The organism is Rhizobium sp. 11_C7_N12_5 (genome assembly GCF_051811145.1).
In the GTDB taxonomy this organism is placed as follows: Bacteria; Pseudomonadota; Alphaproteobacteria; order Rhizobiales; family Rhizobiaceae; genus Rhizobium; species Rhizobium lusitanum.
Genome location: NZ_JBPWPY010000001.1, coordinates 1,688,026 through 1,743,037 on the forward strand (window position 1 = coordinate 1,688,026; position 55,012 = coordinate 1,743,037).

At 60.5% G+C, this 55,012-nt stretch carries 58 protein-coding genes (2 of these 58 running past the window's edge); 28 read left to right on the top strand and 30 right to left on the bottom strand.

Annotated features, from left to right (window positions below; translation table 11 throughout):
* A protein-coding gene (locus AB8B29_RS08390; protein WP_047556531.1) for an OmpA family protein crosses the window boundary here: on the bottom strand, nt 1-2,053 show its 5' portion. It extends 377 nt beyond the left edge of the window; 2,053 of the gene's 2,430 nt are visible here — the first part of the coding sequence; it begins with the start codon at nt 2,051-2,053; its stop codon lies beyond the left edge, outside the window.
* Between the two features lie 370 nt (nt 2,054-2,423).
* Between AB8B29_RS08390 and AB8B29_RS08395 the strand changes: the two genes are divergently transcribed.
* The 4 genes from AB8B29_RS08395 to AB8B29_RS08410 all read left to right on the top strand — a co-directional run bounded on the left by AB8B29_RS08395 (nt 2,424) and on the right by AB8B29_RS08410 (nt 5,414).
* The gene (locus tag AB8B29_RS08395) at nt 2,424-3,206 is read left to right on the top strand and encodes an ABC transporter substrate-binding protein (protein ID WP_037202481.1); all 783 of its coding nucleotides are present in this window, start codon (nt 2,424-2,426) and stop codon (nt 3,204-3,206) included.
* Nucleotides 3,207-3,324: 118 nt separating this feature from the next.
* Nucleotides 3,325-4,128, top strand: a complete 804-nt coding sequence (locus tag AB8B29_RS08400; protein ID WP_037202482.1) for an ABC transporter permease — start codon at nt 3,325-3,327, stop codon at nt 4,126-4,128.
* On the top strand, nt 4,125-4,955 hold the full coding sequence (locus tag AB8B29_RS08405; protein ID WP_037202483.1) for an ABC transporter permease: 831 nt from the start codon (nt 4,125-4,127) through the stop codon (nt 4,953-4,955). The genes AB8B29_RS08400 and AB8B29_RS08405 overlap by 4 nt, the downstream gene beginning before the upstream one ends.
* Nucleotides 4,956-5,147: 192 nt before the next feature.
* Nucleotides 5,148-5,414, top strand: a complete 267-nt coding sequence (locus tag AB8B29_RS08410) for an usg protein (protein ID WP_034504707.1) — start codon at nt 5,148-5,150, stop codon at nt 5,412-5,414.
* Nucleotides 5,415-5,432: 18 nt separating this feature from the next.
* Here AB8B29_RS08410 and AB8B29_RS08415 read toward each other — a convergent pair whose 3' ends face one another.
* Nucleotides 5,433-6,158 (bottom strand): DUF2270 domain-containing protein, encoded by a 726-nt coding sequence (locus tag AB8B29_RS08415; protein WP_037202484.1) that lies wholly within the window; start codon nt 6,156-6,158, stop codon nt 5,433-5,435.
* Nucleotides 6,159-6,303: 145 nt separating this feature from the next.
* Here AB8B29_RS08415 and AB8B29_RS08420 point away from each other — a divergent pair, with 145 nt between their 5' ends.
* From AB8B29_RS08420 to AB8B29_RS08435, 4 genes are all read left to right on the top strand, one after another.
* Nucleotides 6,304-7,128, top strand: coding sequence for a class I SAM-dependent DNA methyltransferase (locus AB8B29_RS08420; protein WP_037202485.1), 825 nt, complete (start codon nt 6,304-6,306; stop codon nt 7,126-7,128).
* Nucleotides 7,129-7,258: 130 nt separating this feature from the next.
* The gene (locus tag AB8B29_RS08425; RefSeq protein WP_037202486.1) at nt 7,259-7,951 is read left to right on the top strand and encodes a glutathione S-transferase family protein; all 693 of its coding nucleotides are present in this window, start codon (nt 7,259-7,261) and stop codon (nt 7,949-7,951) included.
* Nucleotides 7,944-8,288, top strand: coding sequence for an ArsR/SmtB family transcription factor (locus AB8B29_RS08430; protein ID WP_037202487.1), 345 nt, complete (start codon nt 7,944-7,946; stop codon nt 8,286-8,288). Before AB8B29_RS08425 ends, AB8B29_RS08430 begins: the two co-directional genes overlap by 8 nt.
* Nucleotides 8,285-8,761, top strand: coding sequence for an SRPBCC family protein (locus AB8B29_RS08435; protein ID WP_047556529.1), 477 nt, complete (start codon nt 8,285-8,287; stop codon nt 8,759-8,761). Before AB8B29_RS08430 ends, AB8B29_RS08435 begins: the two co-directional genes overlap by 4 nt.
* A gap of 91 nt (nt 8,762-8,852) precedes the next feature.
* Here the strand turns inward: AB8B29_RS08435 and AB8B29_RS08440 are convergent, their stop codons facing one another.
* From AB8B29_RS08440 to AB8B29_RS08455, 4 genes are all read right to left on the bottom strand, one after another.
* Nucleotides 8,853-9,656: an ABC transporter ATP-binding protein gene (locus AB8B29_RS08440; protein WP_037202489.1), complete on the bottom strand. Its 804-nt coding sequence runs from the start codon at nt 9,654-9,656 to the stop codon at nt 8,853-8,855.
* A 10-nt stretch (nt 9,657-9,666) separates the two neighbouring features.
* On the bottom strand, nt 9,667-10,503 hold the full coding sequence (ssuC, locus tag AB8B29_RS08445; RefSeq protein WP_037202490.1) for an aliphatic sulfonate ABC transporter permease SsuC: 837 nt from the start codon (nt 10,501-10,503) through the stop codon (nt 9,667-9,669).
* A 23-nt stretch (nt 10,504-10,526) separates the two neighbouring features.
* Nucleotides 10,527-11,702 carry an FMNH2-dependent alkanesulfonate monooxygenase gene (ssuD, locus tag AB8B29_RS08450; RefSeq protein ID WP_037202492.1) on the bottom strand — a complete coding sequence of 392 codons (1,176 nt, stop codon included), beginning with the start codon at nt 11,700-11,702 and terminating at the stop codon, nt 10,527-10,529.
* A gap of 203 nt (nt 11,703-11,905) precedes the next feature.
* Complete coding sequence (locus AB8B29_RS08455) at nt 11,906-12,874, bottom strand: aliphatic sulfonate ABC transporter substrate-binding protein (RefSeq protein WP_439006390.1); 969 nt, start codon at nt 12,872-12,874, stop codon at nt 11,906-11,908.
* A 269-nt stretch (nt 12,875-13,143) separates the two neighbouring features.
* Here AB8B29_RS08455 and AB8B29_RS08460 point away from each other — a divergent pair, with 269 nt between their 5' ends.
* Nucleotides 13,144-14,016, top strand: a complete 873-nt coding sequence (locus AB8B29_RS08460) for an NAD(P)-dependent oxidoreductase (RefSeq protein WP_113118666.1) — start codon at nt 13,144-13,146, stop codon at nt 14,014-14,016.
* 33 nt (nt 14,017-14,049) lie between these two features.
* On the opposite strand, the gene AB8B29_RS08465 is transcribed toward AB8B29_RS08460, so the two are convergent.
* The 3 genes from AB8B29_RS08465 to AB8B29_RS08475 all read right to left on the bottom strand — a co-directional run bounded on the left by AB8B29_RS08465 (nt 14,050) and on the right by AB8B29_RS08475 (nt 15,807).
* The gene (locus tag AB8B29_RS08465) at nt 14,050-14,538 is read right to left on the bottom strand and encodes an Lrp/AsnC family transcriptional regulator (RefSeq protein ID WP_037202496.1); all 489 of its coding nucleotides are present in this window, start codon (nt 14,536-14,538) and stop codon (nt 14,050-14,052) included.
* A gap of 64 nt (nt 14,539-14,602) precedes the next feature.
* On the bottom strand, nt 14,603-15,235 hold the full coding sequence (locus AB8B29_RS08470; RefSeq protein ID WP_439006392.1) for a uracil-DNA glycosylase family protein: 633 nt from the start codon (nt 15,233-15,235) through the stop codon (nt 14,603-14,605).
* Nucleotides 15,232-15,807: a thermonuclease family protein gene (locus AB8B29_RS08475; protein ID WP_113118668.1), complete on the bottom strand. Its 576-nt coding sequence runs from the start codon at nt 15,805-15,807 to the stop codon at nt 15,232-15,234. The genes AB8B29_RS08470 and AB8B29_RS08475 overlap by 4 nt, the downstream gene beginning before the upstream one ends.
* Before the next feature lie 123 nt (nt 15,808-15,930).
* Between AB8B29_RS08475 and AB8B29_RS08480 the strand changes: the two genes are divergently transcribed.
* Nucleotides 15,931-17,460: a sensor histidine kinase gene (locus AB8B29_RS08480; protein WP_037202501.1), complete on the top strand. Its 1,530-nt coding sequence runs from the start codon at nt 15,931-15,933 to the stop codon at nt 17,458-17,460.
* 17 nt (nt 17,461-17,477) lie between these two features.
* Here AB8B29_RS08480 and AB8B29_RS08485 read toward each other — a convergent pair whose 3' ends face one another.
* Both AB8B29_RS08485 and cobT read right to left on the bottom strand, forming a co-directional pair.
* Complete coding sequence (locus AB8B29_RS08485) at nt 17,478-17,870, bottom strand: diacylglycerol kinase (RefSeq protein WP_037202502.1); 393 nt, start codon at nt 17,868-17,870, stop codon at nt 17,478-17,480.
* Nucleotides 17,871-18,056: 186 nt separating this feature from the next.
* On the bottom strand, nt 18,057-19,073 hold the full coding sequence (gene cobT, locus AB8B29_RS08490; protein WP_113118669.1) for a nicotinate-nucleotide--dimethylbenzimidazole phosphoribosyltransferase: 1,017 nt from the start codon (nt 19,071-19,073) through the stop codon (nt 18,057-18,059).
* A 128-nt stretch (nt 19,074-19,201) separates the two neighbouring features.
* Here cobT and AB8B29_RS08495 point away from each other — a divergent pair, with 128 nt between their 5' ends.
* The 4 genes from AB8B29_RS08495 to AB8B29_RS08510 all read left to right on the top strand — a co-directional run bounded on the left by AB8B29_RS08495 (nt 19,202) and on the right by AB8B29_RS08510 (nt 21,929).
* Nucleotides 19,202-19,978 (top strand): adenosylcobinamide-GDP ribazoletransferase, encoded by a 777-nt coding sequence (locus tag AB8B29_RS08495; RefSeq protein WP_113118670.1) that lies wholly within the window; start codon nt 19,202-19,204, stop codon nt 19,976-19,978.
* Between the two features lie 19 nt (nt 19,979-19,997).
* Nucleotides 19,998-20,219: a DUF1289 domain-containing protein gene (locus AB8B29_RS08500; protein WP_037202506.1), complete on the top strand. Its 222-nt coding sequence runs from the start codon at nt 19,998-20,000 to the stop codon at nt 20,217-20,219.
* Nucleotides 20,216-20,917, top strand: coding sequence for a TIGR02281 family clan AA aspartic protease (locus AB8B29_RS08505; protein WP_092573835.1), 702 nt, complete (start codon nt 20,216-20,218; stop codon nt 20,915-20,917). The genes AB8B29_RS08500 and AB8B29_RS08505 overlap by 4 nt, the downstream gene beginning before the upstream one ends.
* A 106-nt stretch (nt 20,918-21,023) precedes the next feature.
* Entirely contained in the window at nt 21,024-21,929 is a 906-nt protein-coding gene (locus AB8B29_RS08510; RefSeq protein WP_113118671.1) for an EamA family transporter, read from the top strand.
* Between the two features lie 135 nt (nt 21,930-22,064).
* Here AB8B29_RS08510 and AB8B29_RS08515 read toward each other — a convergent pair whose 3' ends face one another.
* The 4 genes from AB8B29_RS08515 to AB8B29_RS08530 all read right to left on the bottom strand — a co-directional run bounded on the left by AB8B29_RS08515 (nt 22,065) and on the right by AB8B29_RS08530 (nt 25,680).
* Nucleotides 22,065-22,826 (bottom strand): ABC transporter permease, encoded by a 762-nt coding sequence (locus AB8B29_RS08515; RefSeq protein WP_037202510.1) that lies wholly within the window; start codon nt 22,824-22,826, stop codon nt 22,065-22,067.
* The gene (locus AB8B29_RS08520; RefSeq protein ID WP_037202511.1) at nt 22,823-23,749 is read right to left on the bottom strand and encodes an ABC transporter ATP-binding protein; all 927 of its coding nucleotides are present in this window, start codon (nt 23,747-23,749) and stop codon (nt 22,823-22,825) included. The genes AB8B29_RS08515 and AB8B29_RS08520 overlap by 4 nt, the downstream gene beginning before the upstream one ends.
* Nucleotides 23,750-24,132: 383 nt before the next feature.
* A complete protein-coding gene (locus AB8B29_RS08525; protein ID WP_037202512.1) occupies nt 24,133-24,387 on the bottom strand; it encodes a hypothetical protein in 255 nt (84 codons plus the stop codon).
* A gap of 105 nt (nt 24,388-24,492) precedes the next feature.
* The gene (locus AB8B29_RS08530; RefSeq protein WP_037202514.1) at nt 24,493-25,680 is read right to left on the bottom strand and encodes an extensin-like domain-containing protein; all 1,188 of its coding nucleotides are present in this window, start codon (nt 25,678-25,680) and stop codon (nt 24,493-24,495) included.
* Between the two features lie 245 nt (nt 25,681-25,925).
* Between AB8B29_RS08530 and AB8B29_RS08535 the strand changes: the two genes are divergently transcribed.
* From AB8B29_RS08535 to AB8B29_RS08560, 6 genes are all read left to right on the top strand, one after another.
* The gene (locus AB8B29_RS08535) at nt 25,926-26,315 is read left to right on the top strand and encodes an acyl-CoA thioesterase (protein ID WP_037202516.1); all 390 of its coding nucleotides are present in this window, start codon (nt 25,926-25,928) and stop codon (nt 26,313-26,315) included.
* A gap of 4 nt (nt 26,316-26,319) precedes the next feature.
* On the top strand, nt 26,320-26,910 hold the full coding sequence (locus AB8B29_RS08540) for a hypothetical protein (protein ID WP_037202517.1): 591 nt from the start codon (nt 26,320-26,322) through the stop codon (nt 26,908-26,910).
* A gap of 120 nt (nt 26,911-27,030) precedes the next feature.
* Entirely contained in the window at nt 27,031-28,623 is a 1,593-nt protein-coding gene (locus AB8B29_RS08545; protein ID WP_037202518.1) for an SEL1-like repeat protein, read from the top strand.
* Nucleotides 28,624-28,681: 58 nt separating this feature from the next.
* Entirely contained in the window at nt 28,682-29,752 is a 1,071-nt protein-coding gene (locus tag AB8B29_RS08550; protein ID WP_037202519.1) for an SEL1-like repeat protein, read from the top strand.
* A 182-nt stretch (nt 29,753-29,934) separates the two neighbouring features.
* Entirely contained in the window at nt 29,935-30,744 is an 810-nt protein-coding gene (locus AB8B29_RS08555) for an RDD family protein (protein ID WP_052224149.1), read from the top strand.
* 118 nt (nt 30,745-30,862) lie between these two features.
* Nucleotides 30,863-31,378, top strand: coding sequence for a hypothetical protein (locus tag AB8B29_RS08560; RefSeq protein ID WP_092573842.1), 516 nt, complete (start codon nt 30,863-30,865; stop codon nt 31,376-31,378).
* Nucleotides 31,379-31,431: 53 nt separating this feature from the next.
* Here the strand turns inward: AB8B29_RS08560 and AB8B29_RS08565 are convergent, their stop codons facing one another.
* Nucleotides 31,432-32,682: an MFS transporter gene (locus AB8B29_RS08565; RefSeq protein WP_037202523.1), complete on the bottom strand. Its 1,251-nt coding sequence runs from the start codon at nt 32,680-32,682 to the stop codon at nt 31,432-31,434.
* Nucleotides 32,683-32,965: 283 nt separating this feature from the next.
* Between AB8B29_RS08565 and uvrB the strand changes: the two genes are divergently transcribed.
* The 4 genes from uvrB to AB8B29_RS08585 all read left to right on the top strand — a co-directional run bounded on the left by uvrB (nt 32,966) and on the right by AB8B29_RS08585 (nt 38,372).
* The gene (gene uvrB / locus AB8B29_RS08570; RefSeq protein ID WP_047638293.1) at nt 32,966-35,809 is read left to right on the top strand and encodes an excinuclease ABC subunit UvrB; all 2,844 of its coding nucleotides are present in this window, start codon (nt 32,966-32,968) and stop codon (nt 35,807-35,809) included.
* Between the two features lie 196 nt (nt 35,810-36,005).
* Nucleotides 36,006-36,464 carry an SRPBCC family protein gene (locus tag AB8B29_RS08575; RefSeq protein ID WP_037202524.1) on the top strand — a complete coding sequence of 153 codons (459 nt, stop codon included), beginning with the start codon at nt 36,006-36,008 and terminating at the stop codon, nt 36,462-36,464.
* A gap of 155 nt (nt 36,465-36,619) precedes the next feature.
* Nucleotides 36,620-37,744, top strand: coding sequence for an adenylate/guanylate cyclase domain-containing protein (locus AB8B29_RS08580; protein ID WP_051964412.1), 1,125 nt, complete (start codon nt 36,620-36,622; stop codon nt 37,742-37,744).
* 415 nt (nt 37,745-38,159) lie between these two features.
* Entirely contained in the window at nt 38,160-38,372 is a 213-nt protein-coding gene (locus AB8B29_RS08585) for a cold-shock protein (RefSeq protein ID WP_034504664.1), read from the top strand.
* A gap of 365 nt (nt 38,373-38,737) precedes the next feature.
* Here the strand turns inward: AB8B29_RS08585 and dusA are convergent, their stop codons facing one another.
* Nucleotides 38,738-39,751 carry a tRNA dihydrouridine(20/20a) synthase DusA gene (dusA, locus tag AB8B29_RS08590; protein ID WP_113119308.1) on the bottom strand — a complete coding sequence of 338 codons (1,014 nt, stop codon included), beginning with the start codon at nt 39,749-39,751 and terminating at the stop codon, nt 38,738-38,740.
* Between the two features lie 142 nt (nt 39,752-39,893).
* Between dusA and AB8B29_RS08595 the strand changes: the two genes are divergently transcribed.
* Nucleotides 39,894-40,589: a fumarylacetoacetate hydrolase family protein gene (locus AB8B29_RS08595; RefSeq protein ID WP_037202528.1), complete on the top strand. Its 696-nt coding sequence runs from the start codon at nt 39,894-39,896 to the stop codon at nt 40,587-40,589.
* 16 nt (nt 40,590-40,605) lie between these two features.
* The gene (locus AB8B29_RS08600; protein WP_037202530.1) at nt 40,606-41,136 is read left to right on the top strand and encodes a gamma carbonic anhydrase family protein; all 531 of its coding nucleotides are present in this window, start codon (nt 40,606-40,608) and stop codon (nt 41,134-41,136) included.
* Between the two features lie 98 nt (nt 41,137-41,234).
* On the opposite strand, the gene AB8B29_RS08605 is transcribed toward AB8B29_RS08600, so the two are convergent.
* The 3 genes from AB8B29_RS08605 to AB8B29_RS08615 are packed head-to-tail and all read right to left on the bottom strand — an operon-like array spanning nt 41,235 to nt 43,343.
* Complete coding sequence (locus tag AB8B29_RS08605; RefSeq protein WP_037202531.1) at nt 41,235-41,633, bottom strand: Fur family transcriptional regulator; 399 nt, start codon at nt 41,631-41,633, stop codon at nt 41,235-41,237.
* Nucleotides 41,630-42,457, bottom strand: a complete 828-nt coding sequence (gene znuB, locus AB8B29_RS08610; RefSeq protein WP_037202532.1) for a zinc ABC transporter permease subunit ZnuB — start codon at nt 42,455-42,457, stop codon at nt 41,630-41,632. Before znuB ends, AB8B29_RS08605 begins: the two co-directional genes overlap by 4 nt.
* Nucleotides 42,450-43,343: an ATP-binding cassette domain-containing protein gene (locus tag AB8B29_RS08615; RefSeq protein ID WP_037202533.1), complete on the bottom strand. Its 894-nt coding sequence runs from the start codon at nt 43,341-43,343 to the stop codon at nt 42,450-42,452. The genes znuB and AB8B29_RS08615 overlap by 8 nt, the downstream gene beginning before the upstream one ends.
* Before the next feature lie 100 nt (nt 43,344-43,443).
* On the opposite strand from AB8B29_RS08615, the gene AB8B29_RS08620 reads away from it, so the two are divergent.
* Both AB8B29_RS08620 and zigA read left to right on the top strand, forming a co-directional pair.
* Nucleotides 43,444-44,397: a zinc ABC transporter substrate-binding protein ZnuA gene (locus AB8B29_RS08620; protein ID WP_037202534.1), complete on the top strand. Its 954-nt coding sequence runs from the start codon at nt 43,444-43,446 to the stop codon at nt 44,395-44,397.
* A 91-nt stretch (nt 44,398-44,488) separates the two neighbouring features.
* Nucleotides 44,489-45,694: a zinc metallochaperone GTPase ZigA gene (gene zigA, locus AB8B29_RS08625; protein WP_037202535.1), complete on the top strand. Its 1,206-nt coding sequence runs from the start codon at nt 44,489-44,491 to the stop codon at nt 45,692-45,694.
* A gap of 186 nt (nt 45,695-45,880) precedes the next feature.
* On the opposite strand, the gene AB8B29_RS08630 is transcribed toward zigA, so the two are convergent.
* The 10 genes from AB8B29_RS08630 to cobD all read right to left on the bottom strand — a co-directional run.
* Nucleotides 45,881-46,603, bottom strand: a complete 723-nt coding sequence (locus AB8B29_RS08630) for a PAS domain-containing protein (RefSeq protein ID WP_037202536.1) — start codon at nt 46,601-46,603, stop codon at nt 45,881-45,883.
* 271 nt (nt 46,604-46,874) lie between these two features.
* Nucleotides 46,875-47,807, bottom strand: a complete 933-nt coding sequence (locus tag AB8B29_RS08635) for a lipid A biosynthesis lauroyl acyltransferase (RefSeq protein WP_037202857.1) — start codon at nt 47,805-47,807, stop codon at nt 46,875-46,877.
* 5 nt (nt 47,808-47,812) lie between these two features.
* On the bottom strand, nt 47,813-48,841 hold the full coding sequence (locus tag AB8B29_RS08640; RefSeq protein WP_037202538.1) for a zinc-binding dehydrogenase: 1,029 nt from the start codon (nt 48,839-48,841) through the stop codon (nt 47,813-47,815).
* Between the two features lie 157 nt (nt 48,842-48,998).
* The gene (locus tag AB8B29_RS08645) at nt 48,999-50,285 is read right to left on the bottom strand and encodes a beta-ketoacyl-ACP synthase (RefSeq protein ID WP_037202539.1); all 1,287 of its coding nucleotides are present in this window, start codon (nt 50,283-50,285) and stop codon (nt 48,999-49,001) included.
* An 11-nt stretch (nt 50,286-50,296) separates the two neighbouring features.
* The gene (locus AB8B29_RS08650; protein ID WP_037202541.1) at nt 50,297-51,502 is read right to left on the bottom strand and encodes a beta-ketoacyl-ACP synthase; all 1,206 of its coding nucleotides are present in this window, start codon (nt 51,500-51,502) and stop codon (nt 50,297-50,299) included.
* A gap of 43 nt (nt 51,503-51,545) precedes the next feature.
* Nucleotides 51,546-52,019 (bottom strand): 3-hydroxyacyl-ACP dehydratase FabZ family protein, encoded by a 474-nt coding sequence (locus AB8B29_RS08655; RefSeq protein ID WP_037202542.1) that lies wholly within the window; start codon nt 52,017-52,019, stop codon nt 51,546-51,548.
* A 122-nt stretch (nt 52,020-52,141) separates the two neighbouring features.
* Nucleotides 52,142-52,420: an acyl carrier protein gene (locus AB8B29_RS08660; protein WP_003502893.1), complete on the bottom strand. Its 279-nt coding sequence runs from the start codon at nt 52,418-52,420 to the stop codon at nt 52,142-52,144.
* A 227-nt stretch (nt 52,421-52,647) separates the two neighbouring features.
* Nucleotides 52,648-53,076 (bottom strand): L,D-transpeptidase, encoded by a 429-nt coding sequence (locus tag AB8B29_RS08665; RefSeq protein ID WP_037202544.1) that lies wholly within the window; start codon nt 53,074-53,076, stop codon nt 52,648-52,650.
* Between the two features lie 121 nt (nt 53,077-53,197).
* Complete coding sequence (gene cbiB, locus AB8B29_RS08670) at nt 53,198-54,178, bottom strand: adenosylcobinamide-phosphate synthase CbiB (RefSeq protein WP_037202546.1); 981 nt, start codon at nt 54,176-54,178, stop codon at nt 53,198-53,200.
* Nucleotides 54,175-55,012: the 3' portion of a threonine-phosphate decarboxylase CobD gene (gene cobD / locus AB8B29_RS08675; RefSeq protein WP_439006407.1), read on the bottom strand. Its footprint extends 161 nt past the window's final position; the window shows 838 of its 999 coding nt (coding positions 162-999); the start codon falls outside the window, past its right edge — the gene reads right to left on this strand; its stop codon occupies nt 54,175-54,177. Before cobD ends, cbiB begins: the two co-directional genes overlap by 4 nt.

The following is a 55,012-nucleotide window of genomic DNA, read 5'->3' on the forward strand; positions in this document are numbered from 1 at the left end:
GGATCTTGTCACGGATGCGGGCCGAATACCGCACTTCGTTGACCGAATAGATCCGCTCGACCGGCTCGACCGGCGGTTCGCGCAGGAAGTCGTAGTAATCCGCGTTGCGGTTGGACGCCGTGTCGATGATGTACTGGCTCAGCGGAATGAGCAGGCGCATCGGCGGCAGGTCGTCGCCCGGATCGCGGAAATAGTTGTCGTGGTCGGGCTGCTGCTCGAGCTCAGGCGAGTAGAACAGAACATATTCCCGGCCGCTGGCATCGATGCGGGACCGCTGGATGATGTCGCCATAGCGGTTGCGGATGGTGATGACGCGATCGCCGTCCGGCTGGTCGATCGTCTCGCGATAACGATCCCTGGGCAACTGCTCATAGGTGGGCCGCTCACCGCCGCGGACGAAGCGATCAGTATCGTCATGGCGAACAACGTAGTTGTTGTCGACGTTCACGATCGTGCGATTGTCCTGATTGATGATGGTTTGCACCGCCGTTCCCTGCGGCGAGGCAAAGTCCGGCCGGCGATCGATCCGGCGGCCTTGCTCGCTGGTCACGGCTTCCATCTTGACGGGCGGTTGCGGCTGGCCGCCAGGAGCCGCGCGCTGCGCCTCGGCGTCAGAGGTCGGCGGCTTCGTATAGGCCGGCGGCGGCTGCTGTGCAGGGGCATTCTGCGCCTGCCCGTTCTGGCCCTGCCCCTTCTGACCCTGGGCACCCGGAGCGCCGGGATTCTGCCCACCGTTCAGATGCTCGCCGCGGCGAACCGCATCCTTCTGGCTGTCCAGAACAGCACTGCCGTTTTGAACAGGCAGGATGACGGGGCCCTTCGCAGAGGCTGGATCTTCCGCAATCTTCTTGCGGCGCTCCAGGTCCTGCGGCGAGATTTGTTCTGCCGGAGGCAGCTGGATCTCGGCACCTTGCTGTGCGCTACCATTGGCCGGCGCGGGTGCGGCATTGCCATTGGCGGGCGCAGGCGTTGCACTGCCATTGGCCGGAGCAGGTGTTGCATTGCCCTGTGCCGGCGTCTCAGCGGCCTTATTCGGTTGCTGCTTGCCGGGCTGCGGTGCGGCCTGGTTTTGCTCCTGACCCTGCTGCCCCTGGGGCTCGGTCTTCTGAGCCGGCTGCTGCGGAGTAGCCGCCGGCTGTTCGCCCTGCTGCTGATTCTGCGGCTGCTTGCCGTGCGTCTTGTCTCCGGCCGGCTTTTGCCCCTGCTCCGCGCCGGGTGCTACCTGCGTTCCGGGTTGGGTTTCAGGCTGTACCTGTGTCCCCGGCTGAGTCTTATGACCCTTCGGAGGCTGGCCGGCAGGTGCTAGCGGCTGCTCGGCCGGCTGCTGCGCCGGAGCCTCGGATTGGATCTGTTGTTTGGGAGGGGCTTTCTGTTCAGGCTGCACCTGCTTTTCGGGTTGAGCCTGCTGATTCTGCGGCTCACCAGCGGCAGGAGCGGCCTTCTGAGCCGGGGCTGGCTGCTGCGCCTTCGGCGCGGGCTGGCCCTGCGGCTGTTCGGCGGCAGGCTGCTTATGCTCTGCCTTTGGCTGCGGTGCCGCCTCAGGCTGCTTTGCTTCAGGCTGCTTTGCCGGCTGCTGGGCATTCTGCTTTTGCTGCTGTGTCGCAGGTGCCGGCTCCGGCGCTGCAGCCTTGGGCTGCGGCTTGGCTTCGGGCTGCGCCTGCGGTGCTTCGGCCGGCTGCTTGTGTTCAGCCTTGGGCTGTTCCTGCTGTGCCGGCTGCTGATGTTCCGCTTTCGGCGGCTGCGCTTCCGGCTGCTGCTTCGGCGGCTTCTGTTCCGCGCCGCCTTCATGCTTCTGGCCTTGCGGTTCGCCCTGGCCGCCCTCGCCAGGCTTCTTGTGCTTGAGCTGTTCTTCGTCCGGTTGGGCCGCAGCCGCCGCCTGCTGCGCGACCTCGATGCTCGCATTGCCACCACCCGCGACGACGCCGGCAATGTCATTGGTCAATGGCGCGACGGGCTGCTCACGCAGTGCCGCAGCCGCCGCCGGCTCGAATGCGAGCGATAGCGAAAGCAACGGAAACGCGGCACTGGCAAATAGTCTGGATCGCTTACCCATATGGGTCTCCTCTTATGATCTTTGTTCGCCGAATTGCGAATCTCTCAGCGGGCGACGTGATGTCCCACGAAGCAGGCCGAATTTCGGTTCTCGTGAGACTGAATCGCGGCACGCCGCTATATGTTCCGGAACTATTAGGATGCTGCAATTAACCCTGGCTGAATGCGCCGGACGGCTTCCATTCAGATTTCCCGCGCGCGCTTTCGCATTGCCTCGGGATCGCACGGCAACGATCATCCTCGTAATTCCAGTTGCAATTTTCGAAAAAAAAGTACGAATATCGCCGCAAGGCGGGTCACCCACCCGCTCCACTCGAGCCGGACGCCAATCAACAATAATGAGCTGCCGGCCGCCAACAGAGAGGATCAATATGCGCATCTCCACTCGTCTTCTTGCCGCTGCGTCCTTCGCCGCTATGTCGCTTCTCGCCGGCGCGGCGCTTGCGGACGGCGACACGATCGTCATCGGCACGGACGCCACCTACCCGCCGTTCGAATCGCTCGATGCCGGCGGCAAGTTCGTCGGCTTCGATATCGATATAGCCAATGCGCTTTGCGATCAGATGAAGGTCAAGTGCACCTTCGTGAACCAGGATTTCGACGGTATCATTCCGGCCCTCCAGGCCAAGAAGTTCGACGCCATTGTCTCCTCCATGTCGATCACGCCGGAGCGCGAGAAGATCGTCGACTTCACCAACAAGTACTACAATACGCCGCCGGCGATCGCCGTGCCGAAGGATTCGACCATCAAGGAACCGACGGACGAAGCCCTGAAGGGCAAGTCCATTGGTGCCCAGTCCTCGACGACGCACGCCAACTACGCCTCCGCCCATCTCAAGGATGCCGAACTGAAGCTCTATCCGTCGGCTGACGAATACAAGCTCGACCTCGGCAACGGCCGTATCGATGCCGCCATCGACGACGTTGTCGTGCTCTCCGAATGGGTCAAGTCGGATGCAGGCGCCTGCTGCAAGATGCTCGGCACGCTGAAGATCGATCCGGTCATCAACGGCGCCGGTGCGGGTATCGCCGTTCGCAAGGGCGATACGGCTCTCAAGGACAAGTTCAACGCCGCCATCGCGGCGATCCGTGCTGACGGCACCTACAAGAAGATTCAGGACAAATACTTCGATTTCGACGTTTACGGCGACTGATCGCCCGTCGATTCCCTTGGAAAAGACGACGGCGGAAGCTTGCTCTTCCGCCGTTTTTGTTTGACAACGAGAATAATATAAGCAGAAACGCGGCAAAAGCCGCTAGGGGAAATACGGCATGAGCGGATTGTTTTCCGCGCTGGGTTCCTTGTGGACCTGGCTGAGTACGATTTTCGACCCGTTGTGTGGTCCGGCCGGTTTGTTCACTGTGTTCGGCCAGAATACGATGCTCGCCTGCGGCGATACGGGCTGGGGCGATGAACTCGCCGGCGGTCTGAAGGTTACCATTGCCGTTGCAGTCCTGACACTGCCGCTCGGTCTGGTCATCGGCTTCTTCGTCGCGCTGGCGCAACAATCGGAGGAGAAGTCGCTACGGCTCGCGGCGGGTGTCTTCACCACGATTTTCCGCGGCCTGCCGGAGCTGCTGACGCTTTTCATCATCTACTACGGCATGCAGATCCTGCTGCAATCGGTCCTTGCCAGATTTGGCTATAACGGACCCATCGAGATCAATGCCTTTGCCGCCGGCATGTTTGCATTGGCGATCGTCTTCTCGGCCTATTGCTCGGAAGTGCTGGTATCCGCTTTCAAGGCAATTCCGAAAGGTCAATACGAGGCGGGCGACGCACTCGGCTTCCATCGCGTCCGTACCATGCGGCTGATCATTCTGCCGCAGCTTGTTCGCATCTCGCTTCCGAACCTCGGAAACCTCTGGATGAACCTGCTGAAGGACACGTCCTACGTCTCGATCATCGGTCTTGCCGACATCATCCGGCAGACGGGTATCGCCGTGCGCGCCACGAAGGCGCCCTTCACCTTCTATTCAATCGCCTGCCTGTTCTATCTGACGCTGGCCGTCACGTCCTCTATCGGCCTCTTCTATCTCGATCGATGGGCCAAACGTGCGGAGGTTCGTCGATGAGCCATGCCGAAATCCTGATCGCGGCGCAACCGGCACCGCCCAAGACAATCAGAAAGCTATCGAAGTCCCGCATCGCCGGCTATTTCTTCCTGACGCTCTGGAGCCTTCTTGGCATTTCGCTGCTGGCGATGATCGTGACCAACTGGGACGTCGAGAAGCTTGATACCTATGGACCGCGGCTTCTCCACGGCCTCTGGATCACCGTCAAGCTGGTCGGCATGTCCTTCATACTCGGGGCGATCCTGTCGATACCGCTGGCATTCGCCCGCATGTCGAAAAACAAGATCCTGAGCACCCTCACCTACTGCTATGTCTATCTTTTCCGCGGCACGCCGCTGCTGGCGCAGATATTCATGGTCTATTACGGCTTCCCGAGCTTTCGCTGGCTCTTCGAGGATATCGGCCTCTGGTGGTTCTTCAAGGATCCATTCTATTGCGGCGTCTTCGCCATGACGCTGAATACGGCCGCCTATCAGACGGAAATCGTCCGCGGCGCCGTCCAGAGCGTACCGAGCGGCCAGCGGGAGGCTGCAAACTCTCTAGGCATCCATACGTGGATCGCCTTCCGCAAGATCATCATTCCCCAGGCGCTTATCGTCGCTCTGCGTCCCTACGGCAACGAGATCATCCTGCTGATCAAGAGCTCGGCTACGGTGTCGATCATCACCGTCTACGATCTGATGGGCGAAACGCGCTACGCTTTCTCGCGCACCTATGATTACCAGACCTATCTCTGGGCGGCGATCTTCTATCTGGCGATCGTTGAGCTCATGCGTAACGGTTGGGCCCGGATGGAAGGGCAACTGACACGGCACCTCAAGCGCTGATGCAGCAGCGGCGTCTTAAGCGCCGCCTGCTCACTTGGCAGCACTCGCCCGCATGCGCTGCTAACACATTGATTTTCATGATAAAAATTTCTTTTACGACACTTTTGTAAAGCTTGGGTTTACTATGAGCTGTTTCCATATCCTTGTGACCCTGAGTCACGAACAAAAAATGGGAACGGAAAGTGAGACCTCATGCACGAAGACATGCAAAAGCAGCTGCAAGGCTATGGGTTGACGACGGCGCAGATCTTGTACCGCCTGCCCGATCATCCTCAATTTCTCCAGACCTATATCTGGCAGGACTATGACCTCGCCCCGAACTTCCCGGAAATGCGCGGCTTCCTGAAGTTCTGGCAGGAGAAGTTGGACGGACCGCTCCATTCGGTGCGATATGTTCATCGCAAGCTGATATCCGCAACCGAGTGGCGGGCATTGAAGGGCGAATTCATTCTGCACTAGGCCGGCTGCGCCGATCGTTCAGACATGCGCCTCGCCACGGGTGAAATCACTGTCGTCCGGCCCGCGACGCAGCACGCCATAGAGAATGGCAGCATAAAAGACAGCAACTATCGCAATCACCGGCCAGCCGGGGATTGGTCCGAGCGCCGCGTTGTCGGCAACATAGCTCCACGAATGCGCAAACTCCTGCGGCGCGCCTTCGCTTTGCAATTTCGGCGTCGAGATTTTCAGGATCCATGCAAGCAGAAGAATGACATACATCCAGCAATAATTCCGCCGCAACCGCCGCCCCATCGCATCGAAATAGCCGAGCAGAAACCGCGGCGCCCGCAAGCTCTTGGCGATGGACAGTGCCCAATCGGGATTGAACTCTGCTTCCGGGGCGAGGATCTGCGCAAAATAGCTGCGTTCCAACTGCCGCACGCGTGCGCGATAGATATCGAAGAAGCGATAGCGCCGCGCCTCGATCATCAGCAGCAGCGAGATCAGCATCATGCCGAACAGCAAGACGCCGTGATGCGAGGTCGGCGAGGACAGCGATACGGACAATAGCGCGGCCACGACGGTGATCGCCCAGTTCGACGTCCGGTCAATGCGGTCCCGCCAACTGGTCATCCGGCCAAGCTCGCCGCGATAATAGTGGCTCAAGGTGCTGGTGATCTCCCCCGGTGTCGAAGGCATCGGCGGCCGTTTCTGATCCGTCGCGCCGTCGATGAGATGGGATGTGGTGAGTTCCGTAGCCATGGTCTCTTCCTCCCTTTTCTTTTTTTGAGCGACAGCCGCATGGCCCGCGGTTGCCGCAAGCCATATTTTGCTCCTCCAAGGCAAGCATTGCAAAAGCCGATCAAGCGCCTTAATGCCTGCGGGACAAACGAAAGGCGGCTGATCCATGGCAAAGAAGAAGATCGACGAAGACGCGCTGGCGGAAGCCTACAATCGCGCCCTGGCGCTGGAAAAGGCCGGCGATATCGACGCCGCCGTGAGCGCCTATGAGGAAGTGCTGGCCATCGACCCCGAGGACCACGGCGGTGCGGCCGTCCGCATTGCCTCGATGGGGCGTGGCGAAACACCTGTGAAGGCGCCGGATGCCTATGTCGAAACGCTGTTCGACCAGCATGCCGAGGTTTTCGAGGACGTGCTCGTCGAGCAGCTCGGCTATCATGTCCCGGCCCTCGTCCGCCAACGCCTGCAGGCGCTCGGCCTCGGTCCCTTCAAGCGCATGCTCGACCTCGGCTGCGGCACGGGCCTCACGGGAAGCACCTTGCGCGACATCGTCGAGGACATCACCGGCATCGACCTCTCCGAAAACATGGTCGAGGTCGCCCACGAAAAGGACATCTACGAAACCCTCTTCGTTGCCGAGGTCGAGGATTTCCTTGACGATAATGACGAAGAGCCTTTCGACCTGATCACCGCCACCGACGTCCTGCCCTATCTCGGCGCACTGGAGCCCCTGTTCTTCGGCGCAGCTGACAATATGACGCCTGGCGGCCTCTTCATCTTCTCTTCCGAAACCCTGCCGGATGCGATCTTCGCCGGGCGCCCCTATATGGTCGGCGCGCACCAGCGTTTCGCCCACGCAGAGGCCTATGTGCGCGAGCGGCTGAAGGAGACGGGCTTCGAGCTGATCGAGATCAGCGACATCAATGTCCGGATGCAGGAAGGCCAGCCGACGCCGGGCCATCTGGTCATCGCGCGCCGCCTTGCAGACTGACATCACCGAAGCTGGGCAGAGGCAATAGTTATCCAAATGGATAACTATTGCTTGCAAGATGACGTCCGAGCCGTTACTTAGCCATTTAGATAAGTTTCAGCTCGAACCTTGATGCGGGAAAGGTCGTCGCATGTCCCTTGTTCTCTATCAGCATCCCCTTGCCTCCTTCTGCCATAAGGTGCTGATGGCGCTTTATGAGAATGGCACGCCGTTCGAAAGCCGGATCATCGACCTTGGCAATGAGGCATCGCGCGCATCGCTGGTGCGCCTCTGGCCCATCGGCAAATTTCCCGTGCTGCGTGACGAAACGCTTGACAGCACCATTCCCGAAACCAGCATCATCATCGAATATCTCGATCGGCATTATCCAAGTACGACACCGCTGTTGCCGCTCGATCCGACGGATGCCCTATGCGTCCGGCTCTGGGACCGCTTCTTCGATCTCTACGTTCAGGAGCCGATGCAGAAGATCGTTGCGGACATACGCCGACCGGACGACGCACGCGACCCTCAGAGCGTCGCCGAAGCACAAGCGCTGCTGCGCACCGCCTACGGCATGATCGAGCAACAACTCGGCGAGAAGACCTGGATCACCGGCGATAGCTTGACCATGGCCGATTGCGCCGCGGCACCTGCCCTCTTCTACTCCGAAACGCTCGTGCCCTTCGATGAAACACAATCCCGACTGAAGGGATACTACCAACGCCTTCTCGACCGCCCGTCCTTCGCCCGTGTACTTGAGGAAGCGATGCCCTATTTCCACTTCTATCCCTATCACGAGAAACTGCCCGCCCAATTCCGCCCGGAAAAGTCGCATGATTGAAGAGCCGCAGGCACTCGACCGGATGTTTCAGGCGCTTTCCGATCAGAGCCGGCGCGACATGATCGACCGGCTCGGCCGGGGTCCTGCTTCCGTAACGGAATTGGCGCAACCCTTCGCCATGGCGCTGCCGACCGTAATGAAGCATCTGCATGTGCTGGAGGCGAGCGGCCTGGTATTGTCGGAAAAAACCGGCCGGGTGCGGACCTATCACCTTCGCAAGGAGGCGCTGGCATCGGTTGAGCGCTGGGTTGCCGAACGCAAGGCATCGTGGAACAAGACTTTCGACCGTCTCGATCTTTTTCTCGCGGATGCTTCAACGGAGACAACGACCGAATGAGCACAAAATTAACGGAACACAGGACGCTCACCATAGAGCGTCACTTCCAGGCACCCCTGTCGCGAGTCTTCAATGCCTGGGCGATCGCCGAGCAGAAGCGGCAATGGTTTGCCTGCCACGAGGATTGGGTTCCGTTGGAATTCAGGCTCGACTTTCGCGCCGGCGGCAGCGAAAGCAGCCGCGTCGCCTCGACGGACGGCGTCGTGCATGCCTATCAGGCCCGCTACATCGACGTCGTCGAGAACGAGCGCATTATCTATGCCTTCGACATGATGCTAGACGACGTCAGAATTTCCGTATCGCTGGCAACGGTCACCTTCACGCCGGAGCCCGCGAGCACGAAAATGTCCTTCGTCGAACAGGTGGTTTTCCTCGACGGCTACGGCGACAACGGATCGCGGCTGATGGGCACTGAAATCGGCTTCGATCGCCTTCGGCTCTACATCGAGGGCGACGAGACCAGGCCGAATTAGAGCGATTAAGCGTTGCCTAATTGCTCTATTTCGCCGCTTTTGCGTAATTCAGGACGGAAAAAAATCGCTCCACACTTTTCTTGGAATTGCGCTAGCCGGCGCGCGCCTCGCCGAGGATCGCGGCCAGCAGCTGCCCCTCGAGTTCGGCCAGCGCCGGATTGCCGTGACGTCGCGGATGCGGATAGGGAACGGCAAGATCGAGCACGATCCTCCCTTCGTCCAGCACCACGACGCGATCTGCAAGGTGCACGGCTTCGCTCACATCATGCGTTACGAGCACTGCGGTAAAGCCAAGCTCACGCCAGACGCGGTTCAGCAGCTCCTGCATGCTGATGCGGGTCAGCGCATCCAGGGCGCCCAGAGGCTCGTCGAGCGCAAGCACGCCGGGCTTGCTGACGAGTGCCCGGGCGAGCGCCACGCGCTGCTTCTGGCCGCCGGAAAGCCTGGACGGCCATTCGCCTGATTTCTCCGCAAGCTGCACTTCTGAGAGAACCGAAACCGTTGCACCGCGCACTACATCGCGGGGTACACCCTCGCCCAGTCCGACAGCCACATTGTCCGCGACCGAAAGCCAGGGCAGCAAGCGCGGCTCCTGGAAGACGATGCGGGTATTGGGTTCCGTGTCGCTGCCGCCCGCCGCCTCGAAGCGCAGATGACCCCCGCTCGGCTCATCGAGCCCCATCAAGATGCGCAGCAGTGTGCTCTTGCCGCACCCGCTTTTCCCGATCACGGCGACAAACTGGCCGGCAGGAACATCGAGATCGATGCCGCGCAGGACTCGATTGTTCCCGAAGCTCTTTTCCAGCCCCCTGATATGTATGGCGGCAGCACCCGCGGCTTGCGGAGCGGCACTTACGGCTTGCGGTCGAAAACGATCCGGTGCGATCACGCTCATGGCACGCTCCTCAATTCTGATAGGCCGGGTTCCAGCGGAGCGTCTTGCGCTCGATTGTCCGTGCGACGACATCGGCAAGCTTTCCGAGGATGGCGTAGATGACCAGCGTCAGGACCACGACATCGGTCATGCCGAACTCACGGGCATTGTTGGCCATGTAGCCGATGCCCGACGATGCGGCGATCGACTCCGCAACGATCAGCGTCAGCCACATGATGCCGAGTGCGAAGCGCAGTCCGACAAGGATGGACGGCAGGGCGCCGGGAAAGATCACTTTCCTGAACAGCGTCCAGTTGCTCATGCCGTAGACCTTCCCCATCTCGATCAGGCCGCGATCCACATTGCGCACGCCGTGATAGGTGTTGAGATAGATCGGGAAAAGCACGCCGAGCGCCGTCAGGAACAGCTTCGATTCCTCGCCGATCCCGAACCAGAGGATGACAAGCGGCACCATGGCAAGGTGCGGAATGGTGCGCAGCATCTGCAGCGTTGTGTCGGTCAACTGTTCCGACAGACGCGATACGCCGTTGGCGATGCCGAGCAGGAAGCCGAGCGAGCCGCCGACCAGCAGGCCGGCAAAGGCGCGACCGGCGCTGACGAGAATGTTGTTCGGCAGCTGACCGGAAATCGTCGTCTGCCAGAAGGCGGTCACGACTGCTGCGGGTGACGGCATGATGCGCGTCGAGATCCATCCGACCGACGAGCCGAGCTGCCATGCCGCGATCACGACGATGGGCAGCAGGAAGGGCAGAAACCGCTCGATCGAGATGGTCTGCCTTGCAGCCTTGACCGGACGAACCCGGCTTTCGGCGCCGACGCGTAGGAAGGAAGTATCGAATGCCGACATGGGGATCTCCTTGGAAGGATGGCTCACGAGCCGGAAACGACTTTCAGATTGCCGCCATGGCTGCCACCGGCAAAAATCTGCTTCGCGCCGAACTCGTTGCGGAATCCGGCTCGCTGCTCCTCGCGGTTCAATCCGAGTTCGGGGAACAAGAGCTCCGCGACGCGATAGGCTTCCTCCAGATGGGGATAACCGGAGCCGATCACCGTTTCGATGCCGAGTTCCTGATATTCACGTAGCCTTGCCGCCACCGTCTTCGGTGACCCCACAAGGGCCGTGCCGGCACCAGCGCGCACCAGGCCGACGCCCGCCCAGAGGTTCGGCGAAACTTCCAGCTTGTCGCGGCGGCCGCCGTGAAGGGCGGCCATGCGCTTCTGGCCGACCGAGTCGGACTGCTTGACGAACTGCTCCTGCGCTTCGCGGATCGTCTCGTCGTCGAGCTTGGAGATCAGCCTGTCGGCCGCGGCCCATGCCTCCTCATCCGTCTCGCGGACGATGAAGTGCAGGCGAATACCGAAGCTGACCTCGCGGCCCCGCTTGGCGGCAGCGGCCCGCACCTTCTCGATCTTCTCGGCCACCAGCGCCGGCGGCTCGCCCCAGGTCAGGTATTTGTCGACACGGCCGACAGAGAATTCGATGCCGGCATCCGAAGAACCGCCGAAATAGAGCGGCGGGCGCGGCGACTGCACCGGCGGCAGGCCCAGTTTTGCGTTGGTGGCCTTGATATACTTGCCCTCGAAGGTCGAAGATCCCTTCTCCAGCAATTCCTCCCAGACATGGAAGAACTCATCGGCGTGGGCATAGCGCTCGTCATGCTCCAGATGAATGCCGTCGCCCGCCAACTCCGCCGGGCTGCCGCCGACGACGATGTTGAGCAGCACGCGACCGTTCGAAACGCGGTCGAGCGTCGAAGCGAGACGGGCGTAATAAGCAGGCGAAGCGGTGCCGGGACGGATCGCCACCAGGAATTTCAGCTTCTGGGTATGCGCCGAAAGAGCCGCCGCCGTAACGAAGGACTCCTCGCAGGAGACGCCCGTCGGCAGCAGCACGCCCGTATAACCCAGCCGATCGACCGCCTGTGCGATCTGCTGGAGATAGCCGATCTCCGGGCCGCGATTGAGGTCGGTCGTACCGAGATAAGTGCCGTCGCCGGAAGTGGGAATGAACCACAGGAAGTCGATGGGTTTTGCAGTCGCGGTCATGAAGTGTTCCTGCCTTCTGGATGCGCGTGGTCGGGAGCCACTTCCCGATGCTTCGATCGGATAGTGACATAGACTATGAATTATATCGACAATACAGATTTTCTATTGCCGGGCGTTCGGCGGAATATTTTTCCCCATGCGGCCCCCGTCCGCGATGTTTGAGACGCGGGCCGCACGGGCACCTGCAAGCAGGCCGCCAGTGCTCAGCTCGCCTTCGGCCGCCAGACGATATCAGTGACGGTCAGCTTCTTCGGGACAATCCCGAGATTGTAGAATTCATCGGCCAGCCCCTGCTGATAGGCGACCGCCGCATCGGTAATGGTCGAAACACTGCCAAGATCCGAGCCGGGGCGCGTCAATGTTACCCGCGTCACGTCGGCCGGAACGCCGGTGATCTGAGACAGGGCCGTAACTGTGTCGTCGAGATTGGACTGAGCCGCTGCCCCCACCTTGGCGAGTTCGGCGATCACGTCGGTAATGACCTGCGGATTGCCCTTGGTGAAATCGCCGTTCGCCAGGAAATAGCTGAAGGAGCCGACGATGCCGCGGGCAGTCGCGAGGATGCGGGTATCAGGATCCGCTTCGGCAATGGCAAGATAGGGATCCCAGATCGACCAGGCATCGATGGCGCCTGTCTTGAAAGCGGCCGAGGCATCCGGCGGCGCAAGATCGAGCGCCTGGACGTCGTTGACCGTCAGTCCGCCCTTGCGCAAGGCCTTGACGGTCACGTTGTGAGCGCTGGAGCCGCGCTTGAAGGCGACCTTCTTCCCCTTGAGGTCGGCAAGCGTCTGGATCGGCGAATCCTTGCGGACCAGAATGGCCGAGCTTTCGGGGCTGCCCGTGTAAAGGCCGACATAGAGCAGGTTGCCGTTGGCGGCCTGCGCAAAGAGCGGCGGCACATCGCCGGTGGCGCCGAAATCAAGGGCACCCGCACCGAGCGCTTCGAGCAGCGGCGGGCCGGACGTGAATTCCGACCATTCGACGGAGATGCCACGACCGGAGAGCAGTTTTTCCAGCGCTCCCTTACGCTTGGCCAGCGCCAGGACACCGTTCTTCTGCCAGCCAATGCGAAGGCTCGTCGCCGCAGCGGCACGCGCCGGCCGGAGGGAGGGCAACGCGAAGGCAGCTGCCGTAGCGCCAAGGAGGCCGAGTGTCTGTCTGCGCGAAATCATCGAAGATCCTTTTCATGGCGCCTTGGCGCTTCCTGCGGCCGCCGGCTTGTTTATCGATGCTTGAGCATTGCAAATCCATAGAATATATCGACAAAGGATATATTGAAGTTTCTCACCCGAGACGAAATTTAGTTTCGAAAAACACCGTAACTGAGAAATGAAATTTCAAATCCTGTGACACCGTGACAAGTTAGCCGATAAATCGGTCTTCCGTCCCTCTAGCCTTTCCGCTAAGCCTTCGAGTCAAAATCGGTCAGGGAGTAACGAAAATGGCAAAGGTCGCATTCATCGGCATGGGCGTCATGGGAAATCCCATGGCGGGGCATCTGAAGGTCAAGGGCGGGCATGACGTCACCGTCTACAACCGGACCATTGCCAAGGCCGAGGCATGGGCCAAGCAGTTCGAGGGCAAATTCGCCCCCACCCCGGCTGAGGCCGCCGAAGGCGCCGACTTCGTTTTCACCTGCGTCGGTAATGACGACGACCTGCGCTCGGTCACGATCGGCGAAAACGGTATCCTCTCAGGCATAAAAGCCGGCGCGATACTCGTCGACAACACCACCGCCAGCGCCGAAGTGGCGCGCGAACTCTACGCTGCCGCCAGGGAGAAAGGCGCCGACTTCATCGATGCGCCCGTCTCCGGCGGGCAGGCCGGCGCGGAAAACGGTGTGCTGACAGTCATGTGCGGCGGCGATGAAGCCGTGTTCGAGAAGGCACGACCTGTTATCGACGCCTATGCTCGCATGGTCGGCCTGATGGGAGCGGTCGGTGCCGGACAGCTGACCAAAATGATCAACCAGATCTGCATCGCCGGCATCGTTCAGGGTCTTGCCGAAGGCATCCACTTCGGCAAGCAGGCCGGCCTCGATATCGAAAAGGTGGTGGAGGTCATTTCCAAGGGCGCCGCCGGCTCCTGGCAGATGGAAAACCGCCACAAGACCATGAATGCCGGCAAATATGATTTCGGTTTTGCCGTCGACTGGATGCGCAAGGATCTCGGCATCGTGCTCGCCGAAGCCCGCCAGAACCAGGCCAAGCTGCCGCTGACGGCGCTCGTCGACCAATTCTACGGCGATGTTCAGGCCATGGGCGGCAACCGCTGGGATACGTCATCCCTGCTCGCACGGCTGGACCGGAAGTAACGATTCGGCTGAGCGCCCTTGCGAAAGCGGCGCTCAGTCCTCGTTCGACTTCGCATTCTCCAGCAGCATGTAATCCAGCGGCAGCTCCGTCGAATACTTGATCTGCTCCATTGCAAAAACCGACGATACATCGCGGATTTCGATCTTGGCGATCATGCGCTTGTAGAAAGCGTCATAGGCGGCGATATCGGGAACGACGACCCGCAGCAAATAGTCGACATCGCCGCTCATGCGATAGAATTCCACCACTTCCGGGAAATCGGCGATCACTTCGGAGAAGCGCTTCAGCCATTCGATGGAGTGGCTGTTGGTGCGGATGGAAACGAAAACGGTGACCTTGGTGTTGACCTTTTCAGGATCGAGAAGCGCCACGCGGCGGCGAATGACGCCGTCCTCTTCCATCTTCTGGATGCGGCGCCAGCATGGTGTCGTCGACAGCCCGACCTTCTTGGCGAGATCGGCCACGGCCAGAGTGGAATCCTCCTGCAGAAGACGCAGGATTTTGCGGTCAAGACGGTCCATTTAAGCATCCTTCGAATTATATTCTCTCTATAGCCTACTTTAAGCGGGAGAAAAGAAACTTTTTTCAAGAAATCAGGATTTTCACACGTTCTTGTAACGCGGGGAGCAACTCCGCCTCAAACCAGGGATGACGCTTCAGCCAGCCGCTGTTGCGCCAACTCGGATGCGGCAACGGCAGAACGGCCGGCGATCGGCGCGAGAGTAAATAGTGCCGCCATTCCGCGACCGTTTCCGTCATCGACGCCATGCGCTCAGCGCCGAGATGCCATGCCTGGGCATACTGGCCGATCGTCAGGATCAGCTCGATCTGCGGCATCGCATCCACAGCCTTCTGCCGCCATAAAGGCGCGCATTCCCTGCGCGGCGGCAGGTCGCTACCGGCTGCATCATAGCCGGGAAAACAGAAGCCCATCGGCAACATGGCGAAATGGTCGGGGTTATAGAAGCTCTCGCGATCGACACTCAACCATTGCCGCAGCCGATCGCCGGAAGCATCGTTGAACGGCAGGCCGCTCTCGTGAACGCGCAGGCCAGGCGCCTGCCCCGCAATCAGGATACGCGCCGTCGATGAGAGCGTCGCGACCGGCCGTGGCTCATGCGGCAGCCGATCCGCCTCGCCTTTCGCCGGCGCGTCCCGACAGAGCCGACATGCGGCAATCGCCGAATGCAGGGCCTGCAATTCACTTTCCCGCTTCACTGCGTCCTCCATCCGACGAGTTGCTGCAGATAGTCGATCAGGCCTGTGAGCGAATTGCTTCGATTGGATTGCGCCACATTCTCCTCGCGCCGATAGTCCTTCGGCCGCTCGAAATCACCGGCCCAAACTCCGGCCTTCGCCTGCCGCGCCGCGTGCTCCTCGGCGGCATAACCGCCGTAGGACAGCGCCATGCCGCTGCGGACCATTTCACCATTGATATCGAGTTCGCCCGCCATGCAAGTTACGAGCAGTCGGCCATAGCGATCATGGTCGCGTCCACGGCATTCCGGTGTGCCGGCGTTAATAAGTGTGTTGAGGGTTCGGCGCGCTTCTTCGCCGCAAGCCCAGTCTATGCCGTTGCGTCGACATTGTTGACGATACTCAGGCGCATCGATGCCAAGCAGTCGGAAGCGCTCGCCATCGGATGAGAGCGTATCACCATCGATAACGAAAAAGCTGCCGGTTTGAATGAGTTCCGGGCGATTATTCATCTTCAACGCCAGCAAACCAAGCACCGCGAGCAGAGCAAATGTGGTCACGCCGTCACGAAACAGGCGGCTGGACCGCGTCACGCTGCTGCCTCCTTTAAGAATAAATCCTTGGCAAAGATGGCAAACAAATCATTTCGTCGCAGCATCTTCTTAAGATTTGACCGCTAGTCTGTAATCTCACGCAGGCCAAGTTTCAACGTGTCCATGAGAACCGGCGTCAGCACATCGACAGATAAAAACATCGTCGACCGATCGCGCAGTCACCGCAACCGGGCTGTGTCGAAGGCCGTGCGGCAGACGCGCGAGCGCCTGCAAACCGGCCACAGCCGCAACTTCGATCGCGAACTTATGGTCATGCATATCGACACGTTGCTGCAAGGTGCGGCAATCGTGCCGATCTTCGCCATCGTCGTCGCGGCGCTCGGCGTCTATCTGACGCGTGACGTCCAAATCTTCTTCTGGACCATTCCCATCCTGACGGCGCATGCCATCAACATGCTGCTCGGTAGACGAGCAAAGAAGCAGGACATAACCGCCGAGAGCGCCAGGAAATGGCGTCAGATCCTGTTGCTGGGACAGCTGCTTGTCGGCCTCTGTTGGGCAATCTTCGCCATGCAAGGCTGCGCGACCTGCGGCGGCGACAGCTTCAGCCTCTATAAGGGCGCGACATTGCTGGTGGCGATCTGCATCACGGCGATGGCCAACTTCATGCTGCCGCGCGCCGTCCCCTTTTCCTTTGCACCGGCCACGGTAGCTCTTGCCGTAACCGCGATTCTGACACGAAAGCCCTCCGACATCGCGCTGACTGCGGCGATCTCCGTCGCCGTGATTTTCTTCACCCTCATCACCAATCGGATGTTTCAATCCAATCTGAAGATCCTTTCCTTCCAATCTGAAAAGGATGATCTGATCGTCGAATTGGAAGTCGCAAAGTCCATGTCCGACGAGGCGCGCCGGCGCGCCGAGGAGGCAAACCTCGCCAAATCACGCTTCCTCGCCTCCATGTCGCATGAACTCAGAACGCCGCTGAACGCCATTCTCGGCTTTTCCGAAGTCATGTCGGCTGAGGTCATGGGGCCGTTGAACAATGCGACCTATCGCGAATACACCACCGATATTCATCGCTCCGGGCAGCACCTGCTCAACCTGATCAACGAGATCCTCGATCTGTCGCGCATCGAAGCCGGCAAATACGAGCTGAACGAGGAAGCAATCTCGCTGCTCGATGTGGCGGAGGATTGCATCGGCATGGTGCAACTGCGTGCCCGCGGCAAGAACATATCCATCTCGTCTCAATTCGAGCCGCAGCTTCCCTCGATATGGGCAGACGAAAAGTCCTTGCGTCAGGTGATCCTCAACCTTCTGTCGAACGCCGTGAAATTCACGCCACAAGGCGGCGAAATCAGCGTCAAGGTCGGCTGGACGGCCGGAGGCGGACAATATGTGGCAATCAAGGACAATGGGCCTGGTATTCCCGAAGAGGAGATCCCGGTGGTCCTCTCTGCCTTCGGCCAGGGCTCGATCGCCATCAAGAGCGCGGAGCAAGGGACCGGCCTGGGGCTGCCGATCGTACAGGCCATCCTCGCCAAGCATGACGGTCAGTTCATGTTGAAATCCAAGCTGCGTGAAGGCACCGAGGTCATCGCCATCCTGCCGGCCAGACGCGTGCTGCAAAGCCTGCCGGCCGTCGAGGACGCACCGCTCATCGAACGGCGCAAGAAGAGCTTCGCCTGAGGTTCGTTTTCCGGCGCCTAGCGGAAAAGCAAATGGCTGCCGATAACGTAAAGCATATAGATGCCGGCAGCGACCAGCATGCAAAACACGGCGAAGGAGCCAAGATCCTTGGCATATTTACCGACATTGGAAATCTCCGGCGAAATCCGGTCTATGACCTCTTCTACGGCCGTATTCATTGCTTCGATCGCAAAAACGCCGAGGAAAAGCACCATGCCGATGACGATCTCACCGAGGCTTGCACCGACTACGATCAGCAGGATCAGTGAAACCGCTGCAAACAGCAGCTCCTGGCGAAAAGCAGCCTCCTGAAGCAGCCGTTGAAAACCACCCCAGGAATAACCGGCAGCGGCAAAGAAATGCCTGAAACCCGTTTCCTTGGTGACTGCTGGTTTCGAAAACTCGGCCATGCCCGCTCCGCCCGCAATGTTCCGATTGCAAATTAGACGCTTCGCGAATACCGCCTCAGCTTCGATGAAGCAAGACGACACTTTCGAACGCCCTCGAAATTCACTACAGATTTATGACGTGAAGCGATCGCTCCACAGGAAATTCAGTGGCGAAATACCTCTCCGGCAGCTCGCCACCATATTCGATCAGTGCTTGTTGGCGACACCGGCGCTTTCGAACGTCGCCATCCCGGAATGGCAGGCCGCAGCGGCCTTGACGATCCCTGCCGCAAGCGCCGCGCCGGTGCCCTCACCGAGCCGCATGCCGAGCGCCAGGAGCGGTGTCTTGCCGAGCTTCTCGATGGACCTCAAATGCCCCGGCTCCGCCGAAACGTGACCGATCAGGCAATGATCGAGCGCGGATGGATTGGCTGCCTTGAGGACGGAGGCGGCAGCGGTCGCGACATAGCCGTCGATGATAACAGGGATGCGCTCCATGCGTGCCGCAAGAATGGCGCCAGCCATGGCGGCGATCTCACGACCGCCGAGACGACGCAGGACCTCCAGCGGATCGGAAAGATGAGCGCGGTGCAGCGCGACCGCCTTCTCGACGGCAACGATCTTGCGCCTCAGCATCTCGCCCTCGGATCCCGTTCCCGGACCCACCCAGTCCTCCGCCTTGCCGCCGTAAAGCGCATAATGGATGGCGGCGGCGATGGTGGTGTTGCCGATGCCCATCTCGCCGATGCAGAGCAAGTCCGTACCGCCGGCGATCGCCTCCATGCCGAAGGCCATGGTCGCGGCACAGTCGCGCTCGCTCAGCGCCGGCTCCTCGGTGATGTCGGCCGTCGGAAAATCGAGCGCCAGATCGAAGACCTTGAGGCCGAGATCATAGGTGACGCAGATCTGGTTTATCGCCGCGCCGCCGGCGGCGAAGTTCTCCACCATCTGCTGCGTGACGGAAGGCGGGAATGGCGTAATTCCCTGCTTGGTGACACCGTGATTGCCGGCAAATATCGCGACCAGCGGCCGGGTCACCGCCGGCGGCCGGCCGGTCCAGGCCGCCAGCCAGAAGGCGATCTCCTCGAGCCGACCGAGCGCGCCGGGCGGCTTGGTGAGCTGCGCGTCGCGCTCGCGCGCCGCCACGAGCGCCTGCGCATCCGGCCCAGGCAGGTCGCGCAGCAGGGTGCGGAAATCGTCGAATGGCAAGCCGGTTACGCTCATGAATGCCGTTCCTTGTCTTTTGGTCTCAAATCAGGTTCTTTGCGTGCGACTCTATTAGTCTTCGGAATCGGCGCGAACAACTCCAAAAGCGCCCGATGCTGTCGCGCCGGTAGCGGGGAGAGGAAGAAATGCGGGAATACATGCGCGACATCGCGCGCGCGGTCGCCTTTTTAAGTCGCATTCCCGTGCCGACCTCGTTTTTCACAGGCTATGACGGCAAGCTCGCGCGGGTTTCCCGCGCCTTCCCCTTTGCCGGATTGCTGATCGCCCTGCCCGCCGCCTTTGTCTTCGGTGTGCTGCTTGCCCTTCACATCGATCCGCTGATGGCAGCGCTGCTGGCTCTCACGCTGCAAACGGTCATGACAGGTGCGCTGCATGAGGACGGTCTCAGCGACACCGCTGACGGATTGGGTGGTGGCAAGGACCGCGAGCGCGCGCTTGCCATCATGAAGGACAGCCACATCGGCACCTATGGCGCTTGCGCGCTGATCCTCTCCTTCGGGCTGCGCGCCGCGGCATTGGCGGCCATCGGCCGTGACACTATACCTTTCGATGCAGCACTCGCTCTTTTGGCAACCGCCGCCCTCAGCCGCGGCGCGATGGTGTGGCACTGGTATGCGCTTCCTCCCGCCAAACCGGATGGAATCGCGGCTTCCGCCGGCAGGCCGGATAGCGATGTCATGCAGCTGGCGCTGATCGTGACACTCGGCCTTGCGACGCTCCTCATTTGGCCGAGCCTGGGTATTCCCGCGCTTGTTCCCTGCCTTCTCGTAACCGCCGCCGCGACGTTTCTCGTCACCCGACGCGTGCGCCAAAGACTGTCCGGTCACACCGGCGACACCATCGGCGCGACGCAGCAGATTTGCGAGATCGCATCCCTGTGTACTCTTGCTATGTGCATTTGAAGCATCGATATATGATCTCATGCTGACACCCTGCATCCTTGTCTGTTCCATCGATACGAACACCGGCTATTGCTTCGGCTGCGGACGCACGACCGAGGAAATCGGTGCTTGGATGACGTATAGCGACGACAAACGCCGCGAGATCATGCAGACCCTGCCCGAGCGCCTGACGAAGGTCGAACGCAAGCCTCGCAGGGAAACCCGCCGCCAACGGCTGGCGCGGGAGCGCAGTACCGCATGAACCGCCTGAACATCGTTCTCGCCATTCTCGGGATCGGCCTTGCACTGCTCATCTTCAACAACAGCGGCGGCACGACCTTCGGCATGCACAATGACGACTTCGCCCGCATCGTCTATCTGTTGCCGATCGCCCTGATGATGAGCGCCGCAGTCTGGGCGAGCCGACAGACCGTCAGCCAGTCGCTGCGCAATCTCCTGATCTGGCTGGTCGTCATCATGGCGCTGGCGACCGTCTATATCTATCGCCACGACGCCGAGCAGGTCGGAAACCGCGTCTTCGCCGGATTGATGCCGGGACATGCGGTCGTGGTTACCACAAGCGAAGGCGGACAGGAGATCATCCTCCACAAGCGCTCGAACGGGCATTTCGAAGCGGAAGTGCTGATTAACGGACAGCCGATCGATATGCTCATCGACACCGGCGCCAGCACCATCGCGCTTTCGCAGGAAGACGCCGAACGCGTCGGCATCATCCCGGAAAACCTCACCTATTCCATGACCGTGCTGACCGCCAATGGTCGCGCCAAAGCCGCTCCCGTCGAGCTCGGCTCGGTCGCCATCGGCCCGATCAAGCGCCGTGACGTCGAGGCGACCGTGGCCGAGGCAGGCAGGCTCGACCAGAGCCTGCTCGGCATGAGCTTCCTTGAGACTTTGGGCTCGTTGCAGATGCAGACCGACGAGCTTCGGCTCAGGGATTGAGCGAGGCGAACGACGGCAATCGATAGTTCGGCCGGGATCGAAGCATTCCTCGGTCCCGTCACTCTAAAAGACGGCAGATCTGAACCGTACAAAGAGTGAAATGCGCATGGCATCCGCAAAGACCAACATAACGACAGAGTTGCTGCTTCTCTTGATCCTCGCGACCTGCTGGGGCGCGTCCTACAGCTTTATCCGCGTCGGCGTGGCGACCATCCCGCCAATCACGCTGATTGCTGCCCGCACCTTGATCGCCGGCCTCGTTCTCCTTGCGATCATTCGCTGGCGCGGCCTCCATCTGCCGAGAGATGCGGCGACCTGGCGGCGCTTTCTCGTTCAATCCTGCCTCAACAGCGCGATTCCCTTCACGCTGATCGCCTGGGCCGAACAGACGCTCGACGCCGGCCTGGCAACGATCCTGAATTCCACGACACCGATCTTTGCATTCCTGCTCTCGGCAATCCTTCTTCGCAGCGAGCGGTTGACGGGACGCAAGCTGTTCGGCGTCGTGGCCGGCATGGCAGGAATTTGTCTCATCATCGGCCTCGATGCATTGAATGGAGTAGGCCGGCAACTGCCCGCGCAGCTCGCCGTCATCGCCGCATCGGTCTGCTATGCCAGTGCTGCACTGTTCGGGCGCAATTTCAAGGGACTGGATCCGATGATGCCCGCCGCCGGCTCGTTGCTATGCGGCGCCGCTCTCCTTATCCCCGCCAGCTTGTTTTTCGAGCATCCTTGGCAGCTCACGCCATCAACGGCCTCGATCCTGTCCCTGCTCGGCCTGTCGATCGTTTCGACCGCCCTCGCCTTCAGCATCTATTTCCGGCTCATTCAAACTCTGGGTTCGGTCGGCACCACCGCGCAGGCCTACTTGCGCGTTCCCATCGGCGTCGGAATAGGCGTGATCTTCCTCGGCGAACCCGTATCCTCGACGGCAGCCGCGGGTCTTGTCTGCGTCGTAGCAGGTGTCATGGCCATGACGATCGCACCGCGCAAAAAGATGGCAGCCGGTTGAACGCGGCTTGGGGCCTGTCGAGACATCAGGTCAGCAGCGACAGATCGCCCCGGACGAAAATGAGATTGTCGGAGCGCCGGACCGCGTCATCCGCAATTGCCTGCCATATCGAGATGTCCGACGATAGCGGCGTGCTTAGTTTCTCAATCGGTATCCCGTCCTGAAAATCCATCCGAGAACGCCCAGACAGATGACCAGGAAAAGCGTGATCATGGCAAGGCTCAGCACCGGATTGACGTCGGCGATACCGTAGAAGCTCCAGCGGAAGCCACTGACGAGATAGAGAACCGGGTTGAGGTGGCTGACGGCCTGCCAAAAGGGCGGCAGCATGTTGATGGAATAGAAGCTGCCGCCGAGGAAGGTCAGCGGCGGCACGACGAGCATGGGAATAAGGTTCAATTGCTCGAAATTCCCGGCCCATATGCCGATCATGAAGCCGAACAGGCTGAAGGTTACCGCCGTCAGCACGAAGAAAAGGATCATCATGAACGGATGCTGGATGGTGATGTCAACGAAGAAGTTCGCCGTCAGCAGGATGATCAGGCCGATCATCATGCCCTTGGTCGCCGCCGCGCCGACATAGCCGAGAACGATCTCGGTCATGGCGACCGGAGCGGACAGGACTTCATAAATCGTGCCGGTGAATTTCGGGAAGTAGATGCCGAAGGAGCCGTTGCTGATGCACTGACCGAGCAGCGTCAGCATGATCAGGCCCGGCGTGATGAAAGCGCCGTAGGAAATGCCGTCGACCATGTGGATGCGCGAGCCGATGGCGGCGCCGAAGACGATGAAGTAGAGCGAGGTGGAAATCACCGGCGAAACGACGCTCTGCAGCAGCGTGCGGCGCGTGCGGGCCATCTCGAAGGAATAAATGGATTTGATCGCCTCGAAGTTCATTTGCCTTCTCCCACCAGCGATACGAAGATGTCCTCGAGCGAACTCTGGCGCGTCGAGAGGTCCTTGAAGTGGATCCCTTCGGCTGCCAACCGCGACAGAAGCACTGCGATGCTCGACTGTTCGTGCTGGGCATCGAAATCGTAGATCAGAGTCAGACCGTTCGATCCGAGCGAAAGCCCGTTGCCTTCGAGGCAGTGCGGTATGGCATCCAGCGGCTCGCTGAGATCAAGGATCAGCTGCTTGCGGCCGAGCTTGGCCATAAGCGCCTTCTTCTCCTCAACGAGCAGCAACTGGCCGCCATTGATGACGCCGACACGATCGGCGATCTCTTCGGCTTCCTCGATATAATGCGTCGTCAGGATGATCGTGACGCCGGAGCCTCGCAAGCGCTCGACCACGTGCCACATGTCCTTGCGCAGTGTGACATCGACGCCGGCGGTCGGCTCGTCGAGAAAAAGGATCTGCGGTTCGTGCGACAGCGCCTTGGCGATCAGGACGCGCCGCTTCATGCCGCCGGACAGCTGGCGAAGCGTGTTGTCCTTCCTGTCCCACAGCGAGAGGTCACGCAGCACCTTCTCTATGTGTGAGGGGTTCGGTTTCTTGCCATGCAGTCCGCGCGAAAAGCTCACCGTATTCCACACGGTCTCGAACTGGTCGGTGGTCAGCTCCTGCGGCACGAGGCCGATCATGCTGCGCGTGGCGCGAAAATCGCGCACGACGTCATGGCCGCCGACCATCACCGAGCCACCGCTCGGATTGGCGATCCCGCAGACGATCGAAATCAGTGTCGTCTTGCCGGCACCATTCGGCCCGAGCAAGGCAAGGATTTCTCCCTGCTCGATATCGAGATCGATACCTTTCAGCGCCTGGAATCCGTTGGCATATGTTTTCGTAAGACTGCGGATGGAAATGATCGGAGCCATGATGCAAGTAAAGTCCGGTCTATATGATTAATTTCGCGGCGTTTGCCCGCTATATAGCCCGTCTTGTGCTTTTACCATCCCGCGGAGCTGAAACACAGCGTTCGCTTATACCAAATAAGCTGTCATCAAATCGTGACCTTCGTCGGGCATATAAGCCCTAGGTGAGCAACGTTTGTCGCAACTCCGCCCAACGCCTCTTGGCGACTTCGTCAGCGCCGACAATACTCCATAGTTTATTGCCGCCACATTGATATTGCATCGCATCATTGCAACATGAAATTGTTTTTTGGAGCAGGCAAGGATCCCCGTCGTTGCCATGCGCCGCTCAAGCCGGCCCTCGCCGGCTTTTCTTTTTCGCCAGCTTATGACCGACGACGCGCCGATTACCAACTGCCGTTCACACCGCAACCGGCTGGCGGCAGCGTCTTGTGCTCAAAACGGGCTTTCAACATCTCGCAGCCCTTGTCGCGTATGGGTCTGGGCATCATCGTATTGAGACCGATGCCGACTTCATCGAAAGGGTCGTCCGCATAGGCGACATAGGCGTACCAGCGCCCGCCGATCACGACGACAATGGCGACCAGGGCAGCGAATAGCGCGCGTCCCAGGCTTCTTTTTCTTCTCGGTGCTTCTTCCATGAAACCCTCACTCGCCCGGGTCGTCGCAATTAACAGCGATTCCCCTCCCAGATAAATCAGCTTTCGTCGCCGGCAAGGGTGTATGCGTCTCCGGCGAACCGCCAATCAAAGGCTGCAATAACGCCGGCCGCCGTTGCGTTCCCTGAGGTCGAAGTGGAAGTGATTCCAATGTTCAGGGTTGCTGCCCGGCCCGAGTACGGTATCGAAATAACGGCAGCTGTCGATGCGAACAGCCTTGAGCAGCCGACCCTCTCGGAAGGAGAATAGGCCCTTCTTGCGCACGTCGATCACATGGCCGTTCTTCAGGATGAAAGTGCCGACATCGATGGCATTGCCATGAGCGTGCTCCGACATCGGATTATAACGTTGCCGGCTATTGTTCATCCGGCGGCAGGAATAGCCGCCGAGCGGCACGATAGTGCCGATGCCGGTCCAGTAGCGGGTGCGTGCTGCCGGCGCCAGTTCGTTCTTCACCCATTTGGCGAAGGCCAGGGTGACCTGACAATTCAGCGTGACGGCCGGCCTGACCGCGATATTGCCGGAAAGCCCGCTCAGCGAAATCGGATAGGGAACCTGGCAGGCAGGGCCGTTCGAAATCGCCGGCTTATCGACATAGACGACGCCCATGCGCCTTAATTCCTGCCGGCAGGCGATTTCGGAAGGCGGCATCATACCTGGAGGCGATTGGGGCGCCTCGAACTGATCGATGCGCGGCATCGGATTGTCAACGCGTGGCAGCATGGCCAGTTGCGTGCCCGGCTGCCGCCGCGGTACGGGTGATTGATTGAGCTCGGCCTGGGCTGCCGGCCGCTGAAGGATCGAACGATTGGTCTGCACCGGCGCGTCCGAGCCGATACCGTCGACAACAGGCTGGTCGGTTTCGCCCTCGGCAATGTTCTGCTCTTCCTCCTGCGCCAGTCCGACGACAGATGCTGATCGAGCCTCTTCGCTCGGTCCGACGCCAAGTTCCGCATCCATATTGACGCCCTGAGACGGAACATCCGATTGCTGAGCAAGGCCCGCCTCGACATCGGTCGTGGTCACGGCCTCTCCGGTTCCGGCAGAACGGCCATTACCATTATTATAATTGCTGGAGGCCGAAACGACGGGGTCCTGCGCCCCTGGATAGGCAAATTGCCGCTGCGCCACGCTGCGATGCGGCTTGATCGAGCCGACGCGCGCGGTGCTGTCGACATTCGACGGCGGCACGAGGCTATCGGCCGTGCATGCGACCAGCGCCGACGACAACATCAGCGGCAGCAGAGCCCGCCGTAGAATGGGTAAATAGGCCATAATCCTGATCCGTTGCCCCAGCCACGGTCGGTAACGATGACAAATCCTAAACGGGAACGGTGAACGAATGCTTACCGCGGCAAATCGCGGTGTATCGGGACAACACCAGGAGCGGGCAGAAGGTTCGAATAAGGCTGAGCACCCTGCGAGTTCCCAGGAGGAAACACGGACAAAGTCTTTCCCATCGCGGTCGGATTGCATAGGTTGGTCACGGGAATCGGTGTGCTGGCAATAGGAGCAAATGGATGAATGACAACGTCAAACCGAAAGGCGAGCTGACATTGCGCACGCTGGCCATGCCTGCAGACGCCAATCCCGCCGGCGACATTTTCGGCGGCTGGGTCATGGCGCAGATGGATTTGGCAAGTGGCATCCGCGCGGCTGAGCGGGCTCGTGGCCGCGTGGTCACCGCCGCCGTGAAGGAGATGGCTTTCGAGCTGCCGGTCAAGATCGGCGATACGCTGAGCGTCTTCACCGACATCGAACGCGTCGGCCGCACGTCGATCACGCTAAGGGTCGAAGCCTGGGCACACCGTTCGCGCTACAATGCGATGGAGAAGGTGACGGCTGGGACATTCATCATGGTCGCCCTCGACGAGAACGGGGCGCCGAAGGCGGTGCCAGCGGAGACCTGATGTGATGGAAGCCGCGCATTCGCCGGAAGTTTACGGCTATATCAGGACGGTCATGAGCATGGTCATCGGCCTTTCTCTTGCGCAGCTTCTGACGCGCCTTGCCGGCTTCGTCCAATCGCCCGGGAAGAACCGCGTCTATTTCGTCCACATCGGCTGGGTGCTGTCGATGTTCCTCTACATCATCCATTTCTGGTGGTGGGAATATCGGCTGCAGTCGCTGCAGGTGATCACCTTCGCGGTCTATCTTTTCCTGATCTGCTTCTGTTGCCTCTTCTACTTCCTCTGCGTACTCCTTAATCCACCGTCGATCGACGAATATGGCGGTTTCGAGGAATATTTCATTTCCCGCCGGCGTTGGTTCTTCGGCCTGCTTGCCGTCACCTACGCCGTCGATCTCATCGACACATGGCTGAAGGGAGGAGCCTATTTCCACTCACTCGGCTGGGAGTATCCGACGCGCAACGTCGTCTACATCGTCCTTTGCATCGTCGCGGCCATGACGGCCAATCGGCGGTTCCAGGCGGCATTCGTGACGGTCGGGCTGATCTACCAGATCACATGGATCTTCCGCCTCTATGACGTGATGCCGGGATAGGGATTGAGATCCAGTCGCCTTAAAACCACTGCCATTTCCATGCTCTACAATTCTTGACCAAGACATCGCCATATTGTTCAGATCGATTGACCTCTGGAATATGGGTGGGAGACTCAAGCCTTGAAAACAAAGAGCTATGCATTGGGATTGGCGCTCGCTCTTTCGTTGCCCTGCCTTGCCTATGCCGAAGATCCCGCACCGGGCCCGGCAAATACTACCATCGACCTGAAATACTGGATGGAGTTCGCGAAGCAAGGAAACGCCGCGGCGCAATATGGCCTCGGCTATCGCTACGCCAACGGCCAGGGCGTGGAGCGTGACGATGCACAGGCGGTCGAGTGGTATGAGAAAGCCGCCGTCCAGGGGAATGCCCAGGCCCAATACGCCCTCGCCTACATGTATTCGAACGGTCGCGGTATAGATGCCGACCAGAAACAGGCGAACGATTGGTATCTGAAGGCCGCGCAACGCGGCAACGCCGACGCGCAATATGCCTTAGGCTATTCGTTGGCGAACGGCCGAGGCATGGATGCCGACAACGAACAGGCCGTCAACTGGTACCAGAAATCCGCAGCCCAGGGCCAGGCGCAGGCGCAATATGCCCTCGGCTACATGTATGCCAACGGTCTCGGCGTTCAGCAGGATTACGCCATCGCCCTCGGCTGGTATCGCAAGTCTGCCGACCAGGGCCGTACCGATGCTCAATACGCACTTGGCCATCTGTACGACAACGGCCAGGGCACGGCAGAAGATCAGGCAGGAGCCATAGACTGGTATAGAAAGGCTGCCGATCAGGGATACGCGCAGGCCCAATATGCTCTCGGCTACGCCTATGCCAATGGTAGGGGCGTCGAACGGAGCGATGCCGATGCTTATTCCTGGTACAGGAAAGCTGCGGACAAAGGTCGCGCCGACGCACAATACGCGGTTGGCTACAGCCTCGCGAACGGATTGGGTGTCTCGCGGGATTATAGACAAGCGCTGCAGTGGTATCGAAAGTCAGCCGATCAAGGGCGCTCCGACGCGCAATATGCTCTCGGCTACCTCTATGCCAACGGTCAGGGCGTCAAGGCCGACGAAAGCGCGGCGGTGAAATGGTATCGAAAATCGGCCGATCAGGGCGACGCACAGGGCGAATACGCCCTCGCCTTCATGTATTCAGGCGGTCGCGGCGTTGCGAAGGACTACGGCAAGGCGCTCGAATGGTATGGCAAATCCGCCGATCAAGGCCAGGCGGACGCGCAATATGCCCTTGGCTACATCTATCAGAACGGCCAGGGAACCGCACCGGACAAAACGGCCGCGGCAAGCTGGTATCGCAAGGCAGCCGACCAGCACAATTCCCAGGGTCAGTATGCGCTCGCCTATCTCTATTACCAGGGTGAAGGCGTTGCGAAAGACTATGGACAGGCCGCCGATCTGTTTCGAAAGGCCGCCGAGCAAGGCGATGCCCGCGCTGAATACGGTCTGGGATATATGTACTATAACGGCTATGGGGTGCCGAAGGATTCCGGAATCGCCGCCGACTGGTTCAACAAGGCGGCCGCCAAGGGGTTGCCCGAAGCGCAACACGGTCTCGGCTACATGGAAGCCAACGGTGAAGGCCCGATCAAGGATCTTGGACCGCTGGGTCAAGGACGCTCCGCCGACGGCGGCACCGGCGATTCCCTTGGCTGGATCACCCTTCGCCTGCTGATGGCGCTTGTGCCGTAGCATTCGCAAAAAAGTTCGGCATTGATAATTTAATGGATCGTCGATTGAGGGGTAGATCGTGAATTGGAAGAAGGGGGCCGTCGGATTGCTCTTCGCGCTGGCATCCATGGGTGTGGCACATGCCGATATCGGCCAGAACGCCCATGACCGCGGAGATTTCAAATCGGCATTGGACTATTGGCGCCCACTGGCAAGCAAGGGGGATGTCGCGGCCCAGATCAAGCTCGGCCAGATGTATGAGGAAGGTGACGGCGTCCCGAAAAATCTCACGCAAGCCCTTAGCTGGTACAAAAAAGCAGCCGACCAGGGCAATGCCGAGGCGCAATTCAATGTCGGCACCATGTATGACCAGGGTGAAGGCATCGCCACCGATAAGAGCCAGGCGGTCCTGTGGTACCGAAAGGCTGCGGCACAGGGAAATGCCAATGCGCAATACAATCTCGGTGTGATGTACGACACTGGCGAAGGCCTGCCGCAGGACAAGTCGCAAGCTTTCGCCTGGTATAGCAAAGCCGCCGAACAGGGTGATGCGGATGCAGAGTACAATGTCGGGGTCATGTACGATCAGGGAGATGGCACGGGCAAGGATAAGAGCCAAGCCGTCGCTTGGTATCGAAAGGCCGCCGACCAGGGCAAGGTCGAGGCAGAATATAACCTGGGCATCATGTATCGCGATGGCGAAGGTGTCGCCAAGGATGGTGCCGAAGCCCTGTCCTGGTTCCGCAAGGCGGCCGATCAGGGAGATGCCGACGCCCAGTACAATATCGGCGCCATGTATGCCGATGGTGACGGGATCACGCAGGACGATACCCAGGCGATCGCATGGTTCCTGAAAGCCGCGGCACAAAATGACGTCGAAGCGGAATACAATCTCGGCGTCATGTTCCGCGACGGAGAAGGCGTTGCCAAGAACGCGGTTCAGGCCGTCTTCTGGTTCGAAAGAGCGGCCTCGCATCGCTATGCTGACGCGGCCTATAACCTCGGCATCATGTACCGAGATGGCGATGGCGTTCCGGCCGATCCGGCCAAGGCTCTCGAATGGCTCCGCAAGGCCAAGAGCCTTGGTTATGATGGCGGCTCGGATGACGAGCAGGACGAGCCGTCGGACGGGAAGACCATCCCGATATGAGACGACCCGTACAGGTCAGCCGGCGCCGCTCCATTTTGTCGACGGCGTGTCATCCCTCTCCAGCGAATCGCCGCAAACCATGCTACCTCCTGCAACTCGAAGTACGTCATGCTGCGCCTGACGGCTGCAACGCCGATTGAAAAGCGGGGGAACACATGAGTTTTGCAGCCTCGGATCGCCAAATGGCTTCCTTGCCGCCGCGCCATTTCTGGCGGCGGCTCGGTGCCTATCTGATCGACATCATTATTTTCCAGATCGTTTTCACGTTTCTGTTTCTCGCCGTGTCGAAGGTGACCCCGTGGGACGTGACGCTGCCGTTTCTCCAGAACCAGCAGTGCACCGAAACGACCTCGGGACCGCTCATTCCGAAGATAGAAGCCGAATGGCCGCTGCAGCCGGGCGAAACGAGAAGCAACCAGCTGTGCCACATATCCTGGCTCGGCAGCAAAGGATACACCGTCTTCGTTTCGAAAGTCGTTTCACAGCAGGGAACGGGAACGTCCATACGTGCCGTCTCCGTACCGGTAGACGACAATGGAAATCCGATCGATCCAAGCGTTACGATGCGGCCATCATCCAGCATCGTTCTCCTCCTCCTGCCCCTTGCGTTCGCCTACGCCTCAGCCAGCGGGAAACGAACGCCAGGCAAGCGATTGCTCTCGTTGCGCGTGACGACCGTCGAAGACGGTCCGCTGGCCCTCGGTTTGGCGGCAAAGCGCGAGATATTCAAGTTTCTGCCGTTTGTGCTGATCGCGATCTTCAATCTCGTCAGCCTGTTTCTCCTGCCGTCGTCCTTGCCGCCCTTCGAACAATTGATCCAGCAGGCCCGCGATCCCAACCTTTTCACCGCCAGCGGCCTCTTTGCCCTGACCGGCGCGCTGGCACCGATGCTGTTCGTCTTCACGCTCATCTGGTGGCTCTACCCGCTGATCGTATGGCGTGGCCAGACCTTCTACGACCGCTTCTGTGATACCAAGGTCGTCAAGGGCTGAGCCACTTACCCGCACAGTGTCTCGACGATGGGGGATTGCCTTGGCGGCGGAAGACATGAAAGACTGCCGCAGGCCGGGACATGTTTTGCTGCTTCTTCTCATCAGAGGATAGATCGCCGTGAATCTGAAATATGCCGTACTTCCCTCCTCGTTTTTGCCATCCGTTCGCATGGCATTGCTCGCCTCAGCCATCATCCTGCCCCTGTCGCCGCTGCCGATCGCAGCGACGCCCGCCGAGGCCGCGCCTGGCTCATGCTGGTCGCTGCTGCAGAGCAAGTTCGGTCCGCAGATCGAGAAGTCGGTGAACGAAGCCGATCCCTGCAAGAAGCTGCCGGGTGTCGATCACAAGGAAAAATTCGAGGTCAAATCGCTCGATGTCTGCGATGGCCCGACCGGCGACGTGCAGATCAACGCGCACGCCGAAATGGAATGCAAGTCGCATGGCCTGTTGAAGACGACGATCAAGGGTCAGCTAGACGCATCCATGACGGTCGATGTCGGCGCCTGCCACATCACCGACCTGCGCCTCGGCATCAACGGCCCGATCGGCGAGCTGATATCCTCCGTCGGAGGATTGCAGGACCTCGCCCGCGGTTTCGCACAGGCGAAGATTTCCGAGATCTGCGGCAAGTAGATCAGAGGCCGGCGAAAACCGCCGGCCTTGCTTAAACGGGATAGCGAGCCGGTTCAGCTTTGCACGGCACCATCTGCGTCGGCGGCGGCCTTATCGCCAAAACGAACCCCCTTCTTTTCGAAGCCGAAGCCGGCAAACAAGGCCACCACGACGGCGACGACGCAGGCGACGATCAGCAGCGCCGTGGCGTAGTCACCATTCCACCGCTTTGCCAGCCCCGCCTGGATCGAGGCGTTGCCCGACGCCAGCAGGTTGCCGAGCTGATAGGCAAATCCGGGGAATGTGCCGCGCACTTCATCCGGCGACAATTCGTTGAGATGCACGGGCACGATGCCCCAGGCGCCCTGCACGAAGAGCTGCATCAGGAAAGCGCCGATCGCGAGCATCACCGGCCCATGCCCGTAGACCCAGAGCGGCGCGACGGGGATCGCCAGAAGCGCGGCGATGATGATCGCGCGTCGCCTGCCGATGCGCTGCGACAGCACACCGAAAGACAGACCGCCGACGATCGCGCCGATGTTATAGACGATGGCGATGGCGCCGACCGTGTAGGAATCATATTGCCGCTGGGCTTCCAGGAAGGTCGGGTAGAGATCCTGCGTGCCATGACTGAAGAAATTGAACGCAGTCATGAGAAGCACCGCCCAAATGAACAACGGAATATTCTCACGCAACACGGTGAGGAATGGCCGTTGCGGCTTGGATTGCCGCTGCACAAAGGCCGGCGATTCCTGCACGTTGCGGCGGATATAGAGCACCAGCAGCGCCGGCAGTGCTCCCACGACGAACATGCCGCGCCAGCCGATGATCGGAAACAGCAGGAAGAAAACGATCGAGGCGATCAGATAGCCTGAGGGGTAACCCGCCTGCAGGATGCCCGAAACAAGGCCGCGCGAATCCTCCGGTATGGTCTCCATGACAAGCGATGCGCCGACCCCCCATTCGCCGCCCATGGCGACCCCGAAGAGGGCGCGAAGGACGAGGAACATCGTCAATCCCGTCGAAAAACCCGTCAGGAATTCGAAGACCGAGTAAAGCAGCACATCCACCATGAGTGTGACGCGCCGGCCGTAACGGTCGGCCGCGAGGCCGAAGATGAGCGCACCGATCGGTCGCATCGCCAGGGTGAGGAAGATGGCAACGGCAACCGCCGGAACATCCGTGTGAAACTCCTCGGCTATGTGCTTGAGAACGAAAACCAATATGAAGAAATCGAAAGCATCCAGCGTCCAGCCCAGATAGGCTGCGATGACGGTGTTTCGTTGCTGGGGGGACAAGGAACGTAAGCTATCCAATGCGGTCATCATGATCCTCCGACCGGATGGCGGCGGCGAGGCGGGCAATTCCGGATGCCGTCGAAGCTGGGGGAACCCGGCGCTGGCCGGGCATGTCGACGTTGCGGTGGTTCCTCCTTCGGCGCCTGTGAGGATTGCGCTATGCGGACTTTCGGATCGGCGATAACGCACCAGCCGCCTCTGGGTTGTAACACATTCGACATCATCGACGAATGGAAAAATCCGCTACGCTGTTTCCCTTTTGTACTCTTTGCCCCTTCACATCGGCGCGTTCTGTCGCCATATTCGCCGCATGGCCAGATCACCGAAAAAATCCCCCGCCCCGTCCGGTTTCGAAGAGGCGCCGCAGGCATCGTTTGAAGGTGCGCCGCTCAGCGGCGGCGTCGCCGATTGGGTGAAGCAGCTGGAAGCCGATGCCGAAATGTCTGGCGTCGAGACGCAGCGGCAGATCGCCTCGAAGGCTGGCAAGCACCGCAAGAAGGTGGAAATCGCCGCCTCCAAATCGGCGCGCGGCACCTCCATGGGCGGCTCGACCGATCCGAAGACGCGCGCCGCCGCAGGCCTCAACCCGGTCTCCGGCATGGATACATCGCTGGAAAATGCCGCCAATGCCGGAACGGCCGTCACGGCGACCGTCGAGGCTTTGTCGGCACTGATCGAAAGCGGCAATCCCCTCTTCAAGGATGGCAAGCTCTGGACGCCGCACCGCCCTGCCCGGCCGAACAAATCCGAAGGCGGTATCCCGATCCGCATGGCGTCGGACTACGAGCCTGCCGGCGACCAGCCGACCGCCATCCGCGATCTCGTCGAGGGCCTGGACAATGGCGAACGCAGCCAGGTGCTGCTCGGCGTCACCGGCTCGGGCAAGACCTTCACCATGGCCAAGGTGATCGAGGCAACGCAACGCCCTGCCGTGATTCTCGCGCCGAACAAGACGCTGGCAGCTCAGCTCTATTCCGAGTTCAAGAACTTCTTCCCCGACAATGCGGTCGAGTATTTCGTCTCCTACTACGACTACTACCAGCCGGAAGCCTACGTGCCGCGCTCGGACACTTTCATCGAGAAGGAATCCTCGATCAACGAACAGATCGACCGCATGCGTCACTCGGCGACGCGCTCGCTTCTGGAGCGCGACGACTGCATCATCGTCGCCTCGGTCTCCTGCATCTACGGTATCGGTTCGGTCGAGACCTATACGGCAATGACCTTCCAGATGAATGTCGGCGACCGGCTGGACCAGCGCCAGCTCCTCGCCGACCTCGTGGCCCAGCAATACAAGCGCCGCGACATGGATTTCATTCGCGGCTCCTTCCGCGTGCGCGGCGACACCATCGAGATCTTCCCGGCCCACTTGGAGGATGCCGCCTGGCGCATCTCCATGTTCGGCGACGAGATCGACGCCATCACCGAATTCGACCCGCTGACCGGCCAGAAAACCGGCGACCTGAAATCGGTGAAGATCTACGCCAATTCGCACTATGTCACCCCACGCCCGACGTTGAACGGCGCCATCAAGGCGATCAAGGAAGAGCTGCGAATCCGGCTCGCCGAGCTGGAGAAGGCCGGCCGCCTGCTCGAGGCGCAGCGCCTGGAGCAGCGCACCCGCTATGACATCGAAATGCTCGAAGCTACCGGCTCCTGCGCCGGCATCGAGAATTATTCGCGCTATCTGACCGGCCGCAATCCCGGCGAGCCGCCGCCGACGCTGTTCGAATATATCCCCGACAACGCGCTGCTGTTCATCGACGAAAGCCACGTCTCGGTCAGCCAGATCGGCGGCATGTATCGCGGCGACTTCCGGCGCAAGGCGACGCTGGCCGAATACGGCTTCCGCCTGCCCTCCTGCATGGACAACCGGCCGCTGCGCTTCGAGGAATGGGACGCCATGCGCCCGGATACGATCGCGGTATCGGCAACGCCGGGCAGCTGGGAGATGGAACAGTCCGGCGGCGTCTTTGCCGAACAGGTCATCCGTCCGACCGGCCTGATCGACCCGCCGGTCGAGGTCCGCTCGGCCCGCAGCCAGGTCGACGACGTGCTCGGCGAGATCCGCGAGACAGCCGCCAAGGGCTATCGTACGCTCTGCACCGTGCTGACGAAGCGCATGGCCGAGGACCTGACGGAATATCTGCACGAACAGGGCGTGCGCGTGCGCTACATGCACTCCGACATCGACACGCTGGAGCGCATCGAGATCATCCGCGACCTGCGCCTGGGTGCGTTCGACGTGCTCGTCGGCATCAACCTCTTGCGCGAAGGTCTCGACATCCCTGAATGCGCCTTGGTCGCCATTCTCGACGCCGACAAAGAAGGCTTCCTGCGCTCGGAAACCTCGCTCGTCCAGACCATCGGCCGCGCCGCGCGTAACGTCGACGGCAAGGTTATCCTCTATGCCGACACCATCACCGGCTCGATGCAGCGGGCGATGGACGAGACCAGCCGCCGCCGCGAGAAGCAGATGGCCTACAACCTCGAACACGGCATAACGCCGGAATCGGTGAAGGCGAAGATTTCCGACATTCTCGACAGCGTCTACGAGAGGGACCATGTCCGCGCCGATATCGGCGGCGCCTCCGGCAAGGGCTTTGCCGATGGCGGCCACCTCGTCGGCAACAACCTGCAGACCCATCTCAACGCGCTGGAAAAGGCCATGCGCGATGCCGCCGCCGACCTGGACTTCGAAAAGGCCGCACGCCTGCGCGACGAGATCAAGCGCCTCAAGGCGGCGGAACTGGCCGTCATGGACGATCCGATGGCAAGAGAAGAGGCGAAGAGTCTCGAAAGCGGCAAGGGTGGCCGGCCCAATCCTTCGAAACCCCGCCCTTCCGGCTCCGCACCTCAGGGCGAGGAGGCCGCCGGTGCGGTCTCGAACAAAGAGAGCGGAACGCAGGGCTCCTATTTCGCCAAACCCACTCTTGATGAAATGGGACCGGGCAGCGATGCCGGCACGCCGCTTTTCCGGAAGAATACGCTCGACGAGATGACCGTCGGCCGCACCGAAAAGCCGATAATCGGCAAGGTGCCCGACAAGCCGGTCATCCGTGCGAAGCCGGGCGTCGGCTCCTATGAAGATCCGGTGGACGAAAAGCAGCGCAAGGGACGAACGAAGGGCAAGACGGGACGACCCGGACGATAGAGGCATCGGCCTCAACGGAAACCCGTTGCCCGAGGCCGCCGTTTTATGAGGAGTGGCGCACGCGAGCATCGAGCCATGTCTTGCTGGCAAGGCGCCTGCTCCTACATGACATCATGTGAGGAGGACCGCTGAGGGATGTGAGGCGCTCGGCCGCAGCTCGTTTTGGCGGGGAAACGATAGACCACGGGAGAGACCGATGTCAGAGCCTCTAGTCGTCCGCCGCGAGACTCATGTCTCGGCGCCACCCGCCGCATTATTTGCACTGCTGACCGATCCCGAAAAGATCCTGCGCTGGATGGGCACGGAAGCGCAGATCGAGCCGCAGCCCGGCGGCCTCTATCTGGTCAACGTCACCGGCACCCGCTTCGCGCGCGGTTCGTTCCGCGAGGTCGTCCCGGTTCATCGCCTGGCCTACAGCTTCGGCTGGGACGGCAGCGAGGAGGTTCCGCCGGGGTCTAGCCTGGTCGAGATCGATCTGATCGAGGAACCACCGAACGGAACGCTGCTTCGCCTCACCCATACCGGCCTGCCGACAGCGGAGCAATGCGAAGGCCATGCGAAGGGCTGGGCCCATTATCTCGATCGTCTCGCCGAAGTCGCGGTCGGACGCGACCCCGGCCCGGACTGGTGGCACGGGCAAGACGGCCAGCGCTGACGGTGCTCGAGACACAGTGCCGGTAGGCCCCGCGGACTGATGTACCGGAGTTGTAACCTCGAAAGCGCTCACCAGCGCGTCGAGCGCCTGCGCCAAGCAATCGCGGTAGCAGCGAGGCGGATGACAGCCTGCAACCGCCGTGGCATGATCGCGGCATGGATTTGCCCGCCCCCCTTGCCTGGCTGGTAGACGAAGCCGGCACCTCGCCCAGCCCCGAACGCTTCCTGGCCGATCTGGGCGGTCGACTGCTGTCGACCGGCCTGCCGCTTGCCGGCGGCGCCCTGACGCTCGCCGTCCCGCATCCGATCGTCACGCAACGCACCTGGCTGTGGCTGGCTGAGACCGGCGCCGTGATCGAGGCCCTGGGCTTTGCCGGCACGTCCCTTGGCCAAGCCGGACACGACTGGCTTGGCGGGCTCGGCCCGATATGCGAGGAGACGATCGGCACGGCGCCGGACAGCCCTGTGCTGGGCTGGGCCGGTGCACAGCCGTTCGATCCCTCCGCGGTCGACCGCCTGCGCCAGGTCGCGCGCTTTGCCGCGGCCCCTCTCGCGGGCCTTGCCGCGCGCGCGGCGCTATCCGCCCTGCTCGAAGCCTATCTCGGACGAAGGAGTGCCGCCCGCGTGCAGGACGGCGCGCTGCGCCGCAGCACCGGTGAGACCATCCGCGCCGCCCTCCTCTGCGCCGACCTCAGGGATTTCACCGCCCTTTCCGAGGCGACCGAGCCGACTGTGGTGATCGCCGCCCTCGACGCCTGGTTCGACCGCGTCGCCGGCGCCGTGCATGCCTTCGGCGGCGAGGTGCTCAAATTCATCGGCGATGGCGTCCTGGCGATCTTCCCGGTCACCGGAACGCCGGCTGAGGCCTGCGAAGCCGCGTTGCGCGCCGTCACCGCCATCCGCGCCGGCATGGCCCATCTCGACGCGACCCGCCTGACGCAAGGGCTGCCGCCGCTCCCCTTCGGCGCGGCCCTGCATTTCGGCGACATGCTCTGGGGCAATATCGGCGCCGCCGACCGCCTGGACTTCACCGCCATCGGCCCCGCCGTCAACCTCGTCAGCCGGCTCGAAGGCCTGTGCAAGCCGCTCGGCCGCAACGTCCTCATCTCGGGCGCGGTGGCGGCGGAGACGAACATGGTGCTGCTTCCGCTGGGAGAGCATGAATTGCGGGGGATTGTTGAGCCTTGCGTGGTGTTTACCTTGGTGGAGAACGGCGAAGAGAAGAAGACAGCCGGATTGACCATGGTCCCGACTTCGGGAAGCCCTTCGCGAGGTGCGTAAGCAGCGACACGATTGGCGAGAATCTACGGCCAACCAGATCGGGCTAACGCGTAGCAAAACGGTAAAAGGCAAGTCCGCATTGACTCATAATACTTAAAGGAACCACCGATCGAGAATAGGATGAAGCACCTAAGGCCTTCGAACCCATTGATTCCTTGCCCATTTCAGCCACCAAATAAAACACCCCTTGCCTTTTTCCAAAAACCCTGTCACCCATATGCATGCTCGGGCATTTGCATGCCGGTGACTGGACTGATTTGGTGATCCGCTTGCGGCAGGCAGCGGTTGGGTTCCGACCCGCGCAGACGTTCTTTCCCCGTACGTGACTTCTCGACTGGCTTTCGCATGTCGCGGAGGCAAAGCCGTCTGGGTTTCCCCGGATAAACTAAGACTGATGGGTAAAGGACTATCCCCCATGGCCACCAAGGGCACCGTAAAATTTTTCAACCAGGACAAGGGTTTTGGTTTCATCACTCCTGATGGCGGCGCGAAGGACGTTTTCGTCCACATCTCCGCTCTCCAGGCTTCCGGCATCCAGTCGCTGCGCGAAGGCCAGCAGGTCACGTTCGACACCGAGCCGGATCGCATGGGCAAGGGCCCGAAGGCCGTCAACATCCAGGCTTCCTAAGCCTCTGGTGACAGCCTGATTAAGGTTTTTGACGGCGTGGTGCAAACCGCGCCGTTTTTCGTTTGTGAGGCCTTGGCGTTTGCCCGGCTGGGGCAACCCTCGTCCTTCGAGGCTGCGGCCCCTTTGACAAGCTCAGGGCCTTCCGCACCTCAGGGTGAGAGTGGAGTTAGCCTCACGGCGTTGTTCAAAGCCAATTTTCGATCAGATCCGGTCGCGGTCGATTAGAGCATTTCCAGGAAAAGTGCGAAGCGGTTTTCCGTCTGGAATGCGTAAAGAAACAAAAAGATAGAGCGTTTTCGCGATTCGAAGAAAAGCGAAAACGCTCTAGCCCCATGGCGAGGTGGCCCGAAGGCCCCTCGAACCCCTCAAGCGCTCGCCCGCTCACCCTCACCGGCGAAATCCACCGCGGCGAAAGCCGCAGCGATCACCTGCGGCACGGCGCCCGGCTTGTTGGCGTCGGTAGAGAGAATTTGCCGGTAGCGGCGCGAGCCGGGCAAGCCGGTGAAGAGGCCGACCATGTGGCGGGCGACATGGTGCAGGCGGCCGCTATTAGCGATATGGCGCTCTGCGTAGGCCATCATCCGGTCGCACAGGTCGTTCCAATCGGCCTCAACGGCCGGATCGCCAAAGAAGCGATGGTCGACGTCGGTGAGGATGGCCGCATTCTGATAGGCGGCGCGGCCGAGCATGACGCCGTCGACATGGGCAAGATGCGCCCCGGCCTGATCCAGTGTCTGGATACCGCCATTGATGCCGATAAACACATCGGGCCAACGCTGCTTCATGCGATAGACGATGTCGTAATCCAGCGGCGGGATCTCGCGGTTTTCCTTCGGCGACAGGCCCTTCAGCCACGCCTTGCGCGCATGGATCCAGATCGCGTCGGCACCGGCGTCGAGCACGCGACTCATCAGCTCAGGCAGCGCCGCTTCCGGCTCCTGTTCATCGACACCGATGCGGCATTTCACCGTGACGGGGGCCTTCGATACCGTCTTCATCGCTGTGACGCAGGCAGCCACCGTCTCCGGCGTCAGCATCAGGCAGGCGCCGAAGGTGCCGGACTGCACACGGTCCGAAGGGCAGCCGACATTGAGGTTGATCTCGTCATAGCCATAGGCTTCCGCAATCCGCAGCGCCTCGGCAAGCTTGGCCGGATCGGAGCCGCCGAGCTGCAGGGCGACGGGATGCTCGCTCGCATCATGGCCCAGCAGCCGGTCGCGCGGGCCGTGAATGATCGCATCCGCCACCACCATCTCGGTATAGAGCAGCGCATGGCGGCTCATCTGCCGATGCAGATACCTGCAATGCCGGTCAGTCCAGTCGATCATGGGAGCCACCGCAAAGATCTTGCGGCCGTTTTTCAGCGCGTCGCTGTACATGGGATACCTTTCTGCCTCGCGCTCTACACCAAAACCTTTCCGAAGGCCAGTTTTCCCGGCAGCGACAATGATGCTAGGTTGCCGCATGGAGTCGGAAGGCAGCACGCCTTTCCGAAAGCAATGAGAGTTTCGAAAAGCCCATATGAACGCCCCTCTTACGACAGTTATTCCACCACCCGCCACCGTCCTCTTGCCAATCGAGGGTGAAGCCGAGCTCTTTCCGGTGCGCCGCGTCTATTGCGTCGGCCGCAACTATGCCGATCACGCCATCGAGATGGGGCACGATCCCAGCCGCGAACCGCCGTTCTTCTTCCAGAAGAATCCGGACAATCTGCTTGTTTCGAGCGATTTCCCCTATCCCCCGTTGTCATCGGACGTGCATCACGAGGTGGAGCTTGTCGTCGCGCTGCGCAGCGGCGGAGCCGACATCCCGGTCGAGCAGGCGCTCGACTGCGTTTATGGCTATGGCGTCGGCATCGATTTCACCCGCCGCGACCTGCAGGGCGAGGCCAAGAAGCTCGGTCGTCCCTGGGAGATCGGCAAGGCCTTCGAGCATTCCGCGCCCGTTTCCGCGCTCGTCCCCGCTACCCGCGTCGGCCACCCCGACAAGGGCGGCATCTGGCTGATGCGCAACGGCGAAGCGGCCCAAAGGGGCGACCTCTCCCAGATGATCTGGAAGGTGCCTGAGGTCATCGCCGAGCTGTCCAAGCTCTTCACGCTGGCGCCAGGCGACATCATCATGACCGGCACGCCCGCCGGCGTCGGCCCGGTTGCGCGTGGCGACAGGATCAGCTGCGCCGTCGACGGCGTCGCGACGCTGATGCTGAACGTCATTTGATCGAGGAGGACGAACCATGCCGCTCTACGCCCTTGCCGACCTGACACCGAAAACACCCGGTCCCGACCTTTATTGGATCGCACCGGATGCGAGCGTGATCGGCAAGGTCGAGATCGGCGAGGATGTCGGCATCTGGTTCGGCGCTGTGCTGCGCGGCGACAACGAGCCGATCGTCATCGGCAAGTCCACGAATATCCAGGAAGGCGCGATGGTGCACACGGATCCGGCCTTCCCGGTCACGATCGGCGAAGGCTGCACCATCGGCCACCACGCCATCATCCATGGCTGCACCATCGGCGACAACTCGCTGATCGGCATGGGCGCGACGGTGCTGAACGGCGCGAAGATCGGCAGCAATTGCCTCGTCGGCGCCAATGCGCTGGTCACCGAAGGCAAGGAGTTTCCGGACGGATCATTGATCGTCGGCGCCCCGGCAAGAGCGATCCGCACGCTGGACGAGGCCGCCATCGAAGGCCTGCGCCGCTCGGCCCGCAATTATGTCGCCAATTGGCAGCGCTTCGCCCGCGATCTCAAGAGACTGGATTAGAGCAATTCCAGGAAAAGTGCGAAGCGGTTTTCCGTCCGGGATTGCGCAAAAACAATAGCATGGAGCGGTAGGGCGATTCCGTGAAACGCGTAACCGCTCTAGGCCGCGCACTTCGCGCAGTGACCGCGGATTTCGATGGTCGACTTCTCGGCTTTGAATTTCTGCGACTTCAGCCAATCCATCAGCCGGTGATCGACCTCATGATCGTGGAATTCGATCACCTGGCCGCAGCTTTCGCAAATGGCGAAGGCAACGAGGCCGTGACTGTGGCAGTTTTCATCCGGATGGGCGCAGGCGACGAAGGAGTTGATGCTTTCGAGCCGGTGCACGACGCCATATTCCAGCAGCTTATCCAGCGCGCGGTAGACCTGCAGCGGCGCGCGAAATCCCTGATCGCGCAGCTTGTCGAGAATGGTGTAGGCGCTGAGCGGCGATTCCGCCTTGGTCAGGACATCGAAAACCAGGGTCTGGTTCTTGGTGAGCATCGGAGTGGTCATGATGACTGTCCTCTCTGTTCCGCCGCCGGCGCGGCGCCCCTGCGAACGAGGGGCAGCAGACTGATGATAAACAGAATGAGCGCCGCAACCACGATGGACGGGCCGGAAGGCGTGTCATAGCGCAGCGATCCGAACAGCCCGCCGACGACGGCGACGGCACCGAGGAGCGAGGCAAAAATCGCCATCGTCTCCGGCGTCGAAGCGAAGCGGCGCGCTGTGGCTGCTGGAATGATCAGAAGTGCGGTAATCAGCAGGATGCCGACAATCTTCATGGCAATCGCGATCACCGCGGCCATCAGCAGCATGAAGAACAACTTCGCGCGCTCCGGCCGCAACCCTTCGGCCTCGGCCAGCTCGGGATTGACGGTGGATGCCAACAGCGGCCGCCACAGCCAGACAATCGCCGCCAGCACAAGGATACCACCGCCCCAGATCACCAGGATGTCGGACTGGCCGACGGCAAGGATATCGCCGAAAAGGAAGGCGATGAGATCGATCCTGACCCAGCTCATGAAGGCGACGATGACCAGGCCGATCGCCAGGGTCGCATGCGAGAGAATGCCGAGCAGCGCATCCGCCGACAGCGCCTGCCGCCGCTGCAGGAAGAGCAGCAGGATCGAGACGAGTGCCGCGACCGCGAAGACGGAAAGCGTCAGATTGAGCTGGAAGAGCAGCGACAGCGCCACGCCGAGCAACGCCGAATGCGAGATCGTATCGCCGAAATAGGCCATGCGCCGCCAGATAATGAAGCAGCCAAGCGGCCCCGTGGTCAGCGCCAGCCCGACGCCGGCGAAAATGGCGCGCAGGAAGAAATCGTCAAACATGGCGCTCTCCCTCGGCATGATCATGGTCATGATGGTGCTGATGATCGCCGTGATCGTGGTCATGATCGCCGTGGTCATCAGGATGATGGCCGTCGCCGGCGTGGCAATGATCGGTGATCGAACCATCGGCATGCTGCACGCGACCGTCGGGCAGATGCGTGTGGTCGTGATGGTGGCTGTAGATTGCCAGAGATTGCGCCGCGCGCGTGCCGAAGAGTTTCACATATTCGGGGCTCTGGCTGACCGTCTGCGGCGTACCCCGGCAGCAGACATGGCCGTTCAGGCAGACGACGGTATCTGTCGCGGCCATGACGACATGCAGATCGTGCGAAATCAGCAGGATGCCGCAGCCTTCGGAATTGCGGATCGACTTGATGAGGTCGTAAAGCGCGATCTCGCCGTTGAAATCAACCCCCTGCACCGGCTCGTCGAGCACCAGAAGATCGGGCTTGCGGGCGATGGCACGCGCGAGCAGCGCCCGCTGGAATTCACCGCCGGACAAATGCTGCACCTCGGCCTTGGCAAGATGCGCTATGCCGACCGCCTCCAGCGCCGCGCGCAGCTCGCTCTCCGGCAAAGGCCCCGTCAAGGTCATCAGTCGCTGCACGCTGAGCGGCAGGGTCCAGTCGATCGCAAGCTTTTGCGGAACATAGCCGACCTTCAGGCCGGCGATGCGATCGACACGCCCCTCGTCCGGCTTCAGCACGCCGATCGCCACCTTGGCGCTGGTGGATTTGCCGGAACCATTCGGGCCGATGAGGGTGACGATCTCACCTCGGCTCACGGAAAAATCGACGCCGCGCACCAGCCAGCGACCGTCGCGGCGGACGCCGACATCATGGAGCGACACCAGGGGCCGGCTCTTGCTGTCGATGGAAGAGAGCATGAAATTTCCAATTGCGCTATTGCGCCATGCTATCGCACACGTTATAGCATAACGCAATTGATGTAATAACATAACAGACCCATTCAAGGGCACTTATCGCATGAACGTCGCAAAAGCTTTCTTTCCCCTCGCCGCCTCTCTCCTGCTTTCAGGCCTGCTTGTCGGCACCACCGCAACTGCAGCCGATGCCCCAAAGGTCGTCGTCTCCATTAAGCCGGTTCATTCGCTTGTCGCTGCCGTCATGCAAGGGGTCGGCACGCCGGATCTCATCGTCGATGGTGCTGCCTCACCACATACCTATGCGCTCAAGCCCTCGAATGCCCGCAGCCTCCAGCAGGCGCAGGTGGTTTTCTGGGTCGGTCCGGGCATGGAAGCCTTCTTGCAGAAGCCGCTCGCCTCTCTCGGCTCCAATGCCACCGTCGTCGAGCTCGATCAGGCGCCAGGCATCACCAAGCTCAAGTTCCGCGAGGGCGGCGCCTTCGAGTCACATGACGACGGCGACGAGCCGGCCGCCGGCGAAGACCACGCACACGATCACGAAGAATTCGACACGCATCTCTGGCTCGATCCGCACAATGCGAAGGCGATGGTGGCCGAAATCACCACGTCGCTGGTCGCCACCAACCCCGCCAACGCGCTGATCTATGAAGCAAATCAGAAGGCATTGAACGACAAGCTCGATGCCCTCGATACCGAAATTGCCTCGACACTCGCGCCGGTGAAGAACAAGCCCTTCATCGTCTTCCACGATGCCTATCAGTACTTCGAGCATCGCTACGGCGTGCGCGTTTCCGGCTCCATCACGGTAAGCCCGGAAACCATTCCCGGTGCGCAGCGCGTATCGGAAATTCACAGCAAGGTCGCCGATCTCGGCGCGACCTGCGTTTTCGCCGAACCGCAATTCGAACCAAAGCTGGTCAATGTCGTGCTGGAAGGCACATCCGCGAAATCTGGAGTCCTCGATCCCGAAGCCGCAACGCTGCCGCAGGGGCCGGATCTCTACTTTACCCTGATGCGCGGCATCGCAAACTCCCTAAAAGCCTGCCTCTCCTGAGCCAGGCTGAATATCGCCGAAGGAAGCGAGCCCATTGCTCGCTTTTTTCACGCCAACAAATGTTATGATATTACATTACAAAGAGATTGTCATGAACAAGAAGCTCCCGGTTACCGTCCTCTCCGGTTTCCTCGGCACCGGCAAGACGACGCTGCTCAATCATATTCTCAACAACCGCCAGGGCCTGCGCGTCGCCGTGATCGTCAACGACATGAGCGAGGTGAATATCGATGCCGCGCTGGTGCGTGACGGCGGCGCCAATCTCTCACGCACCGAGGAACAACTCGTCGAGATGACCAACGGCTGCATCTGCTGCACGCTGCGCGACGATCTCCTGAAGGAGGTGCGTCAGCTCGCCGAGCAGGACCGTTTCGACTATCTGCTGATCGAATCGACTGGCATAGCCGAGCCCCTGCCCGTTGCGACAACCTTCGAGTTTCGCGACGAGGATGGCAGCAGCCTCGCAGACGTCGCCCGGCTCGACACCATGGTCACGGTCGTCGACGCAGCCAACCTTCTGGCGGACTACGGCTCGACGGATTTCCTTGCCGATCGCGGCGAAACCGCGGGTGACGGCGACAACAGGACCATCGTCGATCTCCTGGTCGAGCAGATCGAATTTGCCGATGTCGTCATCCTCAACAAGATCGGTTCAGCCACTGCCGAGCAGCGCGACGCCGCACGCAAGATCATTGTCGGCCTCAATCCCGATGCACGTCTAATCGAAACGGATTTCGGCGCGGTCGAACCGACCGAAGTTCTCGGTACCGGCCGCTTCGACATCGATCGCGCCGAAACGCATCCGCTATGGTACAAGGAGTTGCACGGCTTCAAGGACCATGTTCCCGAAACGGAAGAATATGGCATACGCTCCTTCGTCTATCGCGCGAAGAAACCGTTCGATCCCACGAGATTCCAAGCCTTTCTCAATCGTTCCTGGCCGGGTGTCGTTCGCGCCAAGGGCTTTTTCTGGCTCGCGACCCGGCCTTACCATGTCGGCGAAATGAGTCAGGCTGGCGCGCTGGTCCGCACGAGCAAAATGGGCCTGTGGTGGGCCGCCGTGCCACAGGAGCAATGGCCCCGCGATCCGTCTTTCAAGCAGGCTCTGGCTCCCTATCTCGATCCGGTCTGGGGCGACCGCCGTCAGGAATTGGTCTTCATCGGCGCCGATCCCATGGACCGGCAGAAGATCACCGCGGAGCTGAATGCCTGCCTGGTCAAGGCGGACCGATTTACGCCGGAGCGCTGGCGAGACCTGCCGGATCCTTTCGCCAGTTGGAACGGGCCAGCAGCATGAAGAAGCCGAACGTGATCAAGTTCCGCTGCTACTGCATGGAATGCAGCAATGAGGACAAGCCCGAGGCCGGCGCTCCGAAACCAATCGAACAGCGCCGGATCAAGAATATAATAGGGAAAACGGGTCAGATCTCCGCCTCGCGGCCGACTCCATCGAAAGATTGCCGATCGGGGCCTGAACGCGGGTTCAGGCTACCATCATGTGGGCGGGGACTGCACTCACTTCATGCATGACGAGCAATGCGCCGATCACCTCGCCCTTGGTGCGAAGCGGTGTCATGCTGCAGTGAAGGACCTTGCCGGGCTCTACAGTATGATAGCCCGGATAGAGGCACTCGACCGCCTCGCCTGCGAAGCAGGAATCGAGCTTCGTCCTGACGCTGCTTTCGAAATATTCGGAACCGATGAATTCGGACATATGCCGTCCGACCAGTTCGATCGGCTTCGATTTCAGAAACTCCGAATTGGCAGCGTTGCTGTAGAGATAGCGATAATCCCGCGTGATGACGGCAACGCGATCCGGCAGACTGTTGAGAATGACATCGTTCAGGACGCTGCCTTCGTCATAGCCAAACAGATCGTCGCGTTCCTTTTTCTTGGACGAAAACGCTATCAAGACCTCGGCCGCAGCATCGCTCGCGCCGCCGAAATAGCGATCGATCAGCACGGACAGCGACGCTGAATTGCGTACAACCCGCGACCGATCGTCCGATTCTTCCCGGATGAGATTGTTCATGAACTGGAGCTGCATGTACATTTCAAGCAGGCTTGTGGCCCTAGAGGCCAAAATAGCCGCTATAAGCGGCTCCAATTCGCGATCAAGTGACGCTACAAGCTCATCGTCGCCAAGTTTTATCGCACGCTGAATCTGGTTACATTTCGTGGAGAAGGCATGAAAGAGTGCCAGCAAAATTGCCCTCCTGTCCCTGACCATAGTCAAACACCGAGGCCTCGTTTCCCGACGCTGACATGCCCAAGGATAATCAGTCTGGTGTCCGCATTCTCACCAGACTTTCTATCATGTGAATTAACATGACTTACCCTCACTTTCAATCCAGATGAGTGGAAGTTCTCGGAAAAGGCGAACTTTCTGAAATGAAAGGCTTACTGGGCCGAATGACTGTATGAAGACTGGACCTGGAGAAACATAAGACCTGCTCTGGCACGAGCTTGGCAGAAGCCTAGAAGACAGTTTTCTTGATGTTCCAGCGATCATGATACCAGAGCCATTGCTCGGGATTCTCCCTCACCCAGCCCTCGACTTTGTCGTTCAACATCTGCGCCGTCGCCGGCAAATCGAGATTACCCAACTCGTTGCGCGGCATCTCCAGCTTCGGCTCGATTTCCAACCTATAGCGGTTGCCTGGCAGGCGGATGCAACGAGCCGGATAGACCTCGCAGTTGAACTGGCGCACGAGCTTCGGCAGAAGCGGATTGGTTTTCACCTCCCGGCCGAAGAACAAGGTCTTCAAACCCTTGCGAAATTTCTGATCGACCAGCACGCCGACGCCACCGCCCGCTTCCAGTTCCCTGGCAAGGGCGAATGATGACCCCGCATGCGATGGTACGAGATTCCCCATGCGTTTCGCGCGAAAGTCAAAAACCTTCTTGGCGACATAGGGATTGTTCGGCGGGCGAAACAGCACCGTCACCTTGAGGCCGAAGGCAGCACCGGCGACGGGCAGCAACTCGAAATTGCCGGTATGGCCGGTAAAGACGATGAATGGCCGCGGGTTATCCCTGAGATCGAGAAAGATCGGAATACCCGAAACCTCGACGCGGCCCGGCTTGTCGCTATGGGGATCGAAATCGAAAAGCCGGTCGAGAAAGACATATTCCGCCGCCAGCCGCCCCATATTGCCCCAGCTCGCGAGCGCGATCTTCTCGATCTCCGCCTCGCTCTTTTCCGGAAAGGCGTTACGCAGGTTGGTCAGCATCAATGTGTGCCGGCGCATGCGCGGACCGATCTTGCGGGTCAACCAATCGGCAAACCTGATGCCGCCATCCGCCGGAAACAGCTTCAGAAAATTGAGGAAACCGAAGATGACCTGCGCCACCAGCCATTGCCGGAAATTTCTGAGCGAGAGGACGATCCGGGTGATGACGAGCTTCACGCGGCTCAATCCATCTTCAAGATGATCTTGCCGAAGATCTGGCGCGATTCCATCCGTTCCAGCGCCCGGTCGATATCGCTGAAGCTTACCTCGGTGTCGATCACCGGATGCACCAGGCCCCGCGCCATCTTCTGCATGGCGTTCGCCATGTTCTCCATGCGGCAGCCGAAGGAACCGAAGAGCTTCAGCTGCTGCTGGAACAGCATCATCAGGTTCATTTCGGTCGACACACCCGAGGTCGAACCGCAGGTCACGAGGCGACCGCCACGCTTCATGCAGAGCATGGAGCCGGCCCAGGTATCCTTGCCGACATGTTCGAAAACGACGTCGACACCCTTTTTCTTCGTCAGCTTGCGCACCACACCCTCGAAGCGGTCGGTGCGGTAATTGATGACATGATCGGCACCCAGCGCCTTGGCCTTCTCGATCTTGTCGTCGGAGCCGACTGTCGTGATGACAGTGCAGCCGATCTTCTTGGCAAGCTGGATAGCCGCGGTGCCGATGCCCGAGCCGCCGGCGTGGACGAGGATCGTCTCGCCCGGCTCCAGCTTGGCATTGTCGAACAGCATATGCTCCACGGTACCGAAGGTGACGGGCGCGAGTGCCGCGCCGATCGCATCGACGCCGGGAGGCGCCGGAACCAGCAGGCGCGCCGGAAGATTGACCTTCTCCTGTGCGAAGCCGTCGAGATGGAAGCCATGAACACCGCTGACATTCTCACAGAGATTGTCGCGGCCTTCGCGGCAATGACGGCAAAGGCCGCAGGTGCGCGCGCCATAGATCGAGACGAGCTGCCCCGGCAGCACGTTGGCCACGCCCGGCCCGATCGCCTCGACCACACCGGCGGCTTCCGCACCGATGACAAGCGGCATCTTGCGCTTGGCAAAGGCCATGCCCCGCCAGCCCCAGACGTCGATGTGATTGAGGGCAACGGCCTTGACGCGCAGCGTCACCTCGCCCGCGCCAGGAGCGTCTGGCTCTGGCAGATCGGTGATCTCAAGTTTGCGGTCGTCAACCAGTTGCAAAGCACGCATGACAAAATCCCTCGCCTTTTAGGCGTCCTAAGGCACGATCCCGAAAAGTGCGAAGCGGTTTTCGGACAAGATCATGCCACATCCAATAGTCCTGGAGCGAGGCGACGATTTGAAGATACGTCGTCTCGCTCCAGTGTCTTGTTCTTCAAAGGTCCGATTAAGCCGGTTCAAGCGCCATGACAAGGCTGGCATTCTGGCCGCCGAACCCGAAGGAGTTCGAAAGGATCGCCTTTACCTGTTTTTCACGCTTCTTGTTCGGCACGACGTCGAGAACGATCGACGGATCCGGATTGTTGTAGTTGATGGTCGGCGGCAGCGTGCCGGTCAGCATGGTCTGCAGCGAGAACACCGCCTCGACCGCGCCCGCCGCCGTCAGCGTATGGCCAATCATCGACTTGTTCGACGAAACGGGAATGGCCGAGAGCCGCTCGCCGAAGACAGCGGACATGGCGCCATATTCCATCTTGTCGTTTTCCGGCGTCGATGTGCCGTGGGCGTTGATATAGCCGATATCGCTCTCATCCATGCCGGCATCGGCCAGCGCCGCGCGAATCGTCGCGATCGCCGGGCCGCCGTCGGGCGAGGAACGCGTGCGATGGAAGGAGTCCGCCTTGTCGCCCGCACCCTTCATGATGCCGAGGATCTTGGCGCCGCGCGCAATCGCCGCCTCCAGCGATTCCAGCACCAGCGTCGCAGCACCTTCCGCTATGACGAAGCCGTCACGGTCCTTGCTGAACGGCTTGGATGCCTTGGTCGGCGGATCGTTCTGGGTCGAAAGTGCCGACAGCAGCGAGAAGCGGATCAGCGCCTCGGCGCTGAGCGACCCGTCGGTCGCAACCGTCAGAGCCCGCGCCGTCCGGCCCTGGCGGATCGCCTCGATGCCGAGCTGGATGGCGGTCACGCCGGACGCACAGGCCGTCGATAGCGTTATCGGCAGGCCGCGCGTGCCGAAACGGTCGGCAAGGCGCTCGGAAATGGCCCCGAAGAGCGCCGCTTCGTGGAAAACAGCATCCGGGCGCTGGCGCATGGCGGCTAGGAAACGCTCATAGGCGTCGCCCTGATGATCCGCCGGCGGCGAACGATCGGCAAGCTCGAAGCGGGCGCTCCATTCCGGCTCGATCGGCGGCGCGGCAAGGAACAGCGGCGCATCGAAATCACCGGAAATGCCTGCCTGGGCCAAAGCCTCAATGGTTGTCTCGCGTGCAAAGGCATATGAGCGTTCAACGGCATTCGGCGCCGGAATATCGATGAAATCCACCGTGCCGGCGATACGCGTCGAAAGCCCGTCCGTCGGGAAGCGCGTGATATTATGGATGCCGGAGGTGCCCGACGAAAGCGCGTTCCAATTGTCCTGCAGGCCCTGACCGAGCGAAGTGATGATTCCCATGCCGGTGACGGCAACGATGGGACGCCCCAGATGATCCTTGTAAGCGGATGCGGTCATGATCTTGTTCCTCACGCTTCGGCGGAAAGTACGGCGATGCCTTCGCCGCGCGCATGGCCGACAGTCGTTACCACAGCCTTGCGCGCACCGGCCGTCATCGGCTTTTCATTAGCGGCATCAAATGGCGGCACCTTGGCCTGATTGGCGAGGGCGAGCGCCGCGAAAGCAATCCCGAGCGGAAACTGGCTTTCAAGCCCATGGCCGGAAACTCCGCCGTAGCCGCGAATGGCCGAGGCGGGAAGCTGTGCCTCGAGAACGGCTTTCTCGCGCTGGGCAAGATCGGTAATTGCCGTCGTCCCGGAGAAGATGACGGTCGTATCGCCCTGGCCCTCTTTGGCTGATGTGAGCATACGCTCCAATCGTGCCTCGAACCTGCCTCCGTCACGGCTGCCGCGATCCCCCTCGATCGAATCGATGCTCGCATAAATATGCGCGCCGCGGCCTTCGGCATGGGCGCGGGATTCGAGCACGAGAAACGCGCTGAGCGACCCCATAATCATGCCGCCGCCATTGTCCGGCGTGCGCGACCACAACGGATGCCATGCGCCGAGGGCGTGTGCATTGATGGATTCGATCAACAGGATCATGTCGAGCCGCTCGGCCGAAAAGGCGCCGCCGACCAGGGCATGGCTCGATTCACCCGACTTGATGCGATGGAAGGCGGTCTCGACAGCGGAAATGCCGGCGGCTTCCTCACCCATGAAGGTGCGTGACGAGCCGGTGACCTTGTGGACGATCGAGATATTGCCGGCGAGCAGATTGGAAAGCTGTGCAAGGAACAGAGTCGGCCGCAGTTCGGTCGTCAGCTTCTCGTTCAAGAGCACTTCGCGATCGTTGCGGTTCAAGGCCTCATTGACGATCAGCGTATCGACATTGAGGTCGCGCTCGCCGCCGCCGGCCGCGACGATCATGTCCATGCTGCCGCAGGCTTCCAGATCTTCCTTGAAGCCGGCATCGTCCAAAGCCAGTCCGGCAGTGAAGACGCCGATACGCTGCCAGTTTTCCATTTGCCGCTGATCGCCGCGCTTCGGGATCTGCTGCGACCAGTCGATCTCAGGCAGCGGATGCACCGGATAGGGCTTGAATTTCTCGGTTTCCACGATGGTCGGTGGCGTCTTGTCCGATGTCAGCAGGGCGACATGCGCATCCTTGCCGACACCCTGACAGGTGACGATGCCGATACCCGTGATCACCACATCATTCTGAGCCTTGCTCATTCATCAATCCTCTTAGAATGCGGCGCAATGCGAGCCGGCAGCATCAACCGTTGGCCGCGATGGCGTCGAGGAGACCGACCTCGCCTGCCCGCCTACGCACGATGTCGGCAAGCGGCACCTCATTAAACGGCACGGTGCGCAGCTTCAACTGCGCATCGCAGATCTTCTTCCCCGCAATGGTGATGCGCGCCTTGGTCACGGCGAAGCCAGAACCATCGTGCTCCAGCTCGGCCTCGATATCGAGCTCGGCTTCCGGCTCGACAAAGGTGCGCATCTTGGCGCCATCGACCGACATCAGAAACGGCATATAGGCGAACTTGGTTACCGCCAGCACCAGCATGCCCGAAGCCTGCGCCATGGTTTCGATCAGCAGAACGCCCGGAACAAGCGGCATGCCGGGGAAATGGCCTTCGAAAACTGGGCTTTTCGCCGGAACGACAGAATGAGCCTTCAACTGGCCCTTGGACAGATCGACGGACACGACCCTGTCGATCATCTGGAAATATTCCAGCAGCATCAACGCCTCCGCTCCAACCCGACAGCGCACGATGCTACGGGCGGGATACGCTATTTAAGAATGAAACCGCCCGGCCGCCATATTCAGGGGCGGCTGGGCGTCAAAAAATGCAAGAATGTTGCTCAGCCCTTGGCGGCGCGCAATTCATCGATCTTGGCACAAAGGTTCTTCAGCACGAAGTACTCTTCGGTCGAAACCTTGCCTTCATTGACTTCCTGCGTCCACTGCTCGAGCGGGATCTTGATGCCGAATTCCTTGTCGATGGCGAACACGATGTCCAGGAAGTCGAGGCTGTCGATGCCGAGGTCGTCGATCGTGTGGCTTTCCGGAGTGATCGTCTCACGGTCGATTTCGCTGGTCTCAGCGATGATGTCGGCAACTTTGTCAAATGTAGCAGTCACTGCCCATACCTCTTGAAATAATAATTCAATCCCCCTCATAGGGAAATCCAGTCCAAAAGCCAATGCTTTCCAATAGAAACCCCGGCAATTTGGCGGATGACTGTTGCGCAAACAGCAAAGGCAGTCCTCACGCCACCATCGGCCGGATCGCGGCCGACATGCGTGCAAGATGCGGCAGCATTACGGCTATACCAGCCTTGCGAACAAATTCGCACGGTGTGAGACGCTCACTCGCTGATGACAATCCGCGTGTTGCTGAGGCCTACATCCGCAGTCATGGAAAAGAAGGTTGCGGCATTACGGGTCTCCAGCCGCACGCAGCCGTGCGAAGCGGGCTGGCCGAGATGCCTCACCTCATAGGTGCCGTGGACAGCATAACCGCCATTGAAAAACACAGCATAGGGCATCGGCGCGTCGTCGTATTTCTTTGAGCGATGATCTTTCGAAAGCCATTTCGCCGTATAGGAGCCTGTCGGCGTAACATAACCCCTACGCGCCGTCGAAACTTTCCACCGATACTTGAAAACACCATCTTCCGAAACGGTCATTGTTTGCGACCGAAGATCCACCTTTGCGAGAACAGTTCCCGCCTGCACTGATCCAGCATGCAATTCCATACATAGACATACGGCTGCAGCCACAACGCTATATTTCATCTTATCCCCTCCGACCGTTTGCTTCATTCCGAAGCAATTCAGACGATGGGAAAGCCTAACAGGCCGTCAATTATACCATATTAATACATATAGTGAGCAATTCATTAATATAGATAGTCGCTCACAGCAGCAGCAGGAAGCCCAAAAAGGCTAAAAGCGTCAGCATTGAGCATGCCGAATAGAAGATCGAGATTCCTGCTTCGATGTCGCTGACGGTGGCCGTGTCACGGCCCGCGCCATTGATCATCGGCTCACGCACGACCTCACCACCGTAGATCCGCGGCCCCGCAAGCTGAATGTCCAGGGCGCCGGCCATCGCCGCTTCCGGCCTGCCGGAATTCGGCGACCGATGCAGCCCGCCGTCCCGGACCGCGACTCGGATCGCATTTCCGAGCGCCGAGATCCCGCGCTTGACGAGGGCGCCGACGGCGATCAGCAGGATCGACAATCGTGCGGCCGGCCAGTTGGCGATATCGTCCAAACGTGCAGCCGCCCGTCCAAAGTCGACATAGGTCTCCGATTTATGGCCAATCATCGAATCAGCTGTGTTGAGCATCTTGTAGAAAAACAGGCCCGGCAGGCCGAAAATGCCGTACCAGAGCGCCGGCGCCACGACGCCATCCGAGAAATTCTCGGCAAGGCTTTCGATCGCCGCCCGGCAGATGCCAGGCTCGTCCAAGGTCTCGGGGTCGCGGCCGACGATGCGCGACACCGCAAGACGGCCGCCCTCCAGGCCGTTGCTCCGCAACGCCCGCGAGACCTCACCGACATGATCGGCCAGGCTCTTCTGCGCCAGGAACACCGCGACCAGCGCCGCTTCGACCAATATGCCGAGCCAGCCGAAGAAGGCGAGCAAGCCGTGGATCGCCCAGCCGACGATAACGGCTCCCATGAGCAAGGCGATGATCGACATCATACCGTTGCGGCGACGAAGCACGCCGGGCAGATGTTTTGCATTGAACCGGCTGTCGAAGGACGAAATCGCCTTGCCGAACAGCACGACGGGATGCGGCACACGCTGCCAAAGCCAATCGGGATCGCCGACGATGCGATCCAGCAGCAATGCAAGCACGAGAATGAGCAAATGTTCGTCGGCGGTCATGTCGAATAATCCTCTAGTGCCCCGGCGAGTCTGTGATCTGCCTCCTCATCCGGAGCGAGACCGAAGCGCAGCCAATTGCGCGCATAATCGAACTTGCGGACCAGAATATGGTGGCGGCAGAGATGCTTATATATGCCTTCTGCGCGGTCGTCCGCAACCAGCGCGAACAAGGCCGTGCCTCCGGCAACATGCAGATGGAACCTATGGAGAGCCGTCTCCAGCGCAAGGCGCCTTTGTAAAATACGATCGCGCACGGCGCTCGTGTCGCGCTCCATCAACGAGGCAGCGATCGACAGCGCCGGACCGGACACGGCCCAGGGACCCAGCCAATCCTCGAACTGGGCGGCAATCGACGCTTCGGCGATCACGAAACCGAGCCGCAAACCGGCCAGGCCGAAGAATTTCCCGAATGACCGGAAGATGATGAGGCTGGGCATGGAGGCGGCATATGGCGCAAGGGTCGCCTCAGGTTCGATATCGCCAAAGGCCTCGTCGACCAGCAGGATACCATCCTGCCGGCGTTGTCTGTCGTGCAAATCGCGCAGCTGATCGACTGACAGCCTCCGCCCATCCGGATTGTTGGGATTGACGACGACGACGAGCCTGTCTTCAGCAGTAAGATCAGCTATCCCCGAAACCTGGCGTACAGGAAGGCCTGCGAGCGTGAACGCCCGGACATATTCGCCATAGGTCGGCGACAGGATCGCAACGCTGCCGTTGGGCACGAGCCTGGGAAGCAGCTGAATGACCGATTGCGTACCGGGAACGGGCAAGGGCAGGATATCGCCGCTGCGGTAATAGGCCCTCGCCGCCTCCCGCGCACGCTCCTGCAAA

Excerpts from the sequence above, each read along its gene's own strand:
- AB8B29_RS08395 (WP_037202481.1), top strand. The coding sequence starts at position 2,424 with ATGCGCATCTCCACTCGTCTTCTTGCCGCTGCGTCCTTCGCCGCTATG.
- AB8B29_RS08400 (WP_037202482.1), top strand. The coding sequence starts at position 3,325 with ATGAGCGGATTGTTTTCCGCGCTGGGTTCCTTGTGGACCTGGCTGAGT.
- AB8B29_RS08405 (WP_037202483.1), top strand. The coding sequence starts at position 4,125 with ATGAGCCATGCCGAAATCCTGATCGCGGCGCAACCGGCACCGCCCAAG.
- AB8B29_RS08410 (WP_034504707.1), top strand. The coding sequence starts at position 5,148 with ATGCACGAAGACATGCAAAAGCAGCTGCAAGGCTATGGGTTGACGACG.
- AB8B29_RS08415 (WP_037202484.1), bottom strand. The coding sequence starts at position 6,158 with ATGGCTACGGAACTCACCACATCCCATCTCATCGACGGCGCGACGGAT.
- AB8B29_RS08420 (WP_037202485.1), top strand. The coding sequence starts at position 6,304 with ATGGCAAAGAAGAAGATCGACGAAGACGCGCTGGCGGAAGCCTACAAT.
- AB8B29_RS08425 (WP_037202486.1), top strand. The coding sequence starts at position 7,259 with ATGTCCCTTGTTCTCTATCAGCATCCCCTTGCCTCCTTCTGCCATAAG.
- AB8B29_RS08430 (WP_037202487.1), top strand. The coding sequence starts at position 7,944 with ATGATTGAAGAGCCGCAGGCACTCGACCGGATGTTTCAGGCGCTTTCC.
- AB8B29_RS08435 (WP_047556529.1), top strand. The coding sequence starts at position 8,285 with ATGAGCACAAAATTAACGGAACACAGGACGCTCACCATAGAGCGTCAC.
- AB8B29_RS08440 (WP_037202489.1), bottom strand. The coding sequence starts at position 9,656 with ATGAGCGTGATCGCACCGGATCGTTTTCGACCGCAAGCCGTAAGTGCC.
- ssuC (WP_037202490.1), bottom strand. The coding sequence starts at position 10,503 with ATGTCGGCATTCGATACTTCCTTCCTACGCGTCGGCGCCGAAAGCCGG.
- ssuD (WP_037202492.1), bottom strand. The coding sequence starts at position 11,702 with ATGACCGCGACTGCAAAACCCATCGACTTCCTGTGGTTCATTCCCACT.
- AB8B29_RS08455 (WP_439006390.1), bottom strand. The coding sequence starts at position 12,874 with ATGATTTCGCGCAGACAGACACTCGGCCTCCTTGGCGCTACGGCAGCT.
- AB8B29_RS08460 (WP_113118666.1), top strand. The coding sequence starts at position 13,144 with ATGGCAAAGGTCGCATTCATCGGCATGGGCGTCATGGGAAATCCCATG.
- AB8B29_RS08465 (WP_037202496.1), bottom strand. The coding sequence starts at position 14,538 with ATGGACCGTCTTGACCGCAAAATCCTGCGTCTTCTGCAGGAGGATTCC.
- AB8B29_RS08480 (WP_037202501.1), top strand. The coding sequence starts at position 15,931 with ATGAGAACCGGCGTCAGCACATCGACAGATAAAAACATCGTCGACCGA.
- AB8B29_RS08485 (WP_037202502.1), bottom strand. The coding sequence starts at position 17,870 with ATGGCCGAGTTTTCGAAACCAGCAGTCACCAAGGAAACGGGTTTCAGG.
- cobT (WP_113118669.1), bottom strand. The coding sequence starts at position 19,073 with ATGAGCGTAACCGGCTTGCCATTCGACGATTTCCGCACCCTGCTGCGC.
- AB8B29_RS08495 (WP_113118670.1), top strand. The coding sequence starts at position 19,202 with ATGCGGGAATACATGCGCGACATCGCGCGCGCGGTCGCCTTTTTAAGT.
- AB8B29_RS08500 (WP_037202506.1), top strand. The coding sequence starts at position 19,998 with ATGCTGACACCCTGCATCCTTGTCTGTTCCATCGATACGAACACCGGC.
- AB8B29_RS08505 (WP_092573835.1), top strand. The coding sequence starts at position 20,216 with ATGAACCGCCTGAACATCGTTCTCGCCATTCTCGGGATCGGCCTTGCA.
- AB8B29_RS08510 (WP_113118671.1), top strand. The coding sequence starts at position 21,024 with ATGGCATCCGCAAAGACCAACATAACGACAGAGTTGCTGCTTCTCTTG.
- AB8B29_RS08515 (WP_037202510.1), bottom strand. The coding sequence starts at position 22,826 with ATGAACTTCGAGGCGATCAAATCCATTTATTCCTTCGAGATGGCCCGC.
- AB8B29_RS08520 (WP_037202511.1), bottom strand. The coding sequence starts at position 23,749 with ATGGCTCCGATCATTTCCATCCGCAGTCTTACGAAAACATATGCCAAC.
- AB8B29_RS08525 (WP_037202512.1), bottom strand. The coding sequence starts at position 24,387 with ATGGAAGAAGCACCGAGAAGAAAAAGAAGCCTGGGACGCGCGCTATTC.
- AB8B29_RS08530 (WP_037202514.1), bottom strand. The coding sequence starts at position 25,680 with ATGGCCTATTTACCCATTCTACGGCGGGCTCTGCTGCCGCTGATGTTG.
- AB8B29_RS08535 (WP_037202516.1), top strand. The coding sequence starts at position 25,926 with ATGAATGACAACGTCAAACCGAAAGGCGAGCTGACATTGCGCACGCTG.
- AB8B29_RS08540 (WP_037202517.1), top strand. The coding sequence starts at position 26,320 with ATGGAAGCCGCGCATTCGCCGGAAGTTTACGGCTATATCAGGACGGTC.
- AB8B29_RS08555 (WP_052224149.1), top strand. The coding sequence starts at position 29,935 with ATGGCTTCCTTGCCGCCGCGCCATTTCTGGCGGCGGCTCGGTGCCTAT.
- AB8B29_RS08565 (WP_037202523.1), bottom strand. The coding sequence starts at position 32,682 with ATGACCGCATTGGATAGCTTACGTTCCTTGTCCCCCCAGCAACGAAAC.
- uvrB (WP_047638293.1), top strand. The coding sequence starts at position 32,966 with ATGGCCAGATCACCGAAAAAATCCCCCGCCCCGTCCGGTTTCGAAGAG.
- AB8B29_RS08575 (WP_037202524.1), top strand. The coding sequence starts at position 36,006 with ATGTCAGAGCCTCTAGTCGTCCGCCGCGAGACTCATGTCTCGGCGCCA.
- AB8B29_RS08580 (WP_051964412.1), top strand. The coding sequence starts at position 36,620 with ATGGATTTGCCCGCCCCCCTTGCCTGGCTGGTAGACGAAGCCGGCACC.
- AB8B29_RS08585 (WP_034504664.1), top strand. The coding sequence starts at position 38,160 with ATGGCCACCAAGGGCACCGTAAAATTTTTCAACCAGGACAAGGGTTTT.
- dusA (WP_113119308.1), bottom strand. The coding sequence starts at position 39,751 with ATGTACAGCGACGCGCTGAAAAACGGCCGCAAGATCTTTGCGGTGGCT.
- AB8B29_RS08595 (WP_037202528.1), top strand. The coding sequence starts at position 39,894 with ATGAACGCCCCTCTTACGACAGTTATTCCACCACCCGCCACCGTCCTC.
- AB8B29_RS08600 (WP_037202530.1), top strand. The coding sequence starts at position 40,606 with ATGCCGCTCTACGCCCTTGCCGACCTGACACCGAAAACACCCGGTCCC.
- AB8B29_RS08605 (WP_037202531.1), bottom strand. The coding sequence starts at position 41,633 with ATGACCACTCCGATGCTCACCAAGAACCAGACCCTGGTTTTCGATGTC.
- znuB (WP_037202532.1), bottom strand. The coding sequence starts at position 42,457 with ATGTTTGACGATTTCTTCCTGCGCGCCATTTTCGCCGGCGTCGGGCTG.
- AB8B29_RS08615 (WP_037202533.1), bottom strand. The coding sequence starts at position 43,343 with ATGCTCTCTTCCATCGACAGCAAGAGCCGGCCCCTGGTGTCGCTCCAT.
- AB8B29_RS08620 (WP_037202534.1), top strand. The coding sequence starts at position 43,444 with ATGAACGTCGCAAAAGCTTTCTTTCCCCTCGCCGCCTCTCTCCTGCTT.
- zigA (WP_037202535.1), top strand. The coding sequence starts at position 44,489 with ATGAACAAGAAGCTCCCGGTTACCGTCCTCTCCGGTTTCCTCGGCACC.
- AB8B29_RS08640 (WP_037202538.1), bottom strand. The coding sequence starts at position 48,841 with ATGCGTGCTTTGCAACTGGTTGACGACCGCAAACTTGAGATCACCGAT.
- AB8B29_RS08645 (WP_037202539.1), bottom strand. The coding sequence starts at position 50,285 with ATGACCGCATCCGCTTACAAGGATCATCTGGGGCGTCCCATCGTTGCC.
- AB8B29_RS08650 (WP_037202541.1), bottom strand. The coding sequence starts at position 51,502 with ATGAGCAAGGCTCAGAATGATGTGGTGATCACGGGTATCGGCATCGTC.
- AB8B29_RS08655 (WP_037202542.1), bottom strand. The coding sequence starts at position 52,019 with ATGCTGCTGGAATATTTCCAGATGATCGACAGGGTCGTGTCCGTCGAT.
- AB8B29_RS08665 (WP_037202544.1), bottom strand. The coding sequence starts at position 53,076 with ATGAAATATAGCGTTGTGGCTGCAGCCGTATGTCTATGTATGGAATTG.
- cbiB (WP_037202546.1), bottom strand. The coding sequence starts at position 54,178 with ATGACCGCCGACGAACATTTGCTCATTCTCGTGCTTGCATTGCTGCTG.